The 57,671-nt window shown below is 37.7% G+C and carries 47 protein-coding genes, 1 tRNA gene, 1 pseudogene and 1 riboswitch (1 of these 50 only partly in view); of the genes and pseudogenes, 27 read left to right on the top strand and 22 right to left on the bottom strand.

Features of this window, described 5'->3' with window-relative positions; all coding sequences use genetic code 11:
* From BGC7_RS03690 to BGC7_RS03680, 3 genes are all read left to right on the top strand, one after another.
* A protein-coding gene (locus BGC7_RS03690; RefSeq protein ID WP_050700218.1) for a hypothetical protein crosses the window boundary here: on the top strand, positions 1-359 show its 3' portion. The gene continues 106 nt to the left of window position 1, outside the view; 359 of the gene's 465 nt are visible here — the last part of the coding sequence; its start codon lies off the left edge, out of view; its stop codon occupies positions 357-359.
* Positions 360-487: 128 nt separating this feature from the next.
* Positions 488-838 (top strand): hypothetical protein, encoded by a 351-nt coding sequence (locus BGC7_RS03685; protein ID WP_050700217.1) that lies wholly within the window; start codon positions 488-490, stop codon positions 836-838.
* A gap of 111 nt (positions 839-949) precedes the next feature.
* A complete protein-coding gene (locus BGC7_RS03680; protein WP_050700216.1) occupies positions 950-1,291 on the top strand; it encodes an EF-Tu C-terminal domain-related protein in 342 nt (113 codons plus the stop codon).
* Positions 1,292-1,328: 37 nt separating this feature from the next.
* Here BGC7_RS03680 and BGC7_RS03675 read toward each other — a convergent pair.
* The 9 genes and pseudogenes from BGC7_RS03675 to BGC7_RS03635 all read right to left on the bottom strand — a co-directional run bounded on the left by BGC7_RS03675 (position 1,329) and on the right by BGC7_RS03635 (position 6,786).
* A tRNA-Ala gene (locus BGC7_RS03675) sits at positions 1,329-1,402 on the bottom strand.
* A 67-nt stretch (positions 1,403-1,469) separates the two neighbouring features.
* On the bottom strand, positions 1,470-1,670 hold the full coding sequence (locus BGC7_RS03670) for a hypothetical protein (RefSeq protein ID WP_050700215.1): 201 nt from the start codon (positions 1,668-1,670) through the stop codon (positions 1,470-1,472).
* Positions 1,671-1,714: 44 nt separating this feature from the next.
* A pseudogene (locus BGC7_RS03665) lies at positions 1,715-2,671 on the bottom strand (UDP-3-O-acyl-N-acetylglucosamine deacetylase); the annotation flags it as partial.
* 19 nt (positions 2,672-2,690) lie between these two features.
* Positions 2,691-3,638 carry a 3-oxoacyl-ACP synthase III family protein gene (locus BGC7_RS03660; RefSeq protein ID WP_050700213.1) on the bottom strand — a complete coding sequence of 316 codons (948 nt, stop codon included), beginning with the start codon at positions 3,636-3,638 and terminating at the stop codon, positions 2,691-2,693.
* A 3-nt stretch (positions 3,639-3,641) separates the two neighbouring features.
* On the bottom strand, positions 3,642-4,400 hold the full coding sequence (locus BGC7_RS03655; protein ID WP_050700212.1) for a lipopolysaccharide kinase InaA family protein: 759 nt from the start codon (positions 4,398-4,400) through the stop codon (positions 3,642-3,644).
* Entirely contained in the window at positions 4,397-4,828 is a 432-nt protein-coding gene (locus BGC7_RS03650; protein WP_082206450.1) for a thioredoxin family protein, read from the bottom strand. Before BGC7_RS03650 ends, BGC7_RS03655 begins: the two co-directional genes overlap by 4 nt.
* A gap of 11 nt (positions 4,829-4,839) precedes the next feature.
* Positions 4,840-5,739 carry a phospholipase A gene (locus BGC7_RS03645; protein ID WP_050700210.1) on the bottom strand — a complete coding sequence of 300 codons (900 nt, stop codon included), beginning with the start codon at positions 5,737-5,739 and terminating at the stop codon, positions 4,840-4,842.
* A gap of 24 nt (positions 5,740-5,763) precedes the next feature.
* Entirely contained in the window at positions 5,764-6,066 is a 303-nt protein-coding gene (locus BGC7_RS03640) for a hypothetical protein (RefSeq protein WP_050700209.1), read from the bottom strand.
* 105 nt (positions 6,067-6,171) lie between these two features.
* Positions 6,172-6,786, bottom strand: coding sequence for a TetR/AcrR family transcriptional regulator (locus BGC7_RS03635; protein ID WP_050700208.1), 615 nt, complete (start codon positions 6,784-6,786; stop codon positions 6,172-6,174).
* Between the two features lie 223 nt (positions 6,787-7,009).
* Between BGC7_RS03635 and BGC7_RS03630 the strand changes: the two genes are divergently transcribed.
* From BGC7_RS03630 to BGC7_RS03620, 3 genes are all read left to right on the top strand, one after another.
* Positions 7,010-7,636 (top strand): ribonuclease H1 domain-containing protein, encoded by a 627-nt coding sequence (locus tag BGC7_RS03630; RefSeq protein ID WP_050700207.1) that lies wholly within the window; start codon positions 7,010-7,012, stop codon positions 7,634-7,636.
* 267 nt (positions 7,637-7,903) lie between these two features.
* Positions 7,904-9,805 carry a molecular chaperone DnaK gene (gene dnaK, locus BGC7_RS03625; protein WP_050700206.1) on the top strand — a complete coding sequence of 634 codons (1,902 nt, stop codon included), beginning with the start codon at positions 7,904-7,906 and terminating at the stop codon, positions 9,803-9,805.
* A gap of 189 nt (positions 9,806-9,994) precedes the next feature.
* The gene (locus BGC7_RS03620; RefSeq protein WP_050700205.1) at positions 9,995-10,255 is read left to right on the top strand and encodes a membrane lipoprotein lipid attachment site-containing protein; all 261 of its coding nucleotides are present in this window, start codon (positions 9,995-9,997) and stop codon (positions 10,253-10,255) included.
* 70 nt (positions 10,256-10,325) lie between these two features.
* Here BGC7_RS03620 and scpA read toward each other — a convergent pair whose 3' ends face one another.
* Entirely contained in the window at positions 10,326-12,473 is a 2,148-nt protein-coding gene (scpA, locus tag BGC7_RS03615; RefSeq protein WP_050700204.1) for a methylmalonyl-CoA mutase, read from the bottom strand.
* A 28-nt stretch (positions 12,474-12,501) separates the two neighbouring features.
* Complete coding sequence (gene mutA, locus BGC7_RS03610; RefSeq protein ID WP_050700203.1) at positions 12,502-14,388, bottom strand: methylmalonyl-CoA mutase small subunit; 1,887 nt, start codon at positions 14,386-14,388, stop codon at positions 12,502-12,504.
* A gap of 340 nt (positions 14,389-14,728) precedes the next feature.
* Between mutA and BGC7_RS03605 the strand changes: the two genes are divergently transcribed.
* Positions 14,729-15,901, top strand: coding sequence for a PBSX family phage terminase large subunit (locus BGC7_RS03605; RefSeq protein ID WP_050700202.1), 1,173 nt, complete (start codon positions 14,729-14,731; stop codon positions 15,899-15,901).
* Between the two features lie 34 nt (positions 15,902-15,935).
* Complete coding sequence (locus BGC7_RS03600; RefSeq protein WP_050700201.1) at positions 15,936-18,659, top strand: hypothetical protein; 2,724 nt, start codon at positions 15,936-15,938, stop codon at positions 18,657-18,659.
* A gap of 42 nt (positions 18,660-18,701) precedes the next feature.
* On the opposite strand, the gene BGC7_RS03595 is transcribed toward BGC7_RS03600, so the two are convergent.
* On the bottom strand, positions 18,702-19,169 hold the full coding sequence (locus BGC7_RS03595; RefSeq protein ID WP_050700200.1) for a hypothetical protein: 468 nt from the start codon (positions 19,167-19,169) through the stop codon (positions 18,702-18,704).
* Between the two features lie 612 nt (positions 19,170-19,781).
* Here BGC7_RS03595 and BGC7_RS03590 point away from each other — a divergent pair.
* Together BGC7_RS03590 and BGC7_RS03585 are read left to right on the top strand one after the other, a co-directional pair.
* Positions 19,782-20,741 (top strand): hypothetical protein, encoded by a 960-nt coding sequence (locus BGC7_RS03590; protein ID WP_050700199.1) that lies wholly within the window; start codon positions 19,782-19,784, stop codon positions 20,739-20,741.
* A 24-nt stretch (positions 20,742-20,765) separates the two neighbouring features.
* Positions 20,766-21,236, top strand: a complete 471-nt coding sequence (locus BGC7_RS03585; protein WP_050700198.1) for a hypothetical protein — start codon at positions 20,766-20,768, stop codon at positions 21,234-21,236.
* Between the two features lie 592 nt (positions 21,237-21,828).
* On the opposite strand, the gene BGC7_RS03580 is transcribed toward BGC7_RS03585, so the two are convergent.
* The gene (locus BGC7_RS03580) at positions 21,829-22,392 is read right to left on the bottom strand and encodes a hypothetical protein (RefSeq protein WP_157258650.1); all 564 of its coding nucleotides are present in this window, start codon (positions 22,390-22,392) and stop codon (positions 21,829-21,831) included.
* 207 nt (positions 22,393-22,599) lie between these two features.
* Here BGC7_RS03580 and BGC7_RS03575 point away from each other — a divergent pair, with 207 nt between their 5' ends.
* The 10 genes from BGC7_RS03575 (at position 22,600) to BGC7_RS03530 (ending at position 35,682) form a co-directional block, all read left to right on the top strand.
* Positions 22,600-23,703 carry an SPFH domain-containing protein gene (locus tag BGC7_RS03575; protein ID WP_050700196.1) on the top strand — a complete coding sequence of 368 codons (1,104 nt, stop codon included), beginning with the start codon at positions 22,600-22,602 and terminating at the stop codon, positions 23,701-23,703.
* A 7-nt stretch (positions 23,704-23,710) separates the two neighbouring features.
* Complete coding sequence (locus tag BGC7_RS03570) at positions 23,711-24,802, top strand: TFIIB-type zinc ribbon-containing protein (protein WP_050700195.1); 1,092 nt, start codon at positions 23,711-23,713, stop codon at positions 24,800-24,802.
* Between the two features lie 90 nt (positions 24,803-24,892).
* Positions 24,893-25,162: riboswitch (cobalamin riboswitch) on the top strand.
* Between the two features lie 125 nt (positions 25,163-25,287).
* Positions 25,288-27,285, top strand: a complete 1,998-nt coding sequence (locus BGC7_RS03565; RefSeq protein ID WP_050700194.1) for a TonB-dependent receptor — start codon at positions 25,288-25,290, stop codon at positions 27,283-27,285.
* Complete coding sequence (locus BGC7_RS03560; RefSeq protein ID WP_050700193.1) at positions 27,282-28,433, top strand: DUF5074 domain-containing protein; 1,152 nt, start codon at positions 27,282-27,284, stop codon at positions 28,431-28,433. Before BGC7_RS03565 ends, BGC7_RS03560 begins: the two co-directional genes overlap by 4 nt.
* A gap of 7 nt (positions 28,434-28,440) precedes the next feature.
* Positions 28,441-30,102, top strand: a complete 1,662-nt coding sequence (locus BGC7_RS03555; RefSeq protein ID WP_082206453.1) for a fasciclin domain-containing protein — start codon at positions 28,441-28,443, stop codon at positions 30,100-30,102.
* Between the two features lie 38 nt (positions 30,103-30,140).
* Entirely contained in the window at positions 30,141-31,259 is a 1,119-nt protein-coding gene (locus BGC7_RS03550) for a DUF5074 domain-containing protein (protein ID WP_050700192.1), read from the top strand.
* A 243-nt stretch (positions 31,260-31,502) separates the two neighbouring features.
* Entirely contained in the window at positions 31,503-32,579 is a 1,077-nt protein-coding gene (locus BGC7_RS03545; protein ID WP_050700191.1) for a LacI family DNA-binding transcriptional regulator, read from the top strand.
* Between the two features lie 11 nt (positions 32,580-32,590).
* Positions 32,591-33,406 carry an SDR family oxidoreductase gene (locus BGC7_RS03540; RefSeq protein WP_050700190.1) on the top strand — a complete coding sequence of 272 codons (816 nt, stop codon included), beginning with the start codon at positions 32,591-32,593 and terminating at the stop codon, positions 33,404-33,406.
* 28 nt (positions 33,407-33,434) lie between these two features.
* On the top strand, positions 33,435-34,610 hold the full coding sequence (uxuA, locus tag BGC7_RS03535) for a mannonate dehydratase (protein ID WP_050700189.1): 1,176 nt from the start codon (positions 33,435-33,437) through the stop codon (positions 34,608-34,610).
* Positions 34,611-34,848: 238 nt separating this feature from the next.
* Positions 34,849-35,682 (top strand): DUF4595 domain-containing protein, encoded by an 834-nt coding sequence (locus BGC7_RS03530; protein WP_050700188.1) that lies wholly within the window; start codon positions 34,849-34,851, stop codon positions 35,680-35,682.
* Positions 35,683-35,757: 75 nt separating this feature from the next.
* On the opposite strand, the gene BGC7_RS03525 is transcribed toward BGC7_RS03530, so the two are convergent.
* The 3 genes from BGC7_RS03525 to BGC7_RS03515 all read right to left on the bottom strand — a co-directional run bounded on the left by BGC7_RS03525 (position 35,758) and on the right by BGC7_RS03515 (position 39,972).
* On the bottom strand, positions 35,758-36,513 hold the full coding sequence (locus BGC7_RS03525; RefSeq protein WP_185112941.1) for an META domain-containing protein: 756 nt from the start codon (positions 36,511-36,513) through the stop codon (positions 35,758-35,760).
* A 259-nt stretch (positions 36,514-36,772) separates the two neighbouring features.
* On the bottom strand, positions 36,773-37,462 hold the full coding sequence (locus tag BGC7_RS03520) for an NAD(P)H-binding protein (protein ID WP_050700186.1): 690 nt from the start codon (positions 37,460-37,462) through the stop codon (positions 36,773-36,775).
* Positions 37,463-37,512: 50 nt separating this feature from the next.
* Positions 37,513-39,972, bottom strand: coding sequence for an endonuclease MutS2 (locus BGC7_RS03515; RefSeq protein ID WP_050700185.1), 2,460 nt, complete (start codon positions 39,970-39,972; stop codon positions 37,513-37,515).
* Positions 39,973-40,099: 127 nt separating this feature from the next.
* On the opposite strand from BGC7_RS03515, the gene rfbA reads away from it, so the two are divergent.
* The 5 genes from rfbA (at position 40,100) to BGC7_RS03490 (ending at position 45,852) form a co-directional block, all read left to right on the top strand.
* Positions 40,100-40,963, top strand: coding sequence for a glucose-1-phosphate thymidylyltransferase RfbA (gene rfbA / locus BGC7_RS03510; RefSeq protein WP_050700184.1), 864 nt, complete (start codon positions 40,100-40,102; stop codon positions 40,961-40,963).
* Positions 40,964-40,971: 8 nt separating this feature from the next.
* Positions 40,972-41,520 (top strand): dTDP-4-dehydrorhamnose 3,5-epimerase, encoded by a 549-nt coding sequence (rfbC, locus tag BGC7_RS03505; protein WP_050700183.1) that lies wholly within the window; start codon positions 40,972-40,974, stop codon positions 41,518-41,520.
* Between the two features lie 2 nt (positions 41,521-41,522).
* Positions 41,523-42,320, top strand: coding sequence for a glycoside hydrolase family 25 protein (locus BGC7_RS03500; protein WP_050700182.1), 798 nt, complete (start codon positions 41,523-41,525; stop codon positions 42,318-42,320).
* A gap of 20 nt (positions 42,321-42,340) precedes the next feature.
* Entirely contained in the window at positions 42,341-43,351 is a 1,011-nt protein-coding gene (locus BGC7_RS03495) for a S41 family peptidase (protein WP_185112940.1), read from the top strand.
* Positions 43,352-43,575: 224 nt separating this feature from the next.
* A complete protein-coding gene (locus tag BGC7_RS03490; protein WP_050700181.1) occupies positions 43,576-45,852 on the top strand; it encodes an NADP-dependent malic enzyme in 2,277 nt (758 codons plus the stop codon).
* Positions 45,853-45,906: 54 nt separating this feature from the next.
* On the opposite strand, the gene rpiB is transcribed toward BGC7_RS03490, so the two are convergent.
* The 3 genes from rpiB to BGC7_RS03475 form a co-directional block, all read right to left on the bottom strand.
* The gene (gene rpiB / locus BGC7_RS03485) at positions 45,907-46,362 is read right to left on the bottom strand and encodes a ribose 5-phosphate isomerase B (protein ID WP_050700180.1); all 456 of its coding nucleotides are present in this window, start codon (positions 46,360-46,362) and stop codon (positions 45,907-45,909) included.
* 13 nt (positions 46,363-46,375) lie between these two features.
* Positions 46,376-48,403, bottom strand: a complete 2,028-nt coding sequence (locus BGC7_RS03480; protein WP_050700179.1) for a transketolase family protein — start codon at positions 48,401-48,403, stop codon at positions 46,376-46,378.
* Between the two features lie 129 nt (positions 48,404-48,532).
* Complete coding sequence (locus BGC7_RS03475; RefSeq protein WP_050700178.1) at positions 48,533-49,735, bottom strand: L-serine ammonia-lyase; 1,203 nt, start codon at positions 49,733-49,735, stop codon at positions 48,533-48,535.
* A 601-nt stretch (positions 49,736-50,336) separates the two neighbouring features.
* On the opposite strand from BGC7_RS03475, the gene BGC7_RS03470 reads away from it, so the two are divergent.
* Positions 50,337-51,620 (top strand): MFS transporter, encoded by a 1,284-nt coding sequence (locus tag BGC7_RS03470; protein ID WP_050700177.1) that lies wholly within the window; start codon positions 50,337-50,339, stop codon positions 51,618-51,620.
* Positions 51,621-51,883: 263 nt separating this feature from the next.
* Here BGC7_RS03470 and BGC7_RS03465 read toward each other — a convergent pair whose 3' ends face one another.
* Positions 51,884-52,780: a YncE family protein gene (locus BGC7_RS03465; RefSeq protein WP_050700176.1), complete on the bottom strand. Its 897-nt coding sequence runs from the start codon at positions 52,778-52,780 to the stop codon at positions 51,884-51,886.
* 42 nt (positions 52,781-52,822) lie between these two features.
* Positions 52,823-54,046 (bottom strand): porin, encoded by a 1,224-nt coding sequence (locus tag BGC7_RS03460; RefSeq protein ID WP_050700175.1) that lies wholly within the window; start codon positions 54,044-54,046, stop codon positions 52,823-52,825.
* 552 nt (positions 54,047-54,598) lie between these two features.
* Between BGC7_RS03460 and BGC7_RS03455 the strand changes: the two genes are divergently transcribed.
* On the top strand, positions 54,599-56,155 hold the full coding sequence (locus BGC7_RS03455; RefSeq protein ID WP_050700174.1) for an NAD(P)/FAD-dependent oxidoreductase: 1,557 nt from the start codon (positions 54,599-54,601) through the stop codon (positions 56,153-56,155).
* Between the two features lie 8 nt (positions 56,156-56,163).
* Here BGC7_RS03455 and mgtE read toward each other — a convergent pair whose 3' ends face one another.
* Complete coding sequence (gene mgtE / locus BGC7_RS03450; protein WP_050700173.1) at positions 56,164-57,555, bottom strand: magnesium transporter; 1,392 nt, start codon at positions 57,553-57,555, stop codon at positions 56,164-56,166.
* Positions 57,556-57,671 lie beyond the last annotated feature (116 nt).

The raw sequence follows: 57,671 nt of genomic DNA, 5'->3' as shown, positions 1-57,671 counted from the left end.
TAATACTATTTATCTTATCAATCATTATCGCGTTAAATATAGACTTTAAAGGATATCTGGTTAAAAACAATAAAGATTGGTCTATTACTTGTGGTCAAATAATATCTGTAAGACCTATTGAAAGTATGGAGCAAACAAGGGGAGGAAATATATTTGTAACAGAAGGCTATATTGTAAAATATACCTATGAAGTAGATCAGACTATGTATGAAGATTCTTTGTATTTAATATCGCGCGCAATTAGAAATAAGCTCCTCCTTAATAAACTAAAAGAAGAAGATTCAAGAAAGGTATACTATAATAGGGTTAATCATAAAGAATCACATCTTGATACAGACTTGGAGTCATCTTGCAAATAAATAAAATAATCAAATGTATTTGTAAGGCTGTTTTATACTAGAAGGAAACACAGTACCAAAGTCTCGAATTCGTTCTGTGAGGATTGTAAGAAAATTGTTAGCTTTATGAAAACTTTAAATTTATAAATATGGATAAGATTTCATTTTTAGATATTGTTTATCACGATACAGAATTAAATGAACTAAAAATTAATCTCGTTTATAATGATATTTCTAATTTATCATTTGTGTTAACCGATATCGAAAATAATAAATGGCAATGCTCGTTTGATAATATTCAAAGAATCCAATCTGATATATATTTAAATCATACAGGAAATGCAATTCTATTGGCTGATATATCCAAAGAAGATTCTTTATATAAATCATTTGTTGATTTCTTTCATACAAAAGATGATATTCTGTGTTATGTAATAGAGACTACAAGTGGTACATTGAAATTCTTAACAAAAGATTGTGGTAAGTTCTTAAAATTATAAATCCCCAAACTGTTCAATTCGAGGATTTCTAAAATTTGTGGAACATAGTACCAAAGTCTCAAACTTTTTGTTTGAGGATTTTGAGAAAATTGTTAGCTTTATAGAAAAAAGATGAGTCAATATAATAGATTTACATATCCTATCCCTGAAATACGAGCTAGTATATACTACTTAACGGAAAGGGAAGGAGGGAGAAAAACTCCTGTAAGTAGTGGTTACAGAGGACAATTTTATTATGATGATACAAATTGGGATGCATGTCAAACGTTTATTGGACAAGATGTATGCTTACTTGGAAAAACAGTTGATTGCTATTTGACCACAGCATCACCACAATTTCATTTAAAACAATTGCATATTGGAAAAGTGTTTGAAATAAGAGAGGGTGCAAGAGTTGTGGGTAAGGGAATAATTACAGAAGTATTAAATCCTAAATTTCTTATTGAACAGTGAATCCCCAAACATTTCTATTCGAGGATTTACAAATTTGTGGAGCATATCGGACTCGAACCGATCACCTTTAGACTGCCAGTCTAACGCTCTAGCCAGATGAGCTAATGCCCCAAAGCAGGGGCAAAGATAATATTATTTTGTAAACTCATCAATGTATCGATAAAAGAAAATAAAGAAACTACTCTTTGTGTATCAGGCTGGCTACAAACCCTCCGATAATTACTCCATAACTACAATTAACCCAGCACTCTGCCGATAAAGGGTATGTACCCCAATAGCAAGCAAAGTAGAACCAATGAATATAACCTATAATAAGGCCTGCCAGCATTCCTGTAAGAACAGCTTTATTATTAGATATAAAAGATAATATTTGTTTCATAATTACTCTTTTTAGGGATGATTCCAGTAAAAGCTACCCATACCTATTGGTTCAGTAATGATATCTGCGGTTGTTGACTTCACTTCCGGCTTCATCGCTTCACGTATTGCTCTGGCAAATAGGTTATTTATTTTGTGTCCTGGGCAGTTGGCTATTATTTTCCCTTTAATGAAATGACCAACCAATGCTATATCGCCTATTATATCCAGCAATTTGTGGCGAGCGGGTTCGTTGGGGTAGAGTAGAGGCTTATTCATAATGTAGCCAAGTTTCTGTGCATCTTTATGTTTAACTCCCATGAGGTCGGCAAGATGATCCAGATTCTCTTGTTCTATTTGCTTGTCATAGATCACAATCGCATTGTCCAGATCTCCTCCTTTTACTAAATTGTTTTCGAGTAGAGGCTCAATTTCTCTAACAAAAACAAAAGTGCGGGCAGATGCAAAGTCTCTGGTAAACTCAGACAAGTCGTTCATCTGTGCATCTTGCTTTCTCAGAAATGTGGAATCGAATGAGATTTGCGACTGAATACTAAACGATTCGTCAGGCAATAAGAGCATAGATGCCCCAGTGGCTTTGTCCACTACCTTTATTCGCTTACGTTTGAAGGTTATATATTTGCGCAGCGATTTTTGCTGTTGAATACCTACTTCTTTTATCTTACTGACAAATAAAATCGAGCTGCCGTCCAGAATTGGAAACTCCGGAGCATTAACCTCTATCAGGCAATTGTCTATTTCACAAGCATACAGTGCTGCTAAAGCGTGTTCTACTGTGCTTACCTGAGCTCCATTTGCAGACAATACAGTTCCTCGCTGTGTAGCAGATACATTTTCGGCCAAAGCATCTATTATAGGCTGCCCCAATATATCTGTGCGCTTGATTTTATAACCATGGTTATCTGGAGCTGGATTGAACGTAATCCGTATATTTAATCCTGTATGTAACCCTTTTCCCTCCAGCGAAAAACTATTTTTCAATGTTCTTTGATAAGTTGTCATACTACTTCTTTTTTTAGTTTTAATTTATTTTTATAAGACATACCCCGGCTGAGTATCCTCCTCCAAAAACAGATATACATATTAAGTTTTCTGATTGAAACTTATCTCTGTTTTGTGCAAAAACAAGCATTGCACTGGCCGACCCCGTATTGCCTAATTCTTCAATGTTCGACAAGACTTTTTCTTGGGGCATTCCTAATTGTTTACTTACATTCTTTAGTATTCTCATATTGGCCTGATGACCTATAAAAAAAGATATATCGTCAGTTGTACGTCCGTTCCATTCCATTATATCTTTTGTATTCTGGGTAATATATGTACAAGCTTGCATGAAGACATCTTTTCCGTATGGCATTTGTAACCCTCCGTTCTGAGGATTTAGAAATACTCCTTTAGTTCCTTGTCCAATATGTCCTAACCCCTGTGTCATAATATCTAATATCTGCGGTTCTCTTTCAGAACAAGCCTGATTAGAGAAGAAGTAGGCTGTAGCACCATCTCCCCAGAGATGTCCCGACATACAATCGCAATCGTTGGAATATGTCGAATTCCTATCGGCGCAAATGAGTAGCGCTTTTGTTGACATCATTGAGGCAAAGAATGCTCTAATTATCTCCATTGCGTTGATTGCAGAAGAACAAGCCGAGGATATAGAAAATACTTTGGCATTAGGTATATTATATTCCCTTTGTATAAAATGTCCCGAAGTGGCTATCGTGTCGGATGGTGTATATGATGCAAACACTATCAGATCTACATCTTCTATACTGTATGGCAAGGTAGGCAATGCATTCTTTACAGCCATGTCGCACATGTAGTCTATAGACTCTTTATCGGATGCTCTTGAGCGGGTTTTTATACCTGTACGCTGTTCTATCCATTCGCCGGTAAGACCATTCACATTCGTAAAATAATCATTTGGTATCCTTTTTTCAGGAATGTAATATCCAATACTATTTATAAACATATGTTATGCCATTTGTTTTTGGTTAAACTCATATTTGCTTTCCGGATGGCGTTCTAAGTGTCTTTTCCAGAAACGACGATTGTATAATTGTATTAGTTGTTGGCAGAATTTTTCATCATATTTACGGATTTTTGAATATTCTTCACCAATATAATTAAGAGTGTCGTCGTCGGCTCTTAGACGGCTAAAGCTTTTACAACTGTCGAGTATATTTATCTTCTTGAAACTCATTCTATTCAGATCTACCAGATAGAACCGGTATCCGCCCAATGTGTTTTTGAATAAAATATTTCCCGGAGAATAATCTTTGTGGAATATACCTTTTTTATGTAACTCTGCGGTAAACATCGTGAAAGCCTGAATCAGTTCTTTACAGCTGTTATCCTCTCTTTTGTATATCTCTTTCATAGTACCTTCTACGTTTTCTTGAATAGAAATATAAAATGATCTCGAAATAAGTCCCTTATTGTATATCTCTATATATGCAATTGGGTCAGGGGTCGATATGCCTCTGTGCTGTACTTCAAAAGCATTGGCAAAAGACCTTTCAGCTTTAGATTTCCTGATAAAACTATATATTAACCGATTGATGAAAATGGGCTTTTTAAATGATTTTACATTTATAGTGAACCCGTTTGCCTGAAAAACTTTTATTGTATTGCGAGCATTATATAACAACTCTCCTTGGTTGGAAAATATTTCAGGAATACTATATATAAACTCTGTTAGTTGCTTATATTTAGGACTAATTATTATTTTCATTTTGCGTTTCTATTATAAATTAATTCTAAATTTCTGACTGGGACAACACCCATAATGCGGTCAGATATTTCTCCATTATTCAATACCAATACTGTCGGTATTGCTGATACCTCATATTTAACACACTCTTTATGACATTCTATAGCATCTATTTTATAAAAATTAATATCATTATTATTTCCCTTTGCCAGTAAATTGAGGTTAGCTTCCATTTTGTCACACAGATCCGATTCGGCATTTCTAATTAGTATGAAGTGAGTTCCGGACTGGATCTTTTCATTGAAAGTTTCTCTATTCAGTTGTAATATTTGCGTTTTTTCTAGATCTGATGTATCCCTCAGTCCTGTCCAGGCTATGACAGACGTAGCTGCAATCATTACAAAGAATAATATGATAAAGTGCCATGTTTGGAATCGAAATTTGCTCATTGTTCTTTTATTTAAAATATGCTGTAAAAATCAGGCTTTATACATATCCCTATACGGAAATTCATTGCGTATTCATTATAGTTGAGTAAACTTTCGCCATATCCCTGATAAAATCTTGCAAATAGATATTGGTTCGATTTTGCAGACATCCTGAAGGCTGCTGTCAGTGTTGTATTCACATTGCCTAATCCTTTCTTGGGGTTCAATTCTGCCGACAACCACCATTTGCTTTTATAACTTATATAGTTTATTGCAATGTAACCAATACCCCGATAGTCTATCAAATCTTTATTATTACCGCCATCGACATATGGAATCCAAAATTCGCCTGATACGTTAAATCGCGCATTGAAAAAATATTTAGCAGAAAGGCTCAAATAATTCCAGCTGCGAGAGCTTTCTTCATCTCTTCCGTTCGATTCGTGCTTTATCTGTCCCATAACTGAACCTACAACCCGCTTGTCGTGAAATAGATACTTACCCAGCCCTATTCCCGGATTGTAATTTGTATCTCTGAATGGGCTCGATTCGGCATATATATCCCAGAAAGATTTTTGTGTATATGTCAGATAAGCAAACGTTTTAAAAGGTAATATACTTTTTGTAAGACGTTGACGAATACTTATCTGAAAAGTGACATCAGCCGAATTGCTTGTTATCTCCTTGTTTAATGGTACTCCTGTAATGAAGTAAGTATCTCTGTATACCGCAAAAGCTGGTAGTCTGTCAGCCATTCTTATTGCCTCTTCTTCTGTCATTTTGAAATGTCTTGGCTTGAAGATATGAGGATCATTCATTGCCCTGTCGTACTCTTGGCGGATAGTATCATTATCTAGGAATATTATATCATCTTGGGCAGAAAGAAAATTAGTAACCAGTATGAATAATATGAAAAAAATGTTTTTTTTCATTGGGCTTGTTTTTGTTTTATATAATCAATCGAAAATAAACTGATTGATGAACTTGTCATCTCCTATTTCATCTCTGCATTTGGTGGCAATGCCAATCTTCTTCAAAATATTTTTCAGTTCAGTATTTATTGAACCTATATAAATCAAGCTTACTTTTTTTATAGACATAAGTAGTGAGAAGTAATTGTTCTCTGTATTCTCTAGTTTCATGTTTTCTACCCCTTTTACCAATTCATTTTCTATTTCGAATAAATTTATTGTTGTATCTTTTTGAATCCCTGTACTCAACGAGCCTTTTTGAGTTAATACTGCTATTATTTTTTTCATATTCTAATTTGTTAAACTGTGTGAACGATCGTTCATCTGCTTCTAAAAAAATAACTCATATTTATTTGAGTTTGTGAACGATTGTTCATTATATATTAAAAAAAATTACACTTTTATTAAGTTATATAAATAGTCTATAACTTCTCTTCTGCGTTCTAAATCTAGTTGTACATTTGTTGCAAACATTTCCTCATCATCATTTCTTTCCGATGATTCTTTTATGCAGGCACTATTGAATAGAATACTCATTATTTCCACATTGATATCAGGCTTTATTTCCATTGTAGCGATACTATTATTTAAAGCAACTTCCCAACGAGACAGCAATTGATTATGAATCAGTCTGAACCGTCTTAGAAAATCAGGATAGTATTTTGCCGCCTGAATCATTAAAGCCGTATAATTGAGAAATGTGGTATGAGTAACTCCCGCTCTTGTAAAAACGTTTATCATCAATTTTTGTTTTCGAAACATGACCTCTATCAGCTCCGAAACTTTTAAATTTTCATTTGTATTATTCAGAACTCTCTCAAATAGGCGGAAACAATATTCATCAATAACGGCAATAAAGAGTTCCTCTTTATTTTTGAAATAACGATACATAGCGCCGCGAGACATATTGAGTTCTTTCTGCAATACAGAGATAGATGCACTGTCGTATCCTTTATTCATGAATACATCAAATGCTTTTCTTAATATATATTCTCTGCTATATTTCATATTCCACTTTAAATTAAATAAAAGTGAACGACTGTTCACAATGCAAAGATGTAGCATTAAAAATTATTGTGCAACAAATATATTGTTAAAAAATCTTTTAAATGCAATTCACTATCTAATTTTAGGATAAAAGGTTTTGTAATCAGTATTTTTTATCTTAGCCATATTTTATATATCCCCGCTTTATTTGTTATTTTGCACTCTGTTAATGAAATTATATTAAGTGGCGAAAAAGAATTTCTATGTAGTTTGGAATGGAGTTGTACCCGGTGTATATGCTTCATGGAATGAGGCAAAGGCTCAGGTAGAGGGTTATGAAGGTGCAATTTATAAATCATTTCCAAACAGAGAGGAGGCTGTCAGGGCTTTTAATGATAGTCCATGGCTTTATGTCGGTAAAAATGCAGAAAAAAATAAGAAGGTATCTATCCAGAGCATTCCGGAGATAATAAAAGATAGTCTTGCTGTAGATGCTGCATGTAGCGGAAACCCCGGATTGTTGGAATATAGAGGTGTTTTTGTGAAAACAGGAGAACAAATATTCCACCAAGGTCCTTTCGAGCACGGAACAAATAATATAGGCGAATTCCTTGCACTGGTACATGGATTAGCCTTGTTAAAACAAAAAAACTTCAACATTCCTATATATTCGGATAGTGTGAATGCAATAAAATGGGTGAGAGAAAAAAAATGCAAAACAAAGCTGGAACGCATTCCCGAAAACGAATCATTATTTTACATGATAGAAAGAGCTGAAAAATGGCTTAAAGAAAATACTTATACCACTGTTATTATTAAATGGAAGACAAATGAATGGGGTGAGATACCTGCGGACTTTGGTAGGAAGTGATATCATTATTATCATAGACATTCTGTATGTTTAAATCGGCATGAGGTGATCTCATAGTCGTCTTTTGTCATAGTATAAATAATACATCAAAACAGCATTATATCTTAAGATTGTCAGATTTTCGCATTATGACAAATCGTCATATTTTACTTTTTTTCTTCTTATTGTCATTTTTGGCACAACATTTGAATAATGAATAGTGTCGCTGCAAAGCGAGAAAATATAATGAAAACGAATAATAATAAACAAATAAATTAAAATATTAAAATGGGAAAAATAATTGGAATAGACTTAGGTACCACAAACTCTTGTGTTGCTGTCTTGGAAGGTAACGAACCAATCGTTATCGCAAATAATGAAGGTAAAAGAACGACTCCTTCAGTTGTCGCTTTTATCGAAGGAAATGAACGTAAAGTAGGAGATCCTGCAAAACGTCAGGCTATAACAAATCCTGAAAAAACAATATACTCTATTAAGAGGTTTATGGGTGAAACTTGGGATCAGGTATCAAGTGAAGTGCCACGTGTACCTTACAAGGTAGTAAAGGGAGACAATAATACACCACGAGTGGATATTGATGGACGCCTTTATACACCTCAGGAGATTTCTGCAATGATTCTTCAGAAGATGAAAAAGACAGCAGAGGATTATCTCGGACAGGAAGTAACAGATGCCGTAATTACTGTTCCTGCATACTTTAACGATGCTCAACGTCAGGCTACAAAAGAAGCAGGAGAGATTGCAGGATTGAAAGTGCAACGTATTGTAAATGAACCTACGGCTGCAGCTTTAGCTTACGGATTAGATAAGGCTCATAAAGACATGAAAATTGCAGTGTTCGACCTTGGTGGTGGTACATTCGATATATCAATTCTTGAGTTGGGTGATGGAGTATTCGAGGTGAAATCTACAAATGGAGATACCCACCTAGGTGGTGATGACTTTGACAACGTAATTATCAATTGGTTGGCAGAAGAGTTCCAAAAAGAAGAAGGACTCGATTTACGTAAAGATCCTATGGCTCTTCAACGTTTGAAAGAAGCTGCTGAAAAAGCTAAAATAGAATTATCCAGCACGACTTCTACTGAAATAAATCTACCATATATTATGCCGGTTAATGGTATTCCAAAACACTTGGTGAAAACATTGACTCGTGCTAAATTTGAACAATTGGCAGATACTCTTATCCGTGCATGTATCGAACCATGCCGTAAGTCTCTGAGCGATGCCGGATATTCAGCATCAGATATTGATGAGGTGATTTTGGTTGGAGGTTCAACTCGTATTCCTGCAGTTCAGACAGAAGTAGAGAAATTCTTTGGTAAAGCTCCTTCAAAAGGTGTAAATCCTGACGAAGTAGTTGCTGTGGGTGCAGCCATTCAAGGTGGTGTACTTACTGGAGAAGTAAAAGACGTATTGCTGCTGGATGTTACTCCACTATCTCTGGGTATCGAAACTATGGGAGGTGTTATGACCAGATTGATAGAGTCAAATACTACTATCCCTACCAAGAAGAGTGAAACATTCTCTACTGCAGCAGACAATCAGCCTTCGGTACAAATAAATGTATTGCAAGGAGAGCGTCCGATGGCAAGAGATAACAAGCAAATCGGGGTGTTCAACCTCGATGGTATACCGGCATCACCTCGTGGAGTACCTCAGATCGAAGTGACTTTCGATATCGACGCTAATGGTATCTTGAGCGTTTCGGCTAAAGATAAAGCAACAGGAAAAGAACAATCTATCCGTATTGAAGCTTCATCAGGTCTTAGCGATGCCGAAATTCAACGAATGAAAGATGAGGCTACAGCTAATGCAGAATCAGATAAGAAAGAAAAGGAAAGAATTGATAAGTTGAATCAGGCGGATTCAATGATCTTCCAAACAGAAAAACAATTGAGCGAGTTAGGAGATAAAGTCCCTGCCGAACAAAAGGCTCCTATCGAAGCTGCTCTGACAAAACTTAAAGATGCTCATAAGGCTCAGGATGTTGCAGCAATAGATGCAGCAATGGATGAGATGAACAAGTTGATGCACGAAATGAGTCAGAATATGTATAACCAACAGCAACAGGCTGGTGCAAATCCCAATGCCGGAGCTAATACAGGAGGTCAATCTTCAGGTGGCGAAAACGATGTTACTGATGTAGACTTCGAAGAAGTAAAATAATAAGTAATTACTGTATTAAATATAAAAGAGACTGTCAGACTTATGTTCTGATAGTCTCTTTTTTACTATATATTTTTGATCAATAAATATTATGTCGCATTTGAAATATATACAGTTTGTGTACGTTTCATAAATTATGAACTAAACTAATTGATAATTGTTCATAAGATATAAATTAGCAATAAGATTATGAAAAAATTACTATTTACCTTATTTATGGTAGCCATGCTTACAGCATGTGGTACAGCCTACAACACACAACTCAAGCAAGTACAACTTGGAATGACACCTGACGAAATCGTTACCCTGATGGGAGATAAATACAATGTAGTGTCGCAGAAAGATTACGGTAATCAGACATTGGAATATGTTGATAAATTTAAGAACCATTGGCTTTTCCAATTTGTAGACGGAAGGCTTTATAAATGGTACAAAGAAACAGAGAAGTAAGTCTGTAAATAAAAATAAAAAAAGACCGCCCATATTTGAGCGGTCTTTTACTTTTATGTCGACTTAAAATTTACTCAGCTAACAATATTTCCAACATTTGTACTGCGGCTTTAGTAACAGATGTACCGGGTCCGAAAATAGCAGCAACTCCGGCTTTGTAAAGGAAATCATAGTCTTGGGCAGGGATTACTCCTCCGGCAATTACTATAATATCTTCACGTCCGAGTTTTTTCAATTCTGCTATAACCTGAGGTACAAGTGTTTTGTGACCTGCAGCAAGAGAAGAAACACCAAGCACATTAACGTCATTTTCTACAGCCTGACGTGCTGCTTCTTCCGGAGTTTGGAACAATGGTCCCATATCCACGTCGAAACCGCAGTCTGCATAACCTGTAGCAACAACTTTTGCACCACGGTCGTGCCCGTCCTGACCCATTTTAGCGATCATAATACGAGGCTGACGACCTTCTTTTTTTGCAAACTCTTCCACTAGCTCCTGCGCTTTTAGGAAAGTCGGATCTTTTTTAGTTTCTGATGAATACACGCCTGAAATTGTTCTGATTATTGCTTTATAACGTCCTACTACTTCTTCACAAGCATCGGAGATTTCTCCCAATGTTGCACGTAAGCGTGCTGCTTCCACAGCAAGTTCCAATAGATTACCTTTCTTGGTTTTAACACATTCAGTAATAGCAGCCAATGCTTTTTTCACGGCTTCATTGTCTCGTTTAGCTTTCAAATCGTTCAAACGTTCGATCTGTTGACGACGCACTTCTGTATTATCCACATCAAGAATGTCGATAGGATCTTCTTTCTCTAAACGATATTTGTTAATACCCACAATAGTTTGAGTACCTGAATCTATTCTAGCCTGAGTACGGGCAGCGGCTTCTTCAATACGCATTTTAGGAAGACCTGTTTCAATAGCTTTTGCCATTCCACCAAGTTTCTGAACTTCCTGAATAAGATCCCAAGCTTTGTGTACAAGCTCATTTGTTAGTGTTTCCACATAATACGAACCGGCCCAAGGGTCGATTTCTTTAGTGATATATGTTTCTTCCTGAATGTATATCTGAGTATTACGAGCAATACGAGCCGAGAAGTCGGTAGGCAAAGCGATAGCTTCGTCCAGTGCATTAGTGTGTAACGACTGAGTGTGTCCTAAAGCAGAAGCCATAGCTTCGATACAGGTACGACCAACATTGTTGAACGGATCTTGTTCTGTAAGTGACCATCCCGATGTTTGGGAGTGAGTACGAAGTGCTAGTGATTTCGGATTTTTAGCACCGAAGCTTTTCACTATCTTAGCCCACAATAGACGTCCTGCACGCATCTTCGCTATTTCCATAAAGTGATTCATTCCGATAGCCCAGAAGAAAGATAAACGAGGAGCAAAAGCATCTACATCTATACCTGCATCTATACCTGCTTTCAGGTATTCCATACCATCGGCAAGAGTATAAGCTAACTCGATATCTGCAGTTGCACCGGCTTCTTGCATGTGGTAACCCGAAATAGAGATAGAGTTGAACTTAGGCATCTTCTGAGATGTATATTCGAAGATGTCGGCTATAATTTTCATCGAGAATTCCGGTGGATAGATATATGTATTACGCACCATGAATTCTTTAAGGATATCATTTTGAATAGTTCCTGCCATTTCTTCCAATTTGGCACCTTGTTCCAACCCTGCATTGATATAGAACGCAAGTACAGGAAGTACAGCTCCATTCATTGTCATAGACACTGACATTTGATTCAAGGGAATACCTTCGAATAGAACTTTCATATCTTCTACCGAGCAGATAGATACCCCTGCTTTACCTACGTCACCTACTACACGAGGATGGTCGGCATCGTATCCACGGTGTGTAGCAAGGTCGAATGCAACGGAAAGACCTTTCTGTCCTGAAGCAAGGTTACGACGATAAAATGCATTAGATTCGGCAGCTGTAGAGAATCCTGCATACTGGCGAATTGTCCATGGACGCATAGCATACATACCGGAGTATGGTCCACGAAGAAAAGGAGGTATACCCGAAGCATAATTTAAATGCTCCATACCTTCTAAATCTTCTTTTGTATATACTGGTTTAACCGGTATTAATTCAGGTGTTACCCAGTTGGCTTCTATTCCATTATCTGCAACCCACTTTGAAGCGTTTGTTGCAGCAAAACCGGCATTATTAATGTCTATATTTTTAAAATTTGGTTTCATCTTTTTCTGTTTTAGCTGAGCCGTTTAGTTAATTAATTCCTAGTTTAGCATTGAATACCTTTAATGTCTCAAGCACATTACTCTTCACATTGATGAAGTGTTCTATACCTTGAGCTTTCAACTCATCCATACAGGCCGGAGCACCGGCAACCACAAGGTGTTCTTTGCCTGCTATTAGCTTATGGGCTTCAGGAGCAAGCGTTGCATATTCATCATCACTAGAGCAAAGCACGATAATATCGGCATTTTTCTCACGAGCAGCTTTTAGACCTGCTTCAACAGTGTCAAAACCTAGATTGTCTATAATCTTATATCCGGCACAAGCGAAGAAGTTGCTTGAGAATTGTGCACGAGCGAGACGCATACCAAGATTACCAATAGTAAGCATAAATACAGTTGGAGCGCCATGTTTCTCTGTCGACAAGCGAAGAGCCTCAAATGCTGTTGCCAAACGGTCGGTTGGTAATGGCATATATGGAGCGTTGCTTCCACATCCACATCCGCATGCTTCTTTTTCGACGATCTTGCTTGACGCTTTTTCTGTGAAGTTTGGATATTGATTTGTTCCTAACAGAACTTCACGACGAGTAGCAAGAGCTTTGAATCTATTGTCGGCAGAAGCTTTGACAGCAGTTTGTACAGACCCCGTTTTTAACGCTTCATAAAATCCTTTTTCATCTGTTTCAAGGAACAGCTTCCAAGCTTGTTCAGCTATAGATTTCGTTAGATTTTCTATATAATATGATCCTGCAGAAGGGTCTGTTATTTTATCGAAATGACATTCCTCTTTTAGCAATAATTGTTGATTACGTGCAATACGTTCTGAGAAATCGTCTGAAGTTTTATAAGTTTCATCGAATGGACGTACTGTTAATGAATTTATTCCGGCAATAGTTGCAGACATAGCTTCTGTTTGTGTACGGAGTAAGTTCACATGTGCATCATATACTGTTTTGTTGAATGTCGATGTTTGTGCATGAGCATATATTTTTGCTGCACAACGGCAAATACCATCTTCTGATTTATTAGGGCACTCGTTGTTACATATTGGATTGTATGCGTTCACTATTTCTGCCCACAACCAACGTGCAGCACGGAATTTTGCAATTTCCATGAAATAATTACCACCGATACCGAAGTTGAATTTAATCTTTTTAGCAACTAATGTAGCATCTAGTCCGGCTTCTACAAGTGCACTAAGTAGCTGGTTTCCGTTAGCTAAAGCATAGCCTAACTCTTGATAGATGTATGCTCCGCTATCGTTAGTAGCGTGTGCATTGACTCCTAAAACCCGAAAGCGAGGTAGAGGGGCCGCAGCTTTAACTATTTCAGCAGCTTTTTCTATCCATCCTTCAGCATCTCTTCCTTTTTTCAAAAGAGGTTTGAAAGCATCATAATTAACAGAACCGAAGCATTTCATTAAATCTGCTCCCGAAGCTTTATACCAGTCAACAAGAATTTTGATAAGGTCAAGTGATTTGCGATAGCATGTGCTGAAGTTTAGTTCTACTGCTTCAGGGCATATATCTTTCAACAATGTTTTGATGTTTTCGGCGCTAACATCATCTCCATCAATGTTAAATCCTAACGAAGTTACTCCCTTGTTCAGGATATCAAGAGCTTTTGCATTTGCTGCTTTAAAGTCATTGACAGAGATATCCTGACGTGTATACCAATCATTGTCTTTCTTGGTACCACGAACGTAAGGAAATTCGCCGGGTAAAGAGTCAGTTGCCTTTAGCCCTTCGATGTTTTCACTTCTGTAGAAAGGGTTTACATTGAAACCCTCGTTTGTTCTCCAAACAAGTTTTTTCTCAAAATCGGCGCCTTTAAGGTCGGCCACAATCTTTGCCATCCACTCTTCGGTCGATACCGCGGGGAAGTCAGAGAAAAGCTTTTCTTTTTGATTAGCCATGATTAATTTTTATTGTTTTAATATATATAGGTTTATTTTGCTGATCTATAGTTTATTACAAGACCTCTGTCTATGCTTGCATAAATGATATTTATATGTGCTTATACTCAAATAGTTATCATTTTTAGAAATGCACTGCAAAAGTAATTCATTTTGTTCGCTTACTAAAGTTTTAAAGGCTAAAAATTCTTAGTAAACAGGCTTTATTTATTAAGTGGAGAGGAATCTATATGAATATGTAAGGAAACATACGTAATATTATTGATTGTAAATGAAAGAAGAATAAAACTATTCGAAACTCTTCAATTTTATTTTTAGTTATTTATCTATAAAGGAAAAAATGGATACTACAGGAGTTTTTTCCAAAAATCTCAGGGCATTTAACGAATCTGTACGCTATATAGTTAATAAAGGATCGACACGCTCATCGAAGACATACAGTGTGTTGCAGCTATTGTTCGTTATAGCCGAATCGTCTTCCAAACCTTTGGTTATATCAGTTGTTTCCGAATCTATGCCTCATCTGAAAAAGGGATGTATTCGCGATTTTCGGGATATTCTGTTGCGTGTGGGTAAATGGGATGTAAAGAGCTGGAATGCCACAGATAAAATATACAAAGTAAATGAATCTGTCATCGAATTTTTTTCTGCCGACAACCCGGGAAAGGTACATGGCCCATCCCGTGATATTCTTTACCTGAATGAGTGTATCAATATAGAATATGAAGTTTATCGTCAATTGGCGATCCGTACTACACGGACGATTTTTCTCGATTGCAATCCTTGTTTCGAGTTTTGGCTCGATGAAAAAATTCTCACACAGCCCAATGCTCTTCTTATTCATTCTACATATAAGGATAATGATTATCTGTCGGCGGCTCAGGTGAGAGAAATAGAGTCGAATAAGTCTGACATCGGCTGGTGGACTGTCTATGGTGAAGGGCTTACGGGATCGCGGCAGGGATTGATTATACAAAACTGGGATATAGTGACGGAGATGCCTCTGATATATAAAAACAGATGGTTGGGGATCGACTTTGGCTTTACTAACGACCCTACGGCAATAGTTGATGTCCGCCTTTCGGAAGGGGAATTGTGGATAGACGAGCTGCTCTGCGAGAAAGGATATGACAATTTGATGATAGCAGATACTCTTGCTTCGCTCAATGTACCACCTGAGATACAGATTGTGGCAGACAGTGCCGAGCCAAAGAGTATTAAAGAGTTGACGTCAAAGGGCTGGAAGGTTGAGCCTGCTCAAAAGGGGAAAGATAGTATTAGTACGGGGCTGTCCATATTGAACCGATATAAAAAGCATGTAACCAAACATAGTACCAATATAATAAAGGAGTATCGGAATTACCGATGGAAGACTGATGAATTTGGCAATGCAACCAATATACCTATCGATAAATACAATCACTCTATAGATGCTCAGCGTTATGTGTGCCTGAATAAACTGTTGGAACGGAACAGTGCACTCAGTTATTCGGTCGCAAGAGGAAGGAAATGAGGTCTTATATACAATTTAAAAACAAATTACAATTATGGCAATTATTGAGCTTTACATCAACAAGCAATTATGTGAGACAGAGAATGCTGAAAATTTTTCAGTTTATCTCAAGCGTCAGTTTATTAACCCCGTGGAACTTAGCACAAAAGATGCGCAACGTTCGTACGACATTACCCTGCCTGCCACAGCAGCGAATAACGAAATATTTGGCTACATCAATACGGAAGAGGTGAAGGGTAAATTTTCTCAGTTATACGATGCACAACTCTATGTAGATGGTGTTAAAATATTTGATGGGAAATTCCGACTTAGTGAGATAACAAAAGACTCGTACAAGGGCAATCTCGGTATTCCTGCTGCCAAGACGGTGAAAGATATCTTCGGGGACAGAATGATGAACGAGACGGGTAAGTGGCTGGTCGATTTTCGTGATGCGAGAGATATGACCAAATATAATACAGGTAAGCATGATAAATCGAAGTATGGAGAAATATCTCCTTGTCTATTTCCCTATGTGCTTTATAAAATACCCCCAAAAAAGCCTGTTAACGGAGCTTATACCCCCAAGAATGTGTTGGATAAAACAACCGCTTTTAAGCATACTGACTTTCCGCCTTCTATCAACTGTGTACAAGCGTTGCAGGAAATATTCAAAGGGAAGGGATTCAAATTGTCAGGTACCGCAACCGAAGACCCTAAGCTGAAAAACCTGTATATGAGCTATAAGAATCCTGACTCTTACAATGTGGCATGGACACAGGAAATGGCTTCGCTGAATTTGCGTGTAGACTGGGATAATATGACAAAAAGCCAGTCGTTTAATTCCCCTTTGTCAGCAGAAGGAGAGTATTCAAGAACCGGGAATGTATTATATGCGGTCGATCTTCTCAATTGTGATAATGCTGCTGTTGAACAACATTCCGATTCGGGAAAGATGTTCGGAGAGGTAGACGGGAAAAGAGTAATTGTAGTACCCGAAAGTGGCTTATATAAGATAAGGATGCATGCTAGTATAGTGATCGATCAAAGTGTGAGCAACGAGATATATAATGAATCAGGTCCTGCTATTTTATCTGCAAAGTCGGACTGGCCGGTGGACTTCAAGGGAAATTTTGATTATATGGAAGAGACATTCAGGAGTGGCCGATATGAAGTGAAGTTGCAACGGTATAAGGCCGATGAGGAAATTGATACAGAAAAAACGAAATGCGACAATGTGTTCTACAAAGATAATCAGGATCAGGAAAAAAGCGATATCCCTTCTGAAAGTAAGCTTAAAATATTTCCACGTCCGGGTATGGTAAATTTTGTAGACCTGAAACAAAACGAAAACCTGCTCTGTGGTTTGGCTTTTGGCGAAATTGAGGACAAAAGTTACAACCCTGCCGAAAAGAACGAGCGATATTGCAACCCCATAGCCATCAAGAACGGTAAATCATGGGATTGGGAAATGGATAATAATGAGGTTATTTCTGCTACATATAGCCCAGGCTATATGGAGGCATATATGGATAGTGGTGTGGAAAAATACAGGAACTCTGAAATAAAGAATAGGGTGGATATTACCGATATGGGAAGCTATGCCATTATAGATAAAGATTACTTCGGCGGAAGCGGACTTGTCTATCAGGTAGTGTGGCTCGATGCCGGTGAGAAACTAACCGTTATTACCAACTCGGACGAAATCACTCAAAAATATCCCCATTTTATCTATAGTAAAAAAGGTGTATCTATTGAAGTTAGAGAAAGATACGGCTGGGTAAGGCATCGTGTGACTGTAGATCTCGATATTTCGGCATTCAGGAAAGATAAAGGCTGGGTGAAAATAGATGAAAAAAATCAGACGATAGGCAATGAGAAAATGGATTGGAACGATCCTGCCGATTTTGAAGCAGGACAGATCGACCTGATACGTTTCTTGCCATCTAACGTGAAAACAGACGAATGGATAACGGGCTTTTGTAAGACTTTCAATCTCGATATGGTACAGACAGGGAAGGAGACATTCGAACTGAATACAAAATCGAAACGACAAATAGACGTGTCGTCTGTGATAGATCTCGATCAAAAAACAGATGTGAACCTGTGGCGCAAAAACAATTCGCTGAACCTGCCTTCTGTCTACGAATTCGGCTTCAAGCTCGACGAAAAAGAGCAGGGCTATGTAAAAGATGGTGATAATGGTGGAGGAAATTACGAGACAGGGAGTGACGAATACGGTAAACCAAGTAACCACGTATCCACTTTTTCGTACAACTGGTACGAGACCATCACCGACACAGCGTCGAAGGAGCAGAAAGTGCCTGTGATAATGGAAGCTGAAACATGGCAAAAAGCGGACAGAAACTATGCAGAAATGATGGATAAAAAATTTATGGACAAAACGCAACGATTCTGGTATTGGCGAAAGAATAAGAGTTTTGTTGTAGAGGTTAACAATGATAACCCAGTAGACATAGCTTTAGTGTCCGACACATTCCGATCCGATAGCGACAGTATGCGCCTCGACTACCGGCAGAAAAGAAAAGGAACTGATGCTGCCGATTCCATCTTCGACAATTATTTCACCATACTTGCCGATGCCGGAAATAGCTATACTGTGATAGAGTGCTTCCTTACGGCAAGCGAATACGATAGCTTAACTGATAACCTTGTGCGCTACAACAACACCCTGTATTATGTAGCCGACATAGATGGTTATGATCCCATGTGCAGAAAAAAGACAGTGCTTAAACTGATTCGTTATTCTCAGTTGTAAATAGACAAAATAAGCAGAGAGGTTTTAAACCTCTCTGTTTTATTATTCTATAAATTCTAATTTCCTCCATTCTTCATCGGAAAGATACATCACTAATAAATAAGTCTTTCCATTTTCTTTGGCTATTTTCCATTTATTGATATAAGGACGATCAGTTTCGTATTTATATCCTGTTCCGTTTATGATATATTTTTCAGACCATACTTCTCTAACCCATTTCCCGGATGCTTTCTTAAAAATTTCGCGGAGAAATTGGAAATCTTCAGTATATACTAATCTCAATTCCGGATTTTTCAGGTATAGCCATGTTCCCTTTATCGGATTATAATCTCCCGGCTGGAAGTTCGGCTCATTCTTAAAAGGGAAATTGGGGTCGGTAGGGTCATTCCAGTCACCTTCCCATACAAATGGTTTTTCTTCTTCTTTTTTCGGTTCTTCTTCGTCGTCTCCGCAGGCAGAAAAAGTAAATAGAAGGGAGAGTAATAATAGTAGAGGCAGTAGTTTTTTCATAATAGTTTGCTCATTTTTTACAAAGATAAGTATTATTGTTAAAATACAAATAGTGCTGTAGAGTATATAAGTAATGAAAAAATAACTGTCGTATTTGTATCAGTAGGGGAAGAAGCCCCTCCCACCTCCCCTAAAGGGAGGCTTAGGCAAAGCCGAGAGGGATGGACAACAACGATTGCGAAAACAGATAGAAAAGAGTACAACTTTGTCAGGTTTTAGTTAAAAAGCCGATAAGTTAGCATAGTTGAAATGGATTTCTTGCGTCAGTTGTTTCTCCCCTTTGGGGAGACCAAGAGGAGCTTGATGTTTTTATAACTTAAATTCTTTTTTACATAAAGAAACTTAAGGCTTAATCTTTTTTATAATATTAAACATTGTGGTACAAGTTTCTTTTGTTAATTTTAAAATTCAGAATGAGACCAAACTTATAATAAATAAAAGATAAAATTTAATGTTATACTTTAAAGTTATAACCAACAGTGAATGTTATGTTTGGGTGGACGACAAATAGGTCTGAGACCTTGTAATTTTTTTTATAATAGAGGCTGCATCATTTATCACCTCTGAAGGGTAATAGACAAACTTTATTTTTTTGCCCGAAATTAATAATCAATGGACAATACATTACATTTTGCACTTCTCGAAGCTGTGAAGAAAAGAGTTCCCGAAGGCACTTCCATAGCCCGTTTGTTGATGGATATTCTGCATGTGGGCAGAGAGGCTATATACAGGAGGCTTAGAGGAGAGGTGCTTTTTAGTTTTGATGAGGCTGTTGCCATATCTACTCGTTTGGCTATTTCTCTCGATACTGTAGTTGGCTCTAATATGCAAAACAGCAGACCTTTTATGCTAAAAGTGACTAATTTTGTAAATCCGCAAGAGCTGGATTTCGAGCAACTGGAAGAATTTACAAACATTATCAGTGATGCTCGGGAAGAACTTAATTCCGAAATGGGGGTTTCTGCTAATATCTTACCTCAAACACTGTATATTGAATTCGAGCATCTGACTAAGTTCTATTTTCTAAAGTGGCTCTATCAGTCGCAACGAATAGGAAATGTAAAATCTATCAAAGAGATTAAGATTTCGGATAGAATGTACGATATTCAGAAGCGCTATCTGAAAGAGTCTAAGTATCTGAAGAATACATATTATATATTCGACAATCTTATTTTTACTTATCTGATCAATGACATAAAATATTATGCCCGTATTCATCATATAACCAAAGATGATGTAGTAATATTGAAACAGGAATTGCTGATGTTGATAGATAAACTGGAGACTTTAGCTATAAGAGGACGCTTCGATACTGGAGAAAAGGTGCAGTTCTATTTGTCTGCGATAAACTTGGAAGCCACTTATTCCTATTTGCAGACGCAAAGCTATAATATAAGCCACATTACTGCTTTTACGCTGAATGCCGTAGTGTCATTAGATCTTGAGACCTTCGAAAAAATGAAAAGGTGGATTGAGTCTGTGAAAAGATTATCGACATTGATTTCAGAAAGTGGAGAAATGGAACGTACTATATTCTTTAATAAACAGCGTGAACTTATAAATTCTTTGTAATTTTACCGGATAAAAATAGAAGAGATGGGAGTGTTTGATTTTTTTAGAAAGAAAAAAGGAACGGTAGAAATAAAGACTGAAGATTTGAAGCAGTTTACAAGTGATATGCAAGCCAATGCGGCAGCTTTGGTGAAACAGTTTAGTGAAACAAACCTTGATTTTAGTATTGATAGTTTACAAGCTTTAGACGAAATAATAGAAGAGAATATGCATTTCTTCAAGCAGGCTGATGATGAGACAAAACGAAAAATGATCATCAAAATCGGATCTTATATATTTGAGGTTGCAAGGCGAAATTTTGGTGGACGCTATTTCTGGTACGATCGCCTCGATCAACCGATATTGGTAACAGGGCAGCCCGAATTTGAGATGTCGTTGTTGGCATACGAGAAAGTCAAAGGTCGCTTTATGAATGGAACGGAAGATAATATTCCTTTCTTTTTTGATGGGTATGTGCAAGGGGTTAACAATAAGGAGAATAAAATGGTGGTATAAATTTGAATATATTCATATATTACCATAATAATCGCAAATCTCAAAATATCATAATGAGGTTTGCGATTTTTTTCGGACTGCAAATCTTTTCATATTAACGATAATCCTTTATCTGTAACTATTTTTTGTTTATAAGAATCACATTTCTGTCAAATCATTCTTTTTGTATTTGTTTCGAAAATTGAAACTACTATTGTTTATGTTTTCATTTTTAGGGTTTATTGATCTTTATCTATTTTATATTTATTATAAATGAAATTATGTGGGTTTTGATGTGCCTATTTAGAAAAGATTAGGATGTGAAAAGTTTACAGAATAGGCGGTTTTATTTATAATCAAGCAGTAACTTTATAGTATAGAAAAAGAGAAAACTAGAGCTAATATATTTTAAGTAATAGATGCCAAATATATCAGAGTTTAAAATATGATAATAAAAATAGTTTAGATTTTTGATACTCGAAAAAAAACGCAAGTTTTGTGTAGTTTGTGAAGTGTAAAGCCATGTGAGCTGAGAAGTCCGCATGGTTTTTTTATTTAGAGGGAATTCATAATCATTTTTACCTAAATTTGATCTCCTCTGATTTATTTTTATCTATCGGTTTCGTAGTATTATTTTTTTCTCCTTTACAAAACCTGTTATATCGTTGGGTATTTTGAATTGAGAAAAGTCAATAAGTAACGAATCATTCTTCCCTATAGGTATATCGCAGTTGTCTATTGTTGCAAATTCTTTGGTTATCACCTGCATATCTGAATCGTAAAATGCAGTTGCCGAATTATATATGCTGTCGCTGTGAATTGCAATCTTTACCTGAAAGGCAAATATCCTCTCATTATTGTCGAAATAGTAGACATAAGTAGTGTCGCTGGGTATATCATCTAATACATATGTTTCAGAGGCTTTAATGAGATTATTCGCTCCATTCTGAAACAGTTGGAAAAACGTGTGTATCTCTTGATCTTTATTCAATGTTGTAACAGATAGTGAAGATGCCTCCCCATTAGCAATACAAGTATCAATTCCAAGTTTTTGACTTTTCAGTCTAAGATCCATATCCGGTTCGGGTATAAAAGCCGAACAGGAATATAAAAAATACCCTAATAGGATGAATACAAGGTTCCTCATGTCTGTGTTATATAGTGAAAATTCAGTCATACAAATATAAGATTTTTTTATTAGAATGTGGACAGAAACCCTAATATTTGATAAAAGAGAATCTCCTTTCTCTTTTATTTTTATAGTCATTATATTTGCCTTATAGTTCTGTAAGATTAATTAGATAATAAATTCTAGTATCTATGTATTACAAAGCAAAAAATAATCTATATTTGAATTATAAATATAAACTTAAAATATACACTTATGAGTTTTTGGAATAAGCTGAAAGGCGAACTGATAGATATTATCGAATTTCTTGATAATACACAAGATACTATCGTGTATCGTTTCGAAAGACACAATAATGAAATAAAGAATAATGCAAAGCTTATTGTGCGCGAAGGACAAACTGCTGTTTTTGTCAATGAAGGACAGATCGCAGACACTTTTTCTCCTGGTACATATAATCTTAATACTCAGAATTTACCAATACTCAGTACCCTTCAGGGATGGAAATATGGATTTAACAGTCCTTTCAAAGCTGAGGTTTATTTTGTAGGTACAAAGAACTTTATAGACCAGAAATGGGGGACGAAAAATGCTGTGATACTAAATGATAATCGATTTGGTATGGTCGAAATCAGAGCTTTTGGTATTTACTCCTTCAAGGTTACCGATGCACCTGTCTTTATTCGGGAAATAGTAGGTACAAATCAGACGTTTACTACCGAAAATATAAAGGAGCAACTAAAGAGTATAATTGTAACACGCTTCTCTGATGCTACAGGAGAGTCTAATCTGCCTGTCGAAACTTATGCGGCCAATCTGAATGAGTTATCTGAAGCTATTTTCGGATATATGAAAGATGACTTTGCTGCATATGGTATCGAAGTCACAAAATTCCTTGTAGAGAATATCTCTATGCCTGATGAGGTGAAGAAAGAGATTTTCGAACTAAGTCGTCTGGACAAGATAGATCTGGATAAACTAACAAAAATGAAAGCTGCAAAAGCGATGGAAGCCGCAGCCGAAAATCCGTCGGGTACGGCTGGTATGGGAATAGGACTCGGCGCCGGTATGGCGATGGCAAACCAAATGACTCAAGCTATGGCAAACCAGATAAATAATGCTCAGAATGTTCAGCAAGCTCCCCCTCCGATTCCGGGAGCATCGGCCTACTATGTAGCTGTTGGCGGACAGCAATCCGGCCCTTTTAATAAATCCGGTCTTGTCGAACTTGTAGAAAAACAAATTCTGACACGAGAGAGCCTTGTTTGGAAGCAGGGATTGTCCGAATGGGTACCTGCTGGAGGACAATCAGATCTTCAAGATTTGTGGACAACAACACCTCCGCCACTGCCAAAATAACAAAAGTATGGCAGACGTTATAGAAGAAATTCCATTGAGCAGCAACACTTATCAGTGTCCTAATTGTGGTGCTGCTCTCAAATACAAACCGGGAACTATATCTTTGCATTGCGATTATTGCGGAACAGATACGCTTATAGATGCAAAGGTTGTAGAAGATGTGCAAGAACTCGATTTTGAGCAGTATTCCCGAGATTTTGAAACTTTAAATACACAGACAACTAAAGTTATAGGTTGTCGCAAATGTGGTGCAGAATCGACATTCGAAGAGAATCTAAAATCTACCGATTGTCCATATTGTGGTATGCCCCTGATTGAGTCGGATATTCACGAAGAAAGGCTGATAAAACCCTCTTATCTTTTACCATTTAAGCTGTCAGATAAAGATATAAATACCTATCTGTCAGCATGGTTTAAAGGGCTGTGGTTTGCTCCTAATGAATTAAAAAAAAGAGCTTTATGTTCCGATCGGTTGGAAGGAGTTTATGTACCTTGTTGGACCTACGATGCACAAACAGAATCAGATTATAGAGGAGAGAGAGGAATCAATTATACGCGTACAGTCGGTTCGGGTAAAAATAGAAGAACTGTTACTGAAACCCGTTGGTCTTATTGCAGTGGACATGTTTCTTTATTTTTTGATGATGTAATGGTACCAGCCTCTAAGATGATCTCATCTGTAGTGATGAATAAGATAGAGAACTGGGACACTATGAACATGGTAGAAGCTGATAATCGCTTTCTCAGTGGATTTATTACAGAGAAGTATGTAATAAATATGCAAGAAGGGTATAATACTGCAAAAAGTATTATGGAATCTGATATAGATTATGCTATAAGGCAAGATATAGGAGGCGATAAGCAACGTATCAACTCGAAGAAAACTGTATTTAGTGATATTAAATTCAAACTGATACTGTTGCCTGTCTATATATCTTCCTACACCTATAAGGATAAGCTTTATCATTTTTTTGTTAATGGGCGTACAGGGCGTGTTTCGGGTGATAGGCCTTATAGTGTTGCTAAAATAACATTAGCTATTATTGCAGGTTTGATATTGCTTGCCTTATTTATTTATTTTGTCAATCAAAACTCATAGACATAAGGAATCTTTTGTCTATTGTATGAGTAAGTATTTTAAAGTGGTTAATTATCAGAAAATACTTGTTTTTTACATAAATTATATACTACCTTTGTCTCAGATTTTGGTGTCATGATTTCGTCTCTTCGAAAAAGTGATAAAAGGGAATCAGGTGTAAGTCCTGAACAGACCCGCTGCTGTAAGCTCCACCAAGAATCTTTGAACAATACTCAATCCACTGTCAAATCCAGTGAGCAATTCGTAGTGAACAGTTAACAACAAAAAAGTTTGATAGCTGATAACTTATGACTGAATAGATGGGAAGGACGTTCAAAGATGGAGTAAGTCAGAAAACCTGCCAAGATTAATTTTTAGTTTAAAGCTTTCGGGAAATAGAGCTGAAGAACCTTGATGAGAAATTAATCTATACTTTTTTTTGTTTCTTTTCACCAATCTTCATGTTTTTCTGTAAGCTATTTGATAACGTTCAATTGGCTTAAAAAATGTATTTCAAGACAATTGTATTCACAGCCCTGCTGTCGAATCTGTTTTTGTGTGTTGCGGCTCAACATAAGCTGGATAGCTTGCAGAGGCTCAAAGAAGTTGTTATAGTCTCAAAACCTTTTCAGGAAGTAATACCTTCTCAAAAATTATCGGGACAGACTTTGGAGAGGCTTAGCAGCCACAATGTTGCAGATGCCCTACGTTATTTCTCTGGTGTTCAGATCAAAGATTATGGGGGCGTAGGTGGACTCAAAACTGTGAATATACGTAGTATGGGATCACAGCATGTGGGAGTGTTTTACGATGGAATTCAGCTTGGTAATGCTCAGAATGGAGTGGTAGACCTTGGCAAATTCTCACTCGACGACATGGAGGAGATTTCATTGTATAATGGACAGAAGAGTGAGATCTTTCAGCCTGCCCGCGATTTTGGATCTTCCGGTACTATATATTTAAGAACGAAGAAGCCTCGTTTTACTGATGGGAAGAAAACGAATGTCAGAGCTAAATATAAGTTCGGTTCTATTCAACTGATCAATCCCTCTATACGTTGGGAGCAAAAAATAAACACAAATCTAAGTAGTAGTGTCAGTGCAGAATATACAAAGTCGGATGGGGAGTACAAATTCAGAACTAAAAAGAAAAATAAAGATGGGACAGTTGCGCATGATACTACAGCTGTGCGTAAAGATGGAGCTATAGAGGCTTTGCGCTTGGAGGCAACGCTGCATGGGTTCATCAATGAGGGATATTGGGATTTTAAGATTTATAGCTATTTGTCCGATAGAGGAATCCCTGCTGCTATTACAAATAATAATTTTAAGGAAAAAGGGCAGACTCTTACTGATAAGAATATCTTTGCACAAAGTAATTTTTATAAAAAGATATCGACAAAGTATGAAACTCAGATCAAGGCTAAGTTTGCTTACGATTATACTCACTTTGTCGATACTGTATCTTCTATAAAAGTTCAAAATAAATACATACAGCAGGAGGCATATATATCATGGGCTAACCATTATAATATTACATCTAAGTGGGATGCCAGTTTAGCTACCGATTTTCAGTGGAATAAGATGAACTCGGATATGAAGCTTTTTTCATTTCCTCAGCGTTATACTACATTGGTTGCTTTGGCTACAGCAATTAATCTTAATAAGTTTAAAGCTCAGGCTAGTCTTTTAGGCACATTTGTGCAAGAAAAAGTGAGACTTAATTCAAAGTCTCCTAACAAGTCAGAATTTACTCCTGCGGTATTTATAGGTTATAGACCTTTCGAAGACAAAGATCTCAATCTTCGGGCTTTCTATAAACGAATTTTTCGAATGCCTACTTTCAATGATCTTTATTATACAATGATAGGTAACTCTAATCTTAAGCCTGAATTTACAAACCAATTTGATCTTGGCTTTTCTTATAGTAAACCGATAAACCATTCTATACTTAGGTCTTTTTCTTTTCAGGCCGACGCATACTATAATGAGGTTGAGGATAAAATTATTGCAGCACCTAATGGAAGCATGTTCAGATGGTCTATGTTCAATTTAGGATCTGTCGAAATACGAGGAATAGATGTCTTAACAGCTTTTTCAGCTCAGATAGATAAGGTAAAGTTGAATGTAAATCTGAATTATACATATCAAAAGGCGCAAGACTTTTCAGATAAAACCGAGTCTTTTTACGGTGATCAGATTCCTTACACACCTTGGCATAGCGGTTCTTTTATTCTGAATGGTAATTACAAGTCGTGGAACTTGAATTATAGTTTCATATATGTCGGAGAACGTTACGATATGAACCAAAATAATATAGAGGTTAACCATGTTAAACCTTGGTATACACACGATATGTCGATACAGAAAGATTTTGTTTGCAAACAGTTCAAAATAAGAGGCTCAGCGGAGGTTAATAACATTTTTAATCAATATTATGATGTTGTACTTAATTATCCTATGCCCGGACGTAATTTTAAATTTATTATAACCGTAGATATATGAAAATGAATAGATTACTTTTCTTCTTGTCTATTGTTTTGGCTCTTTTATCATGTAGAGATGATGATTATGTTATTCCGAGCCAAAAGGATTTAGTCTCAAAGCCTGATACTATTGGCGTTGCAAAACTCTATGTGCTCAATGAAGGCAATATGGGTAGTAATAAAGCTTCTATTGATTATTTCGAATTTGAAACAGGGGTTTATCACCGAAATATCTATCCTGAGGTCAACCCTACAGTAGTGAAAGAACTGGGCGATGTGGGCAACGATATAAAAATATATGGAAGTAAGCTTTACGCTGTAATCAACTGCTCGCATAAGGTTGAGGTGATGGATGTAAATACAGCTCGGCGTATCGGTCAAATAGACATAGAAAACTGCCGTTACATAACCTTTCACGAAGGGAAGGCTTACGTAAGTTCATATGCAGGGCCTGTTGTCTTAGATCCTAAAGCCCCATTGGGGAAGGTCTTGGAAATTGATACCGCTACTTTGCGAATTACCAGAGATGTAGTAGTAGGCTATCAGCCCGAAGAGATGGTTATTCTGAGAAATAAACTGTATGTTGCCAATTCGGGAGGATATCGTTTCCCCGATTATGACCGTACGGTATCTGTTATAAATCTGACTACTCTCAAAGAAGAGAAAAAAATTGATGTCGGTATCAACCTTCATCGTATCAAAGCTGATAGCAGGGGTGATATATATGTAAGTTCGCGCGGAGACTATTATGATGTGCCCGCAAATTTGTATGTGATAGATTCGGAGAAAGATGAGGTAAAACAGACTTTAAATATTCCGGTTACTAATATGTGTGTCATTGGAGATTCTATTTATCTGTACAGTACTGAGTTTAGTTATAATACAGGTAATACTACTATTGGATATGGCATACTGAATACTAAAACTAAAAAGTTAGATTCTAAAAACTTTATTACGGATGGTACCGAGAAAGGTATTAAGATGCCATACGGCATTGCTGTCAATCCTTTTACACGTGATATATATGTAACAGATGCCCGTAACTATGTCTCTACAGGTTATGTCTATTGTTTTAGTCGTGATGGAAAATTAAAATGGAAAACAGAAGGTGGAAATATCCCGGCCCACTTTGCTTTTGTATATGAAACCCAAAATAGTACTAAATAAATTAAATATGAAGAAAAAGAATTTGAACCTTAACTGGCAATTATTAGCTCTTTTGAGTTTTGCCTTATGTTTTACAGCTTGCTCTGACGACGATAATGGAGGAGATACATTAGATCCTACTGAAATAGAGAAACAGAAACAGTCGGTGGTTGACGAATTGCAAAAAGACAATTCTCTGTCTGTTTTCACTCAGGTATTAAACAGTATAGATGTATCGGGTATAGATGCAAATCAGCTTACTGTATTTGCGTTCAATAACGAGGCTGCATCTGGCACAAAATCTACAGAACCTACTATATCTCAGAATCTGGTAAAGCGTCATATTATAAAAGGGGCTTATACTATCGAAAAATTGAGATCTGTAGATAAAATCGTCAGTATAAATAAAGATACACTCTTTGTTTCGGTAGATGACAATAATAATATTATGGTGAATAATATAATATTGAAAGCCCCCGTGACTAAGCCTGCTGGCAATAGCGTTATATATGTTATTGATGATATAATATCAATGACAAGTTCGGGCGACTTGTTGCTCAATGAAAGCTATACTACCGATAGATGTAAGTTGCTTACAATTATCCCGGAGATAAAAGGATTCGAGAAAGGAACGTTTGAATGGAAGCTCGTTAAAACACCTGAAGGTGCTTCCGACTCAGTTTTAAGTAAAGTTAAAGATCTCTCTTTTATTACAGTAGAAGAAGGAGAGTATGTTATAAGCCTCACAGCAAAAGATGGTGCATTGAAAGCATCAGCATCAACTAAAATTAGAGTAACCAAGGAGAAAACAGCATATAGTGCATACATCTCTAATGTGTTTGATTATCTTCCCGGAGTAGGGCAGTTTGTAAACGATCTACCTGAATATGAGACTGGAGATACAAAAGAAACTATGCGGAAAAAAGCTGAGAACTCTCTTAAAGGAGGTAATTCATCTATGATACATCTTGGAGGTTTTGGAGGATATGTTACCTTTGGTTTTGATCATACGGTGGTGAATATTCCCGGTAAAAGAGATTTCAGAGTAAAAGGCAATGCTTTCTGGGCTGCATCAAATCCTAATCCTGAAGCTCCAAAAAGAGGTGGGAGTTGCGAACCGGGCATTATAATGGTTGCTTACGATAAGAATGGAAATGGAAAACCAGACGAAGACGAATGGTACGAAATTGCCGGTAGCGAATATTATAAGCCAACTACAATCAAAAATTATGAAATAACATATTATAAGCCTACAACAGAACCAACAGGAGCTACTGCCGAGTACATCAAATGGGAAGATAATCAGGGTAAGTCGGGTTATAAGGCAAAAAATGCGTTCCACTCTCAGCCGTATTTCCCTGAATGGATTACTGACAACAAAATAACATTTAAAGGAACTCTGTTACCTAATAATGCGGTTGACGAAAGTGGGCAAGGTAGCTATTGGGTACTTTATGCTTATGACTGGGGTTATGCAGACAATGCTCCTAATACAGATGATGAGTCGGCTATTGATATCAACTGGGCGGTAGATGCTCAGGGAAATAAAGTACATCTTCCAGGTATCGACTTTGTAAAAGTCTACACAGGAGTTAATCAAGAAGCCGGATGGCTGGGAGAAGTTTCTACCGAAGTAGCCGGAGCCGAAGATTTGCATTTACTTGGCAAGTCTATTAACACAAGAAATTAAAAAATTATACTTAGATTAAAAAAGAACGTAAAAAGAAAATGAAAAAATTATTCTATTATTTCTCATTAATATTGTTTGTTGGTTTAGTTGCTTGTTCTAACGATGATAACGATACTGTCGATCCTCCTTTTGTGGGTAAATATAAAGATGGAACATTTATTCTGAATGAAGGTAATATGACTACTGAGAATGGCTCTCTTATATTTATCAGTCCGCAGGGTGAAGTAACAGACAGTGCATACTGGAGAGTAAATGGAACTGAGCTAGGCGGCTCTTCTCAAGATCTATTTATTACTAATGGCAAGATTTATATCATTTCTCAAGATGAAGGATTAGCCAGTAGTAAATATAAAAGTGATGGAAGGCTTATCGTAGCTAATGCCGAAACACTAGAAAAAGAAGTAGCATACAGTTCAGAAATATCTGTTTTGACAAAACCCACCCATGTTGCAGTGTTGGGTGATAATGTGTTTATCCGCGATGGAAAAGGCATTTACTCTTTCAATACTTCCACGGCAGAGCTAAAACTTATCGAGGGCACTTCCGGAGCGTTGAAAAACAGGATGGCAGTAGTAAAGAATAAAGTTTTTGTTCCTGCAAATAAATCTGTTCTTGTGCTAGAAGCCGGTAAAGCTGCCGTTTCTCATAAAATAGAGTTGGAGGCTGCTGTATCAGGAGTTATTAAAACGTCGGATGGTAATATCTTTGTATCTATAACTAGCTCGCCTAATAATAAAATATTGAAAATAAATGCAGATAACTATGAGGTGATTAAAACTAATGAAGTCACAGAAGGTAAGGTCAGTGCAGGGTGGGGAGCTACTCCGGGCATTAGCGCCAAAGGTGATGTTATTTATTATGGAAATGCCTCTACTAAAATTTATCGGCACAACTTTGCTACCGGAACATCAGAGTTTCTTGTCGACTCTAAGACTGTATCAGGATTGGAAAATACAGGTATGGCTTATAACAATCTTGCAGTTCATCCGATAACAGGCGAAGTGTATCAAACTACAATTAAAGCATATGGTTGGGATTTTCTCTTGAATAACATTAGTGTTTTTAATTTTGATACTACCACTCCCAAGTTAAGTGTGAATTATGCGAACTATACTCACTTTCCTGCCGGGATATTTTTTACATATGACTTTAGATAGTAAGTGTTTTTAATATATAGGTCCTTTTTATTGGGGGCTTTCTCGAGAGAGGAGGCCCTCAATTTTTTATATCACATTGATACTTCGAAAGTAAATAAATTTCATTTTAACACTATTAACTTCTTTAGCTATTGCATAATCAAATATTTGTGATATTTTTGTAAAGGATGATTGTGTGTGCGCACACACGGTGCTGAGGGGGCTTATTTTAGATAGTCTTGTGATCACCTAAGAAATATACTGATGAAAGATAATACAAATATACGAATAGTTGATATAGCCAAATTAGCAGAAGTATCTCCGGGTACTGTCGATAGGGTACTTCATAATAGAGGTAGAGTTTCCCCTGAGAAGAGAGCTAAGGTGGAAAAAGTATTAAAGGAGATCAATTACGAACCCAATATGGTTGCTCGGGTACTTGCCTCTAAAAAAGTATATAAGTTTGCTATAATATCTCCTACCTATACCTCTGGTAGTTACTGGGAATTGGCTTGCAATGGCATTGATCTTGCCGCAGCCGAACTAAAAAAATTCAATATCAGTACAGAGTATTTTCAGTTCGATCAGTACGACCGTGATTCTTTCGATAATGCAGTTTATGCTTTTAAAGAAAAAGAATTTGACGGAGTACTCATCGCTACTTTATTTGGAGAACAGGTTGTTAGCCTGTCGAAAGAGTTGGATGAAAAAGAAATACCATATATATATATCGACTCTGGCATTTCGGGACAGAATGACCTTTCATATTTTGGGGGAGATTCTTTTGCCAGTGGTATTATTGCTGCAAAGTTATTGTTCGGAGAAGTTGGCTTTTCGGCAGATATATTTTTTGCTCATATACGATTTAAATATAAGGATATATCGGTTCAGATGAAAACTCGCGAGCAGGGATTTATGGACTATCTAAAGAAGAATAATTTTAGCGGAAAGATACACCATATAGAAATTAATCCTGATAATGCAGCTAAGGATGTGGCGACTTTGAAAGGAATTGTAGACAATGTTCCCGATTTGGTCGGTGGTATTGTTCTCAATTCTAGGATATATGAATTAGTTCCTCTGTTAGAGCAGATGGATAATTCACAAAGAGATAGGATACGACTTATAGGGCATGATGCTATCGAACAAAATATAAAGGCGCTGAAAGACAATCATGTTTCTTTTCTGCTGTCGCAGCGTCCCGAGCTTCAAGGATATGATGCTATCAAAGCATTGGGCAATTATTTCCTGTTCAAGCAATCGCCTCCTAAAATCAACTATATGCCTATTGATATACTCATAAAAGAAAATATAGATTTCTACAACAATTATAAACTCTAAAAACAATTCTTATGACAAACAATCTATTCCATGTAAAAGACAAAGTGGTTCTGATAACCGGCGGGTGCGGTATACTAGGCTCAGACATGGCTCAATATCTGGCTAAACAAGGATGCAAAATAGTAATTTTGGATCGTATAGAAGAAAAAGGAAATGAATTGGTAGCTAAGATTAAAGCAGACGGTGGTGAAGCTATATTTTTACTTACCGATGTATTAAATAAAGAAGTTCTGGAAAAGAACAGAGAAGACATAGTAAAGGCATATGGTAAGATAGATGTTCTGGTAAATGCAGCAGGCGGTAATATGCCCGGAGCGACTATTGGACCGGATAAAACTATATTTGATCTTGAAATAGATGCATTTAAGAAAGTTGTGGATTTGAATCTGTTCGGAACAGTAATCCCTACTATGGTATTTGCTAAAGCAATGGTAGAAAATGGTGCCGGAAATATAATCAATATTGCATCCGAATCTGCACTTCGCCCGTTGACTCGTGTTGCCGGATATGGTGCAGCAAAAGCAGCTGTAGCCAACTTTACAAAGTATATGGCAGGAGAACTGGCTCTTAAATTTGGCGAAAACTTCCGAGTTAATGCTTTAGCTCCCGGTTTTTTTATCACTGCTCAGAACAAAGATCTGTTGCTGAACCCTGACGGATCATATACAGACCGCTCGAAAACTATTTTGGCTCACACACCTTACGGTCGTTTTGGAGAAGCAGACGAATTGCTGGGATCTCTTCACTATCTTATTAGTGATGCTTCCAAATTTGTATCGGGAACTATTCTTGTCATAGACGGAGGTTTCGACGCATTTTCTATATAATTACTAACATTCAAAAAACTCATAAACAATGATACTAAGTGAACAAACATGGCGTTGGTACGGGCCGAACGATCCGGTGGCACTTGCCGATATAAAACAAGCCGGAGCTACCGGTATAGTAACAGCTCTTCATCATATCAAAAACGGAGAAGTATGGACTGTAGAAGAAGTCCAAAAACGTGTTGACATGATTGAAAAGGCAGGTCTTACATGGTCTGTAGTAGAGAGTATTCCTGTGCATGAGCACATTAAGACTCAAGAAGGCAATTACAAGCAATATATTGAAAACTACAAAGAAAGTATACGCAGCTTGGCAAAGTGTGGCGTGACGATTATTACTTACAACTTTATGCCTGTATTGGACTGGACTCGCACCGATCTTGCCTATACAATGCCTGATGGTTCTAAAGCATTAAGATTTGAACGTGCTGCCTTCATGGCATTTGAATTGTTCATCCTCAAGCGTCCGGGTGCCGAAAAAGACTATTCTGCCGAAGATATCGCAAAAGCGAAAGCCCGCTACGAATCAATGTCGCAGGATGAAAAAGACTTGCTTGTACGCAATATGATTGCAGGACTTCCGGGGGCTGAAGAAAGCTTTACCTTAGAAGAGTTTCAGGCTCAATTGGATAGATATGCCGGAACTGATGCAGAGCGCTTACGTTCCAATCTTATCTATTTCTTGAGTGAAATTGCACCTGTTGCCGATGAGGTTGGCGCGAAGCTGGCTATTCATCCCGATGATCCTCCTTATGCTATTCTAGGTCTTCCTCGTATTCTGAGTACCGAATCTGACTTCAACAAGTTGATTGCCGCAGTGCCTAACCAGTCTAACGGATTATGTTTCTGTACCGGATCGTTCGGAGTAAGAGCAGACAACGATTTACCAAATATGATTAAGCGCTTAGGCGATAGGGTAAACTTTGTGCATTTGCGTTCTACTCAGCGTGATGCAGAGGGTAACTTCTACGAAGCGAACCATTTGGAAGGCGATGTGGATATGTATGGTGTAATGAAAGGCTTCCTCGAAATACAGCAAAAGCGTAACATATCTATTCCTTTCCGTCCCGATCATGGACACCAAATGATTGATGACCTGAATAAGAAAACCAATCCCGGATATTCTTGTATTGGTCGCCTGAGAGGTTTAGCTGAGCTTCGCGGCTTAGAAGTAGGTATTGCTAAGACTTTGTATGCAAAATAATTTTTTCACTAAAAAGTGACAAAAGTAACAGAATTCTCTTATTTTCATCTGTTACTTTGTTAGCTCTTCTCAAACGGGCTTCTATATAGATAAAGAGGTTGTCTAAAAATAAGATAGACAACCTCTTTTCTGCTTTATAGAAACTTTCAAAAAGAAATCAGATGTGAAAGGAGTTATGAGGTTTCGTTAAAATTATTTATATTTACAATTCATTTTAAGTATAATTAATTAAAATCTTATGAAGACAACAAAACTATTATTTTTATTAACACTTATTTTTACAGGTTTAACTTTTTCATCTTGCAGTAGCGATGATGATAACGAAGGAGGGGGTAGTTCTGTTAACTTTGGTCCGAAGAACGTATTTACAGGTGATTTGCCAAAGACAATTGGTCTTTCGACTATAAAGTATAATTCGGATGGGTTACTTGAAGAAGTTTTGAGTACTACAGAAAAAGTTACTTTTGAATACCCATCACAAACGAAATCGACAGGGAATACTGTTGCTGTAATAATGAAAGTTAACGATTTGCAATACCCTGAAGATAGCTATACTGTTAAATTTGCTATTGGTTCAAATGGTTTTGCCAGTAGAGCTTTACAAACCTATGCTGACAATTCAACTGACACTTGGGAATTTAGCTATAATAGAGATGGACAGCTGAACTATATGAAAAGAAGTGAGGGAGATAATGAAGTTACTAACATAACATATGCAGATGGAAATATAACAGGAATAAAAATGGAATCTGATGATAAAAGTGAAGGCGTTTATACAACATCGATAGGATATACATCAGATGCTCATCCTAATGGAATCGAAAATAAGGGATGTGTTATGTTGTTTGATATAACTTTCGGCGCAGATTTAGATGAGATGGAAGTCGCTTATTATGCAGGTCTACTTGGTCGTGCAACAAAAAAACTACCTTTGAAAAAAACAGAACAATATGTTGGAGAAACAACTAGTGATACATATATATTTGACTGGACTTTAAATACAAAAGGTTATCCAACCAAAGTAAGCTATATGGATGGTGAATATGATGAAAGCCTAAACTTGGGTTGGTAATATTTGCTGATACTATAAAATATAAAGAGGTTGTCCAACTTGGACAACCTCTTCTTTTATATCTATAGTCGATTTTTATTTACTAAAGGTCATAATTGTTTTATTGTCTTTTTTCAGGAACAAAGTATTACCCTCTTTCTCAAGGTTGAAAGCACCTGTAAAAGCTTTTACCAATTCGTTTTCTACTTCCATCTTCAAACATGCCATACGGGTAACAGCAAGAGGTTTCACATCCAATACATTATTGCTCAGACTAAATGTGCCGTTATAATTATTACATCCTGCGCTTCCTGCAAGACGGTTTTCTGCAAAGTTGAATTCAAGAGTAGGCATCTTTGTTACATCTTCGCTGCTTATACTTTTTCCATTCAGAGATTGAAGTTCCCATTTACCGGCCAAATCGGTTTCGTTAAGAGGCACTGCACGATCAAATATGAGTACTGGCTTTTTATCTTGTAAGAATATGAGGTTGTTATTTGCAATAGTAAGGTGAGATGTTCCGTCTAATAATTTGAAATAAGATGATTCGTCTACACCATCGCAAAACATCATTGTTGAAATAATCTTAGAACCTGTAAATTCTCCATCTTTGTATGTAAAGCTACCTCCAAAACCATTACATCCTCCAGTACCTGATATTGCTCCTTTCTCGAAGTCGAAAGTTATAGTTGGTAGTTTTTTAGAAAAAGAATCACTAGCCTTCTTTCCATTTATTGTATTTAGTACCCACTTGTCTTCCAATTGTTCTTTTGTTGCATTTTTTGTCACTTTACAGCTCTGGAATGCAAATACAGCGGTTGCCGTAATCAATAATAATTTAATAGCTTTCATAATTTTTCTTTTATTTATGTAATAAGTTTGTCTTATTTTTATATATAACATTTTGTGTGAAAAAATGTTGAGAATCGTGGTGAAAGATTATAGAGTAGTTGTCATTAGCCTGATTTAGTGCTTAAAAGATAGAGATAAATTTCTTTTGTCTGTATTTTGTAAGGGTAATCCTCGTGATTATCCACATTTAGTTCGTATCTAAAATACCAATTTCTTTGTATAGAAATATGGTGATAAATTCTTTTATAACTTTAGATGATTAAATTTTTAATTTAGTCTCATTCTTAGCTTCCGTATATATGTCTGATATTTCATCCGACTGATATATGTGAAAACCTACACTGTCGCTTTGTGCTATTTGGAACATTGCAAATGCTACTCTTTTTGCTTTTATTGCCCGATACTTTTTTAAAGGGCCTACCATGAGTATGGAGAATATACGCATTACATATTCAGCAAGTCTTTCTCCGACTCTAAACTCTTTTCTATTACCTAGCAACAGAGAAGGGCGAAAGATAGATGTGGACTTGAATGCCAAAACGCGTAAAGCTTCTTCGCATCTGCCTTTAGTTTTCAGATAGAAATTACCTGATTGCGGGTTTGCTCCCAGTGAAGAAATAATAGAAAATTGTTTTACACCGTTTATTGCAGCGGCTTTGGCAAATAGGGTAGGGTATTCTAAGTCTACTTTTTCGAATGCTTTTTGACTTCCTGCTTTTTTTATTGTTGTTCCCAGACAGCAGAACATATCATCTCCCTTTACCAAGTCCTGATATGAATCAGGATTGTCGAAATCGATAACATGTTGAATGAGTTTTGGGTGCGATATTTTTAGTTCTTTACGAACGAAACTGATAACTTGATTATAAATATTACTCGAAAGTAATATTTTTAGTAATAAAGAGCCTGTCAGTCCTGTACTTCCTATTATAATTGCTGTCTTTGTCATTCTATAATTCTAAGTGATAATGAATCTATTAGTTACAATAATAGTGCCATTTATTCCAAATCAATAACTGTGATGCCTGTTCCACCAAATTGTACATGTTCGTCCTGATAATTTTTTACTCCCGAAACTGTACGCAGGTAATCTCTTATAATTTGGCGAAGTGCTCCTGTACCTGTTCCGTGCAGGATGCGGACTCTGGACATGCCTACAAGGATAGCGTCGTCTATGAAATACATCACAGCTTGCAGAGCTTCGTCGCCACGCATACCTCGCACATCAATATCTTGTTTGAAGTTGAGTTTCTTTTCTCTCATATCGTCACTTACAGCGGCACCCACTACTTTGCTCTTAAAGTTTTGTTTTGCTTGATTCTTGCTCACATACTCCAGCGAATCCAGCTTGGCTGTCGATTTTATCATACCAAAGGCTATCGAGGCAGTCTCCTTTTGTATATCAATTACCTGACCTATACTCGTTTGTCCTTTTATACGGACATTATCACCTATGGCTATTGTCGGTTGTTTATGTACCTCTTCCCGTTTTTCTTTTTTCTTCTTGTTCTTTTCTTTCTCCTTTAGTTTTTCTATTTTACGGGCTATTTTATCATCCGTTACTTCTTCTTTGTCTAGCGAAGACCTGAATTCGTTTAGTTGTTGCCTAACCTGCTTGGTCTTTTCTTTTTCTGCTTGCGATTCACGTATAGTGCGTATAGTGTTTTCTATTTTAGCATTGGCTTCTGCCACTATTCGCTCAGCCTCTGCTTTTGCCTGTCTAACGATCTCTTTGCGCTGTTTGTCTATAGCAAGAAGATCAGATTCGTAGGAGGATGTCAACTCCTCCATTTTTTTCTCTTTTTGTCTGATATTTTGCCGTTTTGTTTCCCAATAACGTTTGTCGCGGACTATATCTTGTAAATATTTATCCATATTTATATAGTCGCTACCTACAATTTCGGATGCGTCAGCAATCACATCTTCCGGCAATCCTATCTTGCGGGCTATTTCTATGGCAAACGAGCTTCCTGGATTGCCTATGGCGAGGGTAAACAATGGCTGCATCAGATGTCGGTCGTATAGCATGGCTCCATTTATAACGCCTTTGTTTTCATTGGCAAAATGTTTCAGGTTCTGATAGTGAGTCGTTATAACACCAAAAGCTCCTCTCTGGTTGAACCGTTTCAATAGAGATTCTGCTATTGCACCACCAATCTGAGGCTCGGTACCGCCTCCGAACTCGTCGATAAGAAGAATTGTTTTATTATCACAGTTTCTGACGAAATACTTCATATTGGTAAGGTGAGAACTATACGTACTCAGATCATTTTCTATCGACTGCTCATCACCGATATCTATAAAGATATTGTCGAATATTCCTACTATCGAGTTCTCGGCAAGAGGGATTGGCAACCCGCACTGAACCATGAACTGCAATAAGCCTACGGTTTTCAGACAAACGGATTTACCTCCGGCATTTGGTCCCGAGATAATCAACAGGCGATTTTCTTCTTCCAGTTCTATGTCGAGAGGCACTATCTCCTTATTCTGTTTACGATGCGAAATGAAGAGTAGCGGATGCTTGGCTCTGTACCACCTTATTATCTGTTTGTCTTCCAATGTGGGCTTAATGGCGTTGAGGTCTATAGCGAATATTGCTTTTGCCCTTATGAAATCTATCATAGCCAAAAACTCATAAGACTGTAAAATATCGGGTACTAGAGGACGCAGTATGTCGGTAAAAGCGATCAGTATTTTGACTATCTCACGACGTTCGTCACCCTCCAGCTCACGTATCTGATTGTTTGCTTCAACAACTTCGGCAGGCTCTATAAATACGGTCTTTCCTGTAGCCGATTCGTCATGCACTATACCTTTTATTTTTCTCTTGAAGGCAGGAGCAACGGGTATTACCAGACGTCCATCTCTCATTGTAGGAGCCACATCTTTTTCTACAAGCCCTTCGCTCTGCGCAGCTCTCAGTATCGAGTTCAGACTCTTGGATATGCCACCCGATATACGTGCTATATCTTTCCGTATCCGTCCCAGTTCAGGAGAAGCATTGTCTTTTATTCTCCCGAATTTATCGAGAATATTATCTATTTTACTTATCAGCTGAGGAAATACTACAACCTCTCCTGCCAATGCGAAAAGGAAAGGGTAGGGTGTATTTTCCTCCTCTTCCTTTTTCAGAAAAGCAACTATATCACGTATTGTTTGCAGTGAGCATCTCAGATTGAAAAGTGCACTTTCGTCTATCCATGTACCCTCCACTCTTATATTGCGAAGCGAATAGCGTACATCAATAAAATAATTCGTAGGGAAGCTATCTTCCTCTTGTATTATGCGAATAAACTCTTCTGTTTGAGAAAGAGCAGCGGTAATATCTGTATAATTGGCAGAGAAATTCATTTCCTCTACTTTTTCTTCGCCAAGGGGACTTAAGCATTTAGCAACAAGCTGTTGGCGTATTTTGTCGAATCCTATTTTCGATTCGAAATTTTCGGGATAAATCACGTTTTATTACTTTTAGGGATGCAAAGATAAGCAATTGATATATTATTATTTAATAACTATATCAAATTAAATGGCTGTTTTTCCTCATTTTACAGCTATATTTGCATAAATTCTAAAATAAGTTCGTATGAAAGGTATTATCCTTGCCGGAGGAAGCGCTACACGCCTCTACCCTTTATCGAAGGCTATTTCGAAGCAAATCATGCCTGTGTATGATAAGCCGATGATTTATTATCCACTTTCTACTCTTATGCTTGCAGGTATCCGCGAGATACTCATAATATCTACCCCGCGGGATTTACCTATGTTCAAAGAACTTCTTGGTTCGGGCGAAGACTTGGGCATGCGCTTCGAGTATATAGTTCAGGAAGTGCCTAATGGGCTGGCGCAGGCTTTTGTGTTGGGTGAGCAGTTTTTGGGAGGAGAATCGGGTTGTCTTATTCTAGGCGACAATATGTTTTACGGACAAGGTTTTTCTCGAATGCTGAAAGAAGCTGCCTCTATCAATAAAGGAGCTTGTATATTTGGATACTATGTGAAGGATCCTAGAGCTTATGGTGTAGTAGAATTTGATGATGACGGCAAAGTTATATCGTTGGAAGAGAAGCCTGAAAAGCCGAAATCGAACTATGCTGTTCCCGGTCTTTATTTCTATGATAATACTGTCGGTGAAAAGGCTCGGAGTCTGAAGCCTTCGGCAAGAGGAGAATATGAAATTACCGATCTGAATAAATGTTATCTTGAAGAAGGAAATCTTCAGGTTCAATTGTTCGGGCGAGGATTTGCATGGCTCGATACAGGTAATTGCGATAGTTTGCTCGAAGCGGGTAATTATGTAGAAACTATACAAAACAGGCAAGGCTTTTATATTTCTTGTATCGAAGAAATTGCTTGGCGCAATAAATGGATCAGTGATAGTCAGTTGTCCGATCTGGGTAGGAGATTAGAAAAGACCGCTTACGGACAATATATACTTAGTTTAATAGACTAAAAAGAATAATGAAATTTACAGAGCAGGAGATTAAAGGTGTATGGATTATCGAGCCTAAAGTATTTACCGATGAAAGGGGCTACTTTATGGAATCATACAAAAAAGATATTTTTGAAGAACATATAGGTCGGGTTAATTTTATACAAGATAATGAATCCCGATCTACAAAAGGAGTACTGAGAGGGCTTCATTACCAAACAGGGAGTTATTCTCAGGCCAAACTGGTTAGAGCGCTGAAAGGTCGGGTGCTGGATGTTGTTGTCGACTTGCGGAAGTCTTCACCTTCTTTTGGTAAGCATGTAACCGTAGAGTTGACGGAAGACAATAAGAAGCAATTGTTTGTTCCTCGTGGATTTGCTCATGGCTTTCTAGTATTGAGTGATGAGGCTATCTTTTCGTACAAAGTAGACAATGTATATTCTCGGGAGCATGAAGCCACGTTATTGTGGAATGACCCCTCGGTAGGTGTCGATTGGGGAGTGAAAGAGTCTGATCTGATTTTGTCTGCAAAAGATAAGATTGGTCAGATATTATCAGAAGCTGTTCTGTTTGGCTAAGTATGGCAAAGAAAGCAAATAGTAAGCGCAAAAGAAAACCTAGGAGAACAGTCAGACGCTCAAATTCTAATCGGATACGCAAGAAACTGGCACTGTCGTCTGTTCTTGTATTATGCCTTGTTTTAGTCGGATTATTTATCGTAAAAGATTATTTGTCTGAATCCGAAACTTTCGACTCCGACAAGTATTTCGTGAAAGGTATTGATGTATCACATCACAACCCAATTCTCAATTGGAATAGTGTACTCGAACAAAATATTACGTTTGCTTATCTGAAGTCTACAGAAGGAAATTCTCATCTGGATAGGAATTATCCTTACAACTATGAATTGGCAAGAGAAGCAAATGTAAAAGTAGGATCCTATCATTTCTATACATTTGCTTTATCAGGCAAAGAGCAGGCAGATCATTTTCTTAAGACTGCTAAATTTAATAGTGGAGACCTTATCCCTGCCATAGATGTAGAACATTCTCCTGCCAACCCCTACAGTAAAGACAAGAAATATGTAGCTCTGGTAGTGAATGAATTAAAGGTTTTGGAAAATGAGCTTTATGAGCATTTTGGAGTTCACCCTATCATTTATACCAATCGAGATTGTTATAAACTATATATAAAAGGAAACTTCGGGGATAATATAATCTGGATGTGCGATTTGCAAAACGAACCGTCTAAAGATCTCGATAAATGGAGAATATGGCAGTTCTCTCATAAAGGGGAGCTTCCGGGAATTGACGGACATGTCGATCTTAATTACTACCGCTATTCTTTTAATGAATTTAAAGAATTATTACTACCTTGATGCCTTTAAAGAAATAACCGATGAAGTGCCGAATTATTGCTTATTTATTTTTGAGTATTGCCTGTCTTTCTTGTTTTGACGAAGATCGTTTCGAAAACTCGAAGCAGGGAAATTTCGAAGCTCTATGGAAAATTATAGATGAACATTATTGCTTTTTCAATTATAAAGAAGTGGATTGGAATGATGTTTATGAACGATATTCTGTCCGTATTAGTGAAAAAATGGATAATGATGCCTTGTTTGCCGTTCTTGGAGAAATGTTGGCAGAGCTAAAAGACGGGCATGTGAATTTGGTAGCGAATCACGATGTAGCACGTTATTGGAAGTGGTTTGAAGACTATCCCGATAACTTTGATACTAAAATACAAAAGAACTATCTGGGTACAGATTATAGCATAGCCAGTGGGCTGAAATATAAGATTTTGGACGATAATACCGGGTATATATATTATGGAAGCTTTTCGAGTGGCATCGGAGAAGCTAATATAAATCAGGTGTTAGACCGTATGGCTGTATGTGATGGTATAATTCTTGATATCAGAGACAATGGTGGCGGCCTGCTTACTAATAGCGATAAGCTTGCATCCCATTTCTTTAACGAGAAAACTTTGGTGGGCTATATGCAACATAAGACAGGTAAAGGTCATAACGATTTTTCCAAGCCATACGAATTGTATGTTGAGCCCTCTAAGGGTGTAAGGTATCAGAAAACAGTCGTTGTTCTTATAAACCGAAGCTGTTACAGTGCTGCCAATGACTTTGTGAGTGCGATGCGTTATGCTCCGAATGCTATTTTGTTGGGAGATAAAACTGGAGGAGGTAGCGGCATGCCTTTCTCTTCCGAGCTTCCTAATGGATGGTCGGTTCGTTTTTCAGCATCACCGATGCTCGACGCAGAAGGTAATCAAATCGAGTTTGGAATAGATCCTAAACCGGAATATAAAATTGATATGTCAGAGGAAGACATGGCTAAAGGGGTGGACTCGATAATAGAAAAAGCCCGTGAAATAATAAAAAGTGAGGCAAAATAAAATAAGTCTGAAATAGAATAAATTAATTGACTTTTTGAAGCCTATGTATTAGCAAATGATCCATATTGGTCTGTTGTATTCTTTCAATATGCTATAGAACATTTCTTTTTGTATTAATTATTTGCTGATTTCTGATTTTATGACATCTCTTTTACGTATATTTGTTTCGGTATAAGCTAGTAATTAAGTGTTAGTTTTTCTACTTCGATAAAATTTTATAAACTATGCCTAAAGTAACAAAAGAGGCTGCCTTGAGATACCATTCATCTGGAAGGCCGGGAAAAATAGAAGTTGTTCCTACTAAACCTCATAGTACACAATTTGACTTGTCGTTGGCGTATTCGCCTGGTGTTGCTGAACCATGTCTTGAGATAGAAAAAAGTCCTCAGATGGCCTATGACTATACGGCTAAAGGGAATTTGGTGGCTGTCATATCTAATGGTACGGCGGTTTTAGGATTGGGTGATATTGGTGCATTAGCCGGTAAGCCTGTAATGGAGGGCAAAGGTTTGTTGTTTAAGATTTTTGCCGGTATCGATGTTTTCGATATAGAAGTTGATGAAGTTGATCCGGACAAATTTATACAAACAGTAAAGGCAATAGCCCCAACTTTTGGAGGGATCAATCTGGAAGACATAAAAGCTCCCGAATGCTTCGAGATAGAAAGAAGACTGAAAGAAGAATTGGATATTCCTGTAATGCATGACGATCAGCACGGAACCGCTATTATATCGGCTGCTGCGCTTATCAATGCACTGGAGATAGCCAAAAAAGATATAACGAAGATTAAACTTGTCGTGAACGGTGCCGGTGCATCTGCCATTGCTTGTACAAATCTGTATATGAAGTTTGGTGTTCAGAAAGAGAATATTGTAATGTGCGATAGTAAGGGTGTGATAAATACCCGACGCAAAGATCTGAACGAAACTAAAAGATGTTTTGCTGTTGATAGCGATTTAGAAACATTGGAAGAAGCTATTGTCGGTGCTGATGTTTTTCTTGGCCTGTCAAAAGCCGATGTGTTGACCAAAGAAATGATTCGTACGATGAAACAGGATCCTATTGTTTTTGCTTTGGCAAATCCTAATCCTGAAATATCATATGATGAGGCTATGGCTTCGCGCGATGACCTTATATTTGCTACCGGGCGTTCCGATTATCCTAATCAGGTGAATAACGTTTTAGGATTTCCTTATATTTTCAGAGGAGCGTTAGATGTGAGGGCAACAGCTATTAACGAAGAAATGAAATTGGCTGCATCAAGGGCTATTGCCGACCTAGCAAGGGAGTTAGTACCTGATGTTATAAATACTGCATATCAGATAAAAAAGCTACACTTTGGTCGTGACTATATCATACCCAAGCCTTTAGATCCCCGATTGCTTACAGCAGTATCTGTTGCTGTAGCAAAAGCAGCTATAAATAGCGGTGTTGCACGCAGGGTGATTGAAGATTGGGATGAGTACGAAAGTCGCATATCTGAAATGATGGGCTATAGTAACAAAATGATTCATCGTCTGACAGCTGTAGCAAAGAGTGAGCCTAAGCGTGTGGTTTATTGCGAAGGCAATCACATCAATATGATTAAGGCTGCTATTATTTCACAAAAGGACGGGCTGTGTCATCCTATTTTGTTAGGTAGTGAAGAACGAATCAGAAATATAGCAAAAGATAATGGTATTGATTTGAACGGAGTTCAGATAATAGATCATAGGAATATATCGGAAGACGTACGTCGTAGTCGCTATGCACAATTATTGAGCGAGAAGAAATCGAGAGAAGGTATTCGTTTTCAGGAGGCTTTTGAGAAAATGAGTGACCGTAATTATTTTGGTATGATGATGGTCGAAACCGGAGATGCAGATGCTGCTATAACCGGTATATACAGCCATTATCGAGAGTTTGCCAATACAGCACTTGAAGTTATCGGTCTGAAACCTGGATGCAAACATTTTGCGGCAATGCATATTGTGCAGACAAAAAAAGGCCCTTACTTTTTAGCTGATACCTTAATCAATCGTTGGCCTGATAAAGAGGTTTTGATCGAGATAGTGAAGCTGACTCATGATGCCGTTACATATTTTGCAACAGAACCGATAATGGCGATGCTTTCATTTTCCAACTATGGTGCAGATAATGATGGTAGCCCCAAAAGTATCTCTGATGCAGTGAAATATTTTCATGAGAGTTATCCCGACTTTATTATAGATGGTGAAATGCAACTTAATTTTGCTATGAATAAAGATTTGAGAGATAGAGCTTTCCCCTTCAATAGCTTAAAGGGTAAGGATGTAAATACACTGATATTCCCTAATTTGAGTTCAGCTAACATTTCTAGTAAATTACTAATGGAATTGGGTATTGCCGGGGAAAGTCTTGGTCCTATTCAGATGGGATTGCGCAAGGCTGTTCATTTTACAGATATTGAAAGTTCGGTTAGAGATATAGTTAATCTTACGGCAGTTGCAGTTGTAGATGCTATTGCAAATGTAAAAGAATAAAGTTTTGTATAATATAAAAAAAGCGGCTATTGATTAATAGCCGCTTTTTTGTATTTAGGCGCAAGGTATTTTATCTATTCTGGACTGATGTCTGCCTCCTTCAAATTCGGTATTGAAAAAGACAACTATCATATCGTAGGCCTCTTGTTGCGAAATAATTCGACCGGGCAACGTTAATATGTTAGCATTATTATGAGCTCTTGTCAGTCTCGTTATTTCTGTATTCCAGCACAATGCGCTTCTTACAGATTGATGCTTATTCAGAGCCATATTAATACCGTTACCTGTGCCACAGATAGCAATACCAAAATCACATTCTTTATTATCTATAGCCGTACCCAGCTTGTGTGCAAAGTCGGGATAGTCTACACTCTCCGTTCCGTAGGTTCCAAAGTCAATATATTTGATTCCTTTTTCGTCAAAAAGGTTTACTATATATTTCTTTATGGCAAAACCTGCATGATCACTTGCCAGCCCAATGGGCTTTTCTCCTTGTGGAAATATGCTCATGATTTATAGTGATTTATTTCAAAAATTCTTTTACCTGTTTGTATACATTATCGGCTGTGAAACCCAGTTTCTCATCCAATACCTTATAAGGAGCCGAGAAGCCGAATGAATTGAGTCCCCATATACGTCCTTTGTCTCCAACCAAGCCTTCGAGTGTTACAGGCAGACCTGCTGTAAGCCCAAACTTCTTCTTGTTGTAAGGAAGTACTTGCTCTTGATACTCTTTGCTTTGAGTGCGGAATAGGCCTTCGGAAGGAACCGATACGATACGTACTTTTACTCCATCTTCTTTGAGTAGTTTAGCTCCATCTACAAGCGTGGATACTTCCGAACCCGAAGCTAATAATATTACATCATAATTGTCTTCATCTTGTACTATGTATGCTCCCTTTTCGGTTTGCAGAGCTTCTTTATAGCGATTCTCCTTAGACGGAAGATCATTTATGTTCTGACGAGAGAAAATCAATCCTGTAGGAGTCGAAGTATTCTCCATTGCCATTTTCCATGCTACTGTAGCTTCTGTAACATCTGCCGGACGAAGTACCAACATAGAATTATGTCCATGGTGATTCTGTAGTTTCTCCAACAAACGTATTTGGGCTTCTTGCTCTACCGGTTCGTGGGTAGGGCCATCTTCTCCTACACGGAATGCATCATGTGTCCAGATAAACTTAACCGGTAGTTCCATCAACGCAGCCAAGCGGATAGCCGGTTTCATATAGTCAGAGAATACGAAGAATGTACCACAAGCCGCTATTACGCCTCCGTGCAATGTCATACCAATGCAAAGACATGCCATTGTTAGCTCAGATACACCCGGTTGAAGAAATGCTCCGGAGAAATCTCCTTTTTTGAATATAGAAGTCTTTTTCAAGAAACCGTCTGTCTTGTCCGAATTAGACAGGTCGGCAGAAGCCACTATCATGTTTTCAGCTTTCTGCGCAAGTATGCCTAACACTGTAGCAGAAGCAGCACGTGTTGCCTGATTTGGCTTTTGTTCTATAGCTTCCCAATCTATATTAGGAGTGTAGCCATCAAACCATTTTTGCATTTTTGAAGCTAGTTCCGGATTGCTCTTTGCCCATGCTTCTTTTTCTGCTTTCTTTTTGGCTACTATATCGTTAAGCTCTATTTCACGTTTTGCATAAAGCTCTTTTGTTTCGGGGAATATTGTAAATGGATTTTGAGGATCACCATTCAGATCTTTGATAGTAGTATCGAAACAAGCTCCTGCTGCACTTAGTGGCTGACCATGAGTTTCTGTTTCATTTTCGAAACTCGATCCGTCTTGTTTACGTGCACCTTTTCCCATTACAGTATTACCTATAATAAGGGTTGGTCTTTCTTTTTCTAGTTTTGCCTCGGTTAGCGCTGCCCTGATTTCAGTAGGGTTGTTGCCATCTATTGTAATCACACGCCATCCCCATGCTTTGTATTTTGCGGCTGTGTCTTCGTCGGTTACATCTTTGGTTTTGGACGAAAGCTGAATGCCATTCGAGTCGAAGAACATTACAAGATTGTCAAGTCCTAAATGACCTGCTGTACGTCCTGCACCCTGAGATATTTCTTCTTGTATTCCACCATCGGAAATGTAAGCATATATTGTCTGATCCATGCAGTTCCCGAAGCGGGCTTTAAGGAATTTGGCTGCAATAGCTGCTCCTACGGCAAAAGTGTGTCCTTGTCCCAGCGGACCGGATGTGTTTTCTATACCACGAACGACATCTCTTTCCGGATGGCCGGGTGTAACGCTTCCCCATTGGCGAAACTGTTGCAAATCGTCCATTGAGAACTTCCCGATAAAAGAAAGTGTAGAATATAACATAGGAGACATATGTCCCGGATCTAAAAAGAAGCGGTCTCGTCCCTCCCATGTTGGATTTTGCGGATCGTATACTAGAAATTCAGAGAACAGTACGTTTATAAAGTCTGCACCTCCCATTGCGCCTCCGGGATGACCCGATTTCGCCTTCTCGACCATTGCGGCCGCTAGTATGCGGATATTATCCGCAGCTTTGTTCAATAGCTTAATGTCATTCATAATTGTATATTGGGATAAATTTTATACTTGCTTTTACAAAAGTAAGAAATCTGAGCGATATAAAATAATAAACAACATGGCGTTATTTAAAATAATCATTTATTATTTCATACTTCTATTATGCTTTGTTCAATCGTCCAGTTGATTGATATTAATGGCTAAGCCTCCGGCAGAAGTTTCTTTGTAGAGGCTTGGCAGGTCGTGTCCTGTTTGTTCCATTGTGCGCACTACCTTGTCGAAATTTATAAGATGCTTTCCGTCCGATAGCATAGCAAAAGAGCAAGAGTCGAGAGCTCTTGCGGCAGCAAAAGCGTTACGTTCGATACATGGTATTTGCACCAGTCCGCATATAGGGTCGCAGGTCAGTCCGAGGTGATGTTCCAGCCCCATTTCTGCTGCGTACTCTATCTGTTGAGGCGATCCTCCGAATAGCTGACATGCAGCTCCGGCAGCCATTGCACATGCTACGCCAACTTCTCCCTGACAGCCTACTTCGGCTCCCGATACAGAAGCATTAAATTTTACGAGATTACCTATAAGACCAGCTGTAGCCAGAGCTCTTACTATCTTTGTATCACTAAAGTTATGATTCATTTTCAGATGGTACAGTACAGCAGGCAAAACTCCGCTCGATCCGCATGTGGGAGCTGTGACAATTATATTGCCACTGGCATTTTCTTCCGATACGGCTAAAGCGTAGGAGTATATGAGTGCTCTGCTTTTCATCGAACCTTGATAACCTCTCGATTTGACATAGTACATAGATGATTTACGTTGTAGCCCCAATCCTCCGGGAAGTAGTCCTTCGCTGTCGAGACCTCTTTGTATGGCTGCTTCCATTGTTTTCCATACTGTGAGCAGGTATTCATATATATCTTTGTCTTCGGTGTCTTCTACATACTCCCAAAAGGTTTTTCCTGTTTCCTGACACCATTTCAGGATAGATTTCATTAGAGTTTTATCATATAAAGACGGTTGCTCTACCCGATTTTCTCCTTCGGATAGGTCTCCACCTCCAATGCTATATACAATCCATTCGTTAATAGGTTTCCCTTCTTTTATAGCTTCAAATTTCATACCATTGGTATGGAAAGGTAATACGATTTCCGGTTCCCAGACTATTTCTGTTGTATATGGTAACAATGTGTCAATAATTGCTATATCGGTCATATGCCCTTTTCCTGTAGCGGCAAGGCTACCATACAATGTAACCCGAAAAGAAGATACGTCAGGATTATTGTCTTTAAACCTTTGCGCCGCTTTTTGAGGAGCCATTGTATGACTACTCGATGGTCCGTGACCAATTTTGTACAAATTGCGAATTGAATCCATATTTTAATATTGCTTTTATCTATAACACTTTTATTAAGATAGGGTTTTTATTTTATTCAAATACAAAAATAGTAATATTAAATATTGTTAAAGATTAAATCGCTTCGGTTTTATAAATATTGGTATGGAAAGTAATCTTTTCCTTTGTTTCGAAGAGTAAGTATTTCTACTTCTTTTGTTGTTTTTTGACATATTTATATTTTGAGACAATGTAATAGATTGATAATCTGAAAGTATGTTTGTTGAGGTATTTTGCCCGTAAACAAAAAGCTAGAAATAGTTATTAAATGATTAACATGATGGTATAAAAAGAAATGAAAAACTTTGCATAAATTATATGTTATACAACACATTTTTTAAGAACGGAGGATGAAAAGAGATAAGTATTTTTACGTTGTTTTTTACGAGAACAATCTTCACTTAACCAAAAGACCATGAATTTGGGTACATCTGTATCCGTAGAGAATCAAGGGGTAATTGAGTTATTTTTATTTAATTACTCCTTGAGTTCTCTAAGAGAGAATCTAATGCTTTTGTAGATGAAGAACTATAAAATTATAAAATGATATAACTTAAATAACAATCTAATGTAAAATTAATCATGAGTACAGAAAAGAAAAATTATGTATTGCCTATTATTATGATGATCGCCCTTTTTGGGATGATCTCATTTGTAACAGGTCTACAAAACCCGATGGGAATCATCGTAAAGAGCCAGTTCGGTGCTTCCAACTTCATGTCGCAGTTAGGGAATGCGGCAAACTTTATTGCCTATGCTTTTATGGGATACCCGGCAGGTATGCTTTTGCAAAGAATAGGTTATAAGAAAACAGCTTTGGCTGCTATCGCCGTGGGTTTCTTTGGTGTTGGTATCCAGTTCCTTTCGGGACAAGCTGAAAGTTTCGTTATTTATCTTCTTGGTGCTTTTGTTGCCGGATTCTCTATGTGTATGTTGAATACAGTAGTAAATCCGATGTTGAACACTCTTGGTGGTGGCGGTAACAAAGGAAACCAGCTGATTCAGGTTGGAGGTTCGTTCAACTCATTAATGGCTACTATTGTTCCTGTACTTGTTGGTTACCTTATCGGTAATGCAGCTCAGGCTACTATCAAAGATGCAAATCCTGCATTATTTATCGCAATGGGTATTTTCGTGTTGGCATTCCTTGTATTGTTCTTCGTTAATATTCCTGAGCCACGTCTCGAAAAAGCAGCTGTTTCTACAGAGAAATCAAAACACAGCGCTCTTTCGTTTCGCCACTTTATATTAGGAGCTGTAGCTATCTTCGTTTATGTTGGAGTTGAAGTTGGTATTCCTAATATCGCAAACTTATTTATGACAGAGGGTGCAGATAAAGGAGGTTTAGGTATAGATACTACTACAGCAGGTACTGTTGTTGGTACATATTGGTTTCTTATGCTTATTGGACGTCTGTTAGGTGCTGCTGTTGGCGCAAAAGTTTCAAGTAAAGCGATGCTTTCTTTGGCGTCTACACTAGGTTTGGTATTTGTGTTGCTTGCTATATTCCTACCTACATCAATACAAGTAAGTATGCCTGTATTCCAATCTGATATTTCGTTTGGTCTGGCTGCTGTGCCTGTTAATGTGATGTTGCTTGTATTGTGTGGCCTTTGTACTTCTATCATGTGGGGAGGTATATTCAATCTTGCTGTAGAAGGATTAGGTAAATATACAGAAGCTGCATCAGGTATCTTTATGGTGATGGTATGTGGTGGAGGTATCCTGCCTCTTATTCAAGGATCGGTAGCAGACTCTTTGAGTTTCTTATCTAGCTATTGGGTAATTGCAATAGGATTAGCATTCTTGTTATACTATGCTCTTATCGGTTCTAAAAATGTAAATAAAGATATTCCTGTAGAATAATCTATCACGTATATTCTAAATTATAAAATACAAAAGGCTGCCTCAGATTTGAGGCAGCCTTTTGTTGTTAGAAGAGAAAAGATCGTTTTGTTTACAATTATTAGAGATAGCCTTGTAGTTGTCAATATTGGACATCTAAGAGATAAAGCCCAGCTCCCAACAGATACAAATACTACAGTGAGCTTTTTTATAACAATGTGTACCTATAAAAAAGAGGTTGTCCTTTTGAGACAACCTCTTTTATGAAATATATTAATCTCAGATTATTTTACTTTTTCGTACACATATAGTTCATGTATCTCTTTAGTATAACCTTCTTCAGAGAAAGGTCCTTTTGGCATACCAAGTATAATTTGTACACCACGATTGTTTAATACAACCAGATTGTCGTTTGTAGGATCTATAGATAATCCTTCTATTTCACCGGCACGTCTAAAGTCTGTCATCTCACGGAACAGTTCCAGTTTTCCAGCCATTGCTCCGGCAGCTTGTCCGTCTTTAATGCCTGTGTATGGTACATTGCTGATATCGGCTTTGTAGATGCAGTCTGCTATATGGAAAGTAGATTCACCATCGTCGGCAGAGAAAAGCATAGTGTTGTCAGCTATAAAGATACCTTGACACCAGTATGGGGTAGGGCGACATTGCATTTTTGTATAGTATTTACCTGTTTCTAGGCTGTAGCAATAAACATAGCGACTGTCAACCCAGTCTGATATCCAAACCATGTTGCGTTCACGATCGACAGCAAGACCTGATGCCTCTACCTGACCAGATGCCGGATCCCAATCGAGTGAACGTTTGTAAGTAAGTGTTTCAGCATCGTATATTGCTATCTGAATGTTTTTGCCGCGGCCATCCATAAACATCTCGATGCCACAGTATAATTCTCCATTCCAAATATCTATGTCTCCAAAGTGATTAGCATCAAGTTTCAATCCTTTGAAAGGTGTTTCGTTTTTCAACAAAAGTTTACCCTGTTTATCATATTTATAAAGAGCTGTAGAGCTTGAAACATAGTAGTATTTATCATCAATAGCAATGCCTTGACGACCTTCTACAGGGATCACTTTTTTTAGGCGGTATTCAGTACCTATGTGTTGAGCACTTACTGTTATGCCTATGAAGAGCATTGTCAGAATTAAAAAGAGCTTGTTCATAATAAAAAATAATTAAGTCGTTAATAAATATATCTTTTGGTATTAGAATTTGGCAATACACATAATTTGCAGACTGTTTCCTGAACCTGTTTTTCCGTTTAGAGTATAGTCTTTGGCTTTGTCTGTATAAATGCTGTGTATATAATTAGCCTGAAGTTTAAAATTCTTTGATACTTCGTAAGTACAACCTAAAAGAAGATTATCCTTATTGTTGAGAGATGTTTCATTTATCTTATCCCTGTACATGTCCCAGCGTGCAACCGGCATAATCTTTCCGATATTGTACGATGCAAGAACATAAAGGCCCTCTTCTTTCACGTTTGCTTCGCTGCTTCTGACGCGTCCGTATTCTGTTCTTATGTTCAATCCGATCGGACTTTGATACCATGCTCCAACTACATAACGATTGGTCTGTAGATAGTTGCTAGGGGTACCTTCTTTGCTTGTACCTTTGTATTCGCCCCAGTTGTAAGAACCCATAATGCGTATGTCTTTGATAGGGCGTAATGTAAGGCGGCCTACAAGGTCTTTAGTCTTGTTTTCGTCATCTAAAGTAGGGATGTATCCATTGGTTAATGATAAATTGTAACTCAAATAACTAAATCCTTTATCTTGATTCTCGAAAAGGTCTCCATATGCCATCACGCCTATATCTCTACCATAATCGATAAGATCAGGACTGTTTACAGCATTACGACATACTATGCGGTAGCATATATTCGAAAAGTCTACAGTTTCCAGTGTGGCTGGAGAAATATCATAGTTTTCGAAACCAAGTGGTAGGTAGTATTGACCTGCACGAAAGTGTAAGTTTTTGTTTATGTGTGCATTTACAAAAGCGTCCATTACTGTGATTACTTTCTTTTTGTACACAGAACCATCCCGAGAGCCGGAGAAGCACTCGAACTGAACTTTAATATCGAATCTTTCTGATAGTTTTTTGTCTATAAATAGACGCATTCTTTTCATCTGAAACGATGATTTGTTGTCCCCATTTTTGTCGCCCCAGTTATATCCGGTCTGTATATATCCGGATATTTTAGGTAATTCTGAAATAACTTTGCTAAGCTGACTAATCAGTTTGTCATTGTCAGACTGAGCCACTTCGGGTGTCGTTCCGTCCGGAACTTCAGCTTTGGTTGTCGTTATTTCTTTGTCTACGTTCGGTATTTGTTCTTTGTCCTTTTCAGGCTCGGCTTTAGCAAATGTGCATAGAAAGAAAGCACAGCTAATCATTAATGCTCTTAATAGAATCTTTTTTCTCATAATATAGCCAATTTAAGTTATGTATTTAATAAAGAATTAGTGTTGTATTATTTATCAACTTCTAATATGGGAGAATATCCTTCAACGAGAAACTCCTGCTATTAGGGTGTTGAAAGTGTATGTCATATTGTTAAACTTTTTTAGAGTAAGTCATCAGTCTTATTTTAGATTGTCCTTTCAATCTGTTGTTTAGATTTTGTATTCTTTAGTGTAAAAGCAGATTTTTGGTTTCTGGTTATTAGATTAATCAGATCGGGTTATTTTACAGACGTAAAATAAGGTTCGTTTCTAAGGATATTTTATGTTATGGGCTATGTCTTTGTTAGACAGAATTGTTTCGATTCATGGTGTTATGATTATACTTATGTGCAATATTAATTAATCTTTAAACAATAAACAAATGTATTCGAAACTTTTTCTGTTTTGATCAAAACTTTTTTTATTTGATAGTAGGTGTTGTGTCGAAAAGATAAAGTGTATAAGTATCTTGTATATTCCTGTTTTCCCAAATTCGGTTTTTATACCTATCTTTGCAGTCTCAAATAATATTTCATGCAAAAAGATATAGACTTACGCATTACGCCAGAGCAGGCGTCTGATATAGAGAAAGTCAAACGTATTTTTTCATCTCAGTCAGGAATTCCTTTAAAAGATATAAACTCAATTCGCATCCTGCGTCGTTCCATTGATGCAAGGCAACGTAATATATTCATAAATCTGAAAGTGAGAGGGTATGTTGATGAATTGCAAAATGATCCTGCATTTGTCAGTACATATTACCCCAATGTGAAAGACAATTCTCGTGCTATAGTTGTAGGAGCAGGACCTGCTGGTCTGTTTGCCGCTTTGCGACTTATCGAATTGGGTATATGCCCGATAGTAGTAGAACGAGGAAAAAATGTGAGAGATCGTAAGCGAGATACAGCCCTGATGAACAGAGAGCATCTGGTAAATCCAGAATCTAATTATTGCTTCGGAGAAGGGGGAGCAGGAGCTTATTCTGACGGAAAGCTATATACACGTAGTAAGAAACGAGGGAATGTAGAAAAAATATTAAATGTTTTTTGTCAGCATGGTGCAGATCCGTCTATTCTTATAGATGCTCATCCTCATATTGGGACAGACAAATTGCCGGGAATAATAGAGAAAATGCGTGTGCAGATTATTCAATCGGGAGGTGAAGTTCACTTCCAAACACGTATGGATAAATTACTGATAGAAAATAATGAAGTAAAAGGAATAGAGACTAATACCCGACAGGTGTTTCATGGCCCTGTTATTCTGGCAACAGGACATTCGGCTCGCGATGTCTATTATATGCTTCACGAACAGGCAATAAAGATAGAAGCAAAAGGATTAGCTGTTGGATTCCGTATCGAACACCCTTCTCATCTGATAGATCAGATACAATATCATTGCGAAGAGGGTAGGGGCGAATATCTTCCTGCTGCAGAATATAGCTTTGTGGTGCAGTCGGGCGATCGTGGCGTTTATTCTTTTTGTATGTGTCCCGGTGGAACTGTTGTTCCTTCGGCCAGTGGACCCCGACAGGTGGTTGTAAATGGAATGTCTCCATCAAATAGAGGATCTCGTTGGTCAAACTCCGGTGTGGTGGTAGAAATTCATCCCGAAGACTTTCCTGAATATAGTAAGTATAACGAGTTGGCATTGCTTAAGTTTGTCGAAGACCTGGAGGAAGCAGCATGGGTACATGGAGGTAAAACACAAGTAGCCCCTGCTCAACGGATGTATGATTTTGTAAATAATAAGAAAAGTAATACTTTGCCCGATACATCTTATGCACCCGGAGTGGTTTCATCGCCAATGCACGAATGGATGCCCCGTTTTATAGCCTCACGCTTACAGGATGCCTTCAAAAAAGTGGGACAAAGTTATAAAGGTTATCTCACAAATGAAGCTCTACTGCTTGCAGTCGAAAGCCGCACATCGTCTCCCGTGCGTATAATACGCGATAGGGAAACAATGCAGCATATAGAAGTTAAAGGTCTCTACCCATGCGGAGAGGGAGCCGGTTACGCAGGAGGTATCGTCTCTGCAGCTATGGATGGAGAGCGTTCCGCAGAAGCTCTTGCAAAAGTATTACTGTAAATACTATATTAACTACTCATCAAAGGACCAAAGATCCAGCTTGCTATAGTCAGATATATAATAAGTCCTGTGACATCCACTATTGTAGCTACAAAAGGGGCAGACGATGTTGCCGGGTCAGCACCCAACCGTCTTAGTATAAATGGTAACATAGAACCTATAAGTGATCCCCACAGCACAATTCCTACGAGAGCAAGGGATACAGTCGTGCCCACCATGATCCAGTGTTCGCCATACAAATTTGGGAAAATAAGATGCCAGATGTAGATGCGGAAAAATCCTATTACCCCCAGTATAAGACCTAGACTAAGGCCTGACACTACTTCTCTGCGAAATACTCTCCACCAGTCTCGTAGTTTTACTTCACCTGTGGCCATAGCCTGAATAACAAGAGTGGAAGCCTGCGACCCACTGTTTCCTCCACTCGATATCATCAGAGGTAGGAATAGAGCCAGTACAATAACCTGTGCTAACTGTTCTTCGTAGTGTTGCATCACTGAGGCTGTAAGGAGCTCTCCTACAAAGAGAACAATCAGCCAGCCTGCACGTTTCCATATCAATTTGTGTATAGGCAGGTCGAGGTAAGGCTCTTCCAGAGCGGAAGTACCCCCCATTCTCTGCATATCTTCAGAATATTCTTCGTCGGCTACCCAGAGTATATCGTCGATGGTGACGATACCTAATATCAGGCCTTGCGAATCTATAACAGGCAAGGCTACCCGATTATTCATCTTGAATATTTTAATACCCTCTTCTTCCGGATCAAGAGCATTCAGATATATTAGACGTCCGTCCATAAGATCCGATATTTTGGTATTCGGGTCGTTGATCAACAGTTCTCTTATTCGCAAGTCGTCTATCAGTTTGCCATTTTCGTCTATTACATAAACGACATCTATTGTCTCAGAATTTTTCCCGTTTTGCCGTATATACTCCAATGCTTCTTTTACTGTATATTCTTCCGATATTGCAAGAAAATCGGGAGTCATTAGCCGCCCTATACTATCTTCCGGATAAGCTAATAGGGTATATACCTCTCTCCTGTCTTCGGGAGACAATACGGAAATAAGACGATGTTGTAATTCCTGATCTTTGAGTTCTCCAAAAAATGAAGTCCGGTCATCGGGAGGAAGCTTGTTGACAATTTCTGAGATTTTATTCGCAGAAAGTTTTTTGATAAGACGTTCTTGAGTCGGAACATCTAAAATGCGGAAAACATTGACCGCTCTATTGATGCTCATCGTACTTATCAGCAGCGGCGCATACTCGGGTAATTCATCAATCAGATCTTCTACATCTGATATATTAAGATCGTCGAGAAAGACGCGCAGCATGACAATGTCTCCGGCTTCAATAAGGAATTTTGCCTGTTCTGTCAGTTGTATGATATTCTCCTTCATCCATAATGTAATTTATAAGGTAGATAATACAAAAACAGCCTGATCTGTCAAGTTGTTTTTGGGATGAATTAGCATCAGTAGATGGATAAATCGGGTGTTATCAACAACGTCGTAAT

Source organism: Dysgonomonas sp. BGC7, from assembly GCF_001261735.1.
Classification (GTDB): Bacteria; Bacteroidota; Bacteroidia; order Bacteroidales; family Dysgonomonadaceae; genus Dysgonomonas.
This window is presented reverse-complemented; position numbering and strand designations above follow the sequence as displayed.

What these genes read in the sequence shown, in the direction of transcription:
- BGC7_RS03685 (WP_050700217.1), top strand. Translation starts at nt 488, where the DNA reads ATGGATAAGATTTCATTTTTAGATATTGTTTATCACGATACAGAATTA.
- BGC7_RS03680 (WP_050700216.1), top strand. Translation starts at nt 950, where the DNA reads ATGAGTCAATATAATAGATTTACATATCCTATCCCTGAAATACGAGCT.
- BGC7_RS03670 (WP_050700215.1), bottom strand. Translation starts at nt 1,670, where the DNA reads ATGAAACAAATATTATCTTTTATATCTAATAATAAAGCTGTTCTTACA.
- BGC7_RS03660 (WP_050700213.1), bottom strand. Translation starts at nt 3,638, where the DNA reads ATGTTTATAAATAGTATTGGATATTACATTCCTGAAAAAAGGATACCA.
- BGC7_RS03655 (WP_050700212.1), bottom strand. Translation starts at nt 4,400, where the DNA reads ATGAAAATAATAATTAGTCCTAAATATAAGCAACTAACAGAGTTTATA.
- BGC7_RS03650 (WP_082206450.1), bottom strand. Translation starts at nt 4,828, where the DNA reads ATGAGCAAATTTCGATTCCAAACATGGCACTTTATCATATTATTCTTT.
- BGC7_RS03645 (WP_050700210.1), bottom strand. Translation starts at nt 5,739, where the DNA reads ATGAAAAAAAACATTTTTTTCATATTATTCATACTGGTTACTAATTTT.
- BGC7_RS03640 (WP_050700209.1), bottom strand. Translation starts at nt 6,066, where the DNA reads ATGAAAAAAATAATAGCAGTATTAACTCAAAAAGGCTCGTTGAGTACA.
- BGC7_RS03635 (WP_050700208.1), bottom strand. Translation starts at nt 6,786, where the DNA reads ATGAAATATAGCAGAGAATATATATTAAGAAAAGCATTTGATGTATTC.
- dnaK (WP_050700206.1), top strand. Translation starts at nt 7,904, where the DNA reads ATGGGAAAAATAATTGGAATAGACTTAGGTACCACAAACTCTTGTGTT.
- BGC7_RS03620 (WP_050700205.1), top strand. Translation starts at nt 9,995, where the DNA reads ATGAAAAAATTACTATTTACCTTATTTATGGTAGCCATGCTTACAGCA.
- scpA (WP_050700204.1), bottom strand. Translation starts at nt 12,473, where the DNA reads ATGAAACCAAATTTTAAAAATATAGACATTAATAATGCCGGTTTTGCT.
- mutA (WP_050700203.1), bottom strand. Translation starts at nt 14,388, where the DNA reads ATGGCTAATCAAAAAGAAAAGCTTTTCTCTGACTTCCCCGCGGTATCG.
- BGC7_RS03605 (WP_050700202.1), top strand. Translation starts at nt 14,729, where the DNA reads ATGGATACTACAGGAGTTTTTTCCAAAAATCTCAGGGCATTTAACGAA.
- BGC7_RS03600 (WP_050700201.1), top strand. Translation starts at nt 15,936, where the DNA reads ATGGCAATTATTGAGCTTTACATCAACAAGCAATTATGTGAGACAGAG.
- BGC7_RS03595 (WP_050700200.1), bottom strand. Translation starts at nt 19,169, where the DNA reads ATGAAAAAACTACTGCCTCTACTATTATTACTCTCCCTTCTATTTACT.
- BGC7_RS03590 (WP_050700199.1), top strand. Translation starts at nt 19,782, where the DNA reads ATGGACAATACATTACATTTTGCACTTCTCGAAGCTGTGAAGAAAAGA.
- BGC7_RS03585 (WP_050700198.1), top strand. Translation starts at nt 20,766, where the DNA reads ATGGGAGTGTTTGATTTTTTTAGAAAGAAAAAAGGAACGGTAGAAATA.
- BGC7_RS03580 (WP_157258650.1), bottom strand. Translation starts at nt 22,392, where the DNA reads ATGACTGAATTTTCACTATATAACACAGACATGAGGAACCTTGTATTC.
- BGC7_RS03575 (WP_050700196.1), top strand. Translation starts at nt 22,600, where the DNA reads ATGAGTTTTTGGAATAAGCTGAAAGGCGAACTGATAGATATTATCGAA.
- BGC7_RS03570 (WP_050700195.1), top strand. Translation starts at nt 23,711, where the DNA reads ATGGCAGACGTTATAGAAGAAATTCCATTGAGCAGCAACACTTATCAG.
- BGC7_RS03565 (WP_050700194.1), top strand. Translation starts at nt 25,288, where the DNA reads ATGTATTTCAAGACAATTGTATTCACAGCCCTGCTGTCGAATCTGTTT.
- BGC7_RS03560 (WP_050700193.1), top strand. Translation starts at nt 27,282, where the DNA reads ATGAAAATGAATAGATTACTTTTCTTCTTGTCTATTGTTTTGGCTCTT.
- BGC7_RS03555 (WP_082206453.1), top strand. Translation starts at nt 28,441, where the DNA reads ATGAAGAAAAAGAATTTGAACCTTAACTGGCAATTATTAGCTCTTTTG.
- BGC7_RS03550 (WP_050700192.1), top strand. Translation starts at nt 30,141, where the DNA reads ATGAAAAAATTATTCTATTATTTCTCATTAATATTGTTTGTTGGTTTA.
- BGC7_RS03545 (WP_050700191.1), top strand. Translation starts at nt 31,503, where the DNA reads ATGAAAGATAATACAAATATACGAATAGTTGATATAGCCAAATTAGCA.
- BGC7_RS03540 (WP_050700190.1), top strand. Translation starts at nt 32,591, where the DNA reads ATGACAAACAATCTATTCCATGTAAAAGACAAAGTGGTTCTGATAACC.
- uxuA (WP_050700189.1), top strand. Translation starts at nt 33,435, where the DNA reads ATGATACTAAGTGAACAAACATGGCGTTGGTACGGGCCGAACGATCCG.
- BGC7_RS03530 (WP_050700188.1), top strand. Translation starts at nt 34,849, where the DNA reads ATGAAGACAACAAAACTATTATTTTTATTAACACTTATTTTTACAGGT.
- BGC7_RS03525 (WP_185112941.1), bottom strand. Translation starts at nt 36,513, where the DNA reads ATGAAAGCTATTAAATTATTATTGATTACGGCAACCGCTGTATTTGCA.
- BGC7_RS03520 (WP_050700186.1), bottom strand. Translation starts at nt 37,462, where the DNA reads ATGACAAAGACAGCAATTATAATAGGAAGTACAGGACTGACAGGCTCT.
- rfbA (WP_050700184.1), top strand. Translation starts at nt 40,100, where the DNA reads ATGAAAGGTATTATCCTTGCCGGAGGAAGCGCTACACGCCTCTACCCT.
- rfbC (WP_050700183.1), top strand. Translation starts at nt 40,972, where the DNA reads ATGAAATTTACAGAGCAGGAGATTAAAGGTGTATGGATTATCGAGCCT.
- BGC7_RS03500 (WP_050700182.1), top strand. Translation starts at nt 41,523, where the DNA reads ATGGCAAAGAAAGCAAATAGTAAGCGCAAAAGAAAACCTAGGAGAACA.
- BGC7_RS03495 (WP_185112940.1), top strand. Translation starts at nt 42,341, where the DNA reads ATGAAGTGCCGAATTATTGCTTATTTATTTTTGAGTATTGCCTGTCTT.
- BGC7_RS03490 (WP_050700181.1), top strand. Translation starts at nt 43,576, where the DNA reads ATGCCTAAAGTAACAAAAGAGGCTGCCTTGAGATACCATTCATCTGGA.
- rpiB (WP_050700180.1), bottom strand. Translation starts at nt 46,362, where the DNA reads ATGAGCATATTTCCACAAGGAGAAAAGCCCATTGGGCTGGCAAGTGAT.
- BGC7_RS03480 (WP_050700179.1), bottom strand. Translation starts at nt 48,403, where the DNA reads ATGAATGACATTAAGCTATTGAACAAAGCTGCGGATAATATCCGCATA.
- BGC7_RS03475 (WP_050700178.1), bottom strand. Translation starts at nt 49,735, where the DNA reads ATGGATTCAATTCGCAATTTGTACAAAATTGGTCACGGACCATCGAGT.
- BGC7_RS03470 (WP_050700177.1), top strand. Translation starts at nt 50,337, where the DNA reads ATGAGTACAGAAAAGAAAAATTATGTATTGCCTATTATTATGATGATC.
- BGC7_RS03465 (WP_050700176.1), bottom strand. Translation starts at nt 52,780, where the DNA reads ATGAACAAGCTCTTTTTAATTCTGACAATGCTCTTCATAGGCATAACA.
- BGC7_RS03460 (WP_050700175.1), bottom strand. Translation starts at nt 54,046, where the DNA reads ATGAGAAAAAAGATTCTATTAAGAGCATTAATGATTAGCTGTGCTTTC.
- BGC7_RS03455 (WP_050700174.1), top strand. Translation starts at nt 54,599, where the DNA reads ATGCAAAAAGATATAGACTTACGCATTACGCCAGAGCAGGCGTCTGAT.
- mgtE (WP_050700173.1), bottom strand. Translation starts at nt 57,555, where the DNA reads ATGAAGGAGAATATCATACAACTGACAGAACAGGCAAAATTCCTTATT.